Source organism: Streptacidiphilus fuscans (genome assembly GCF_015690355.1).
GTDB lineage: Bacteria > Actinomycetota > Actinomycetes > Streptomycetales > Streptomycetaceae > Streptacidiphilus > Streptacidiphilus fuscans.
The window spans coordinates 1-57,671 of record NZ_JADPRT010000026.1; the positions used below are offsets into that span (position 1 = coordinate 1).

48 protein-coding genes (1 of these 48 running past the window's edge) are annotated in these 57,671 nt (G+C 72.2%); 12 read left to right on the plus strand and 36 right to left on the minus strand.

Features of this window, described 5'->3' with window-relative positions; translation table 11 throughout:
* Positions 1 to 82 precede the first annotated feature (82 nt).
* The 8 genes from I2501_RS37620 to I2501_RS37655 form a co-directional block, all read right to left on the minus strand.
* Entirely contained in the window at positions 83 to 979 is an 897-nt protein-coding gene (locus tag I2501_RS37620; protein WP_196198598.1) for a S1 family peptidase, read from the minus strand.
* A 215-nt stretch (positions 980 to 1,194) separates the two neighbouring features.
* A complete protein-coding gene (locus I2501_RS37625; RefSeq protein WP_236047997.1) occupies positions 1,195 to 2,835 on the minus strand; it encodes an RNA polymerase sigma factor in 1,641 nt (546 codons plus the stop codon).
* 407 nt (positions 2,836 to 3,242) lie between these two features.
* Entirely contained in the window at positions 3,243 to 4,184 is a 942-nt protein-coding gene (locus tag I2501_RS37630) for a FadR/GntR family transcriptional regulator (RefSeq protein WP_328806875.1), read from the minus strand.
* Positions 4,185 to 4,413: 229 nt separating this feature from the next.
* Positions 4,414 to 5,202, minus strand: a complete 789-nt coding sequence (locus I2501_RS37635) for a hypothetical protein (protein ID WP_196198600.1) — start codon at positions 5,200 to 5,202, stop codon at positions 4,414 to 4,416.
* A gap of 124 nt (positions 5,203 to 5,326) precedes the next feature.
* Positions 5,327 to 6,508 carry an ABC transporter ATP-binding protein gene (locus I2501_RS37640; protein WP_196198601.1) on the minus strand — a complete coding sequence of 394 codons (1,182 nt, stop codon included), beginning with the start codon at positions 6,506 to 6,508 and terminating at the stop codon, positions 5,327 to 5,329.
* A 118-nt stretch (positions 6,509 to 6,626) separates the two neighbouring features.
* Complete coding sequence (locus I2501_RS37645) at positions 6,627 to 7,376, minus strand: NUDIX hydrolase (protein ID WP_196198602.1); 750 nt, start codon at positions 7,374 to 7,376, stop codon at positions 6,627 to 6,629.
* A 93-nt stretch (positions 7,377 to 7,469) separates the two neighbouring features.
* Complete coding sequence (locus tag I2501_RS37650) at positions 7,470 to 8,795, minus strand: DUF4192 domain-containing protein (protein WP_196198603.1); 1,326 nt, start codon at positions 8,793 to 8,795, stop codon at positions 7,470 to 7,472.
* 262 nt (positions 8,796 to 9,057) lie between these two features.
* Entirely contained in the window at positions 9,058 to 11,217 is a 2,160-nt protein-coding gene (locus I2501_RS37655) for a RecQ family ATP-dependent DNA helicase (protein ID WP_196198604.1), read from the minus strand.
* 301 nt (positions 11,218 to 11,518) lie between these two features.
* On the opposite strand from I2501_RS37655, the gene I2501_RS37660 reads away from it, so the two are divergent.
* The gene (locus I2501_RS37660) at positions 11,519 to 12,160 is read left to right on the plus strand and encodes a hypothetical protein (protein WP_196198605.1); all 642 of its coding nucleotides are present in this window, start codon (positions 11,519 to 11,521) and stop codon (positions 12,158 to 12,160) included.
* A 99-nt stretch (positions 12,161 to 12,259) separates the two neighbouring features.
* Here I2501_RS37660 and I2501_RS37665 read toward each other — a convergent pair whose 3' ends face one another.
* From I2501_RS37665 to I2501_RS37675, 3 genes are all read right to left on the minus strand, one after another.
* Positions 12,260 to 12,697: a hypothetical protein gene (locus I2501_RS37665; protein WP_328806877.1), complete on the minus strand. Its 438-nt coding sequence runs from the start codon at positions 12,695 to 12,697 to the stop codon at positions 12,260 to 12,262.
* A 434-nt stretch (positions 12,698 to 13,131) separates the two neighbouring features.
* Complete coding sequence (locus I2501_RS37670; protein WP_196198607.1) at positions 13,132 to 13,815, minus strand: ribonuclease HII; 684 nt, start codon at positions 13,813 to 13,815, stop codon at positions 13,132 to 13,134.
* Between the two features lie 85 nt (positions 13,816 to 13,900).
* Positions 13,901 to 14,608 carry a TetR/AcrR family transcriptional regulator gene (locus I2501_RS37675; protein WP_236048000.1) on the minus strand — a complete coding sequence of 236 codons (708 nt, stop codon included), beginning with the start codon at positions 14,606 to 14,608 and terminating at the stop codon, positions 13,901 to 13,903.
* 126 nt (positions 14,609 to 14,734) lie between these two features.
* On the opposite strand from I2501_RS37675, the gene I2501_RS37680 reads away from it, so the two are divergent.
* Together I2501_RS37680 and dapA are read left to right on the plus strand one after the other, a co-directional pair.
* Positions 14,735 to 16,225, plus strand: coding sequence for an MFS transporter (locus I2501_RS37680; protein WP_408022819.1), 1,491 nt, complete (start codon positions 14,735 to 14,737; stop codon positions 16,223 to 16,225).
* A 60-nt stretch (positions 16,226 to 16,285) separates the two neighbouring features.
* A complete protein-coding gene (dapA, locus tag I2501_RS37685; RefSeq protein ID WP_196198609.1) occupies positions 16,286 to 17,206 on the plus strand; it encodes a 4-hydroxy-tetrahydrodipicolinate synthase in 921 nt (306 codons plus the stop codon).
* On the opposite strand, the gene I2501_RS37690 is transcribed toward dapA, so the two are convergent.
* The 4 genes from I2501_RS37690 to I2501_RS37705 all read right to left on the minus strand — a co-directional run bounded on the left by I2501_RS37690 (position 17,182) and on the right by I2501_RS37705 (position 19,385).
* Entirely contained in the window at positions 17,182 to 17,481 is a 300-nt protein-coding gene (locus tag I2501_RS37690; protein ID WP_196198610.1) for a YciI family protein, read from the minus strand. The two genes, dapA and I2501_RS37690, sit on opposite strands and share 25 nt — an antisense overlap.
* A 77-nt stretch (positions 17,482 to 17,558) precedes the next feature.
* On the minus strand, positions 17,559 to 18,191 hold the full coding sequence (locus tag I2501_RS37695) for a histidine phosphatase family protein (RefSeq protein ID WP_196198611.1): 633 nt from the start codon (positions 18,189 to 18,191) through the stop codon (positions 17,559 to 17,561).
* A gap of 43 nt (positions 18,192 to 18,234) precedes the next feature.
* On the minus strand, positions 18,235 to 18,918 hold the full coding sequence (locus tag I2501_RS37700; protein WP_196198657.1) for a hypothetical protein: 684 nt from the start codon (positions 18,916 to 18,918) through the stop codon (positions 18,235 to 18,237).
* An 83-nt stretch (positions 18,919 to 19,001) separates the two neighbouring features.
* Entirely contained in the window at positions 19,002 to 19,385 is a 384-nt protein-coding gene (locus I2501_RS37705) for a hypothetical protein (protein WP_196198612.1), read from the minus strand.
* 429 nt (positions 19,386 to 19,814) lie between these two features.
* Here I2501_RS37705 and I2501_RS37710 point away from each other — a divergent pair, with 429 nt between their 5' ends.
* Positions 19,815 to 20,669: an EamA family transporter gene (locus tag I2501_RS37710; RefSeq protein ID WP_328806878.1), complete on the plus strand. Its 855-nt coding sequence runs from the start codon at positions 19,815 to 19,817 to the stop codon at positions 20,667 to 20,669.
* A 72-nt stretch (positions 20,670 to 20,741) separates the two neighbouring features.
* Here I2501_RS37710 and I2501_RS37715 read toward each other — a convergent pair whose 3' ends face one another.
* Together I2501_RS37715 and nrdR are read right to left on the minus strand one after the other, a co-directional pair.
* The gene (locus I2501_RS37715; protein WP_196198613.1) at positions 20,742 to 23,678 is read right to left on the minus strand and encodes a vitamin B12-dependent ribonucleotide reductase; all 2,937 of its coding nucleotides are present in this window, start codon (positions 23,676 to 23,678) and stop codon (positions 20,742 to 20,744) included.
* Between the two features lie 150 nt (positions 23,679 to 23,828).
* Positions 23,829 to 24,293: a transcriptional regulator NrdR gene (gene nrdR / locus I2501_RS37720; RefSeq protein ID WP_196198614.1), complete on the minus strand. Its 465-nt coding sequence runs from the start codon at positions 24,291 to 24,293 to the stop codon at positions 23,829 to 23,831.
* Positions 24,294 to 24,796: 503 nt separating this feature from the next.
* On the opposite strand from nrdR, the gene lexA reads away from it, so the two are divergent.
* Positions 24,797 to 25,630 (plus strand): transcriptional repressor LexA, encoded by an 834-nt coding sequence (gene lexA / locus I2501_RS37725; RefSeq protein ID WP_328806879.1) that lies wholly within the window; start codon positions 24,797 to 24,799, stop codon positions 25,628 to 25,630.
* A gap of 93 nt (positions 25,631 to 25,723) precedes the next feature.
* On the opposite strand, the gene I2501_RS37730 is transcribed toward lexA, so the two are convergent.
* The 12 genes from I2501_RS37730 to miaA all read right to left on the minus strand — a co-directional run bounded on the left by I2501_RS37730 (position 25,724) and on the right by miaA (position 44,012).
* The gene (locus I2501_RS37730) at positions 25,724 to 27,847 is read right to left on the minus strand and encodes an ATP-dependent DNA helicase (RefSeq protein ID WP_196198615.1); all 2,124 of its coding nucleotides are present in this window, start codon (positions 27,845 to 27,847) and stop codon (positions 25,724 to 25,726) included.
* Positions 27,848 to 27,859: 12 nt separating this feature from the next.
* Complete coding sequence (locus tag I2501_RS37735) at positions 27,860 to 28,732, minus strand: carbon-nitrogen hydrolase family protein (protein ID WP_196198616.1); 873 nt, start codon at positions 28,730 to 28,732, stop codon at positions 27,860 to 27,862.
* Positions 28,733 to 28,801: 69 nt separating this feature from the next.
* Positions 28,802 to 30,448 carry a lysine N(6)-hydroxylase/L-ornithine N(5)-oxygenase family protein gene (locus tag I2501_RS37740; RefSeq protein ID WP_328806880.1) on the minus strand — a complete coding sequence of 549 codons (1,647 nt, stop codon included), beginning with the start codon at positions 30,446 to 30,448 and terminating at the stop codon, positions 28,802 to 28,804.
* Between the two features lie 25 nt (positions 30,449 to 30,473).
* Complete coding sequence (locus I2501_RS37745; RefSeq protein WP_328806881.1) at positions 30,474 to 31,157, minus strand: GNAT family N-acetyltransferase; 684 nt, start codon at positions 31,155 to 31,157, stop codon at positions 30,474 to 30,476.
* A complete protein-coding gene (locus I2501_RS37750; protein ID WP_196198617.1) occupies positions 31,154 to 33,109 on the minus strand; it encodes an IucA/IucC family protein in 1,956 nt (651 codons plus the stop codon). The genes I2501_RS37745 and I2501_RS37750 overlap by 4 nt, the downstream gene beginning before the upstream one ends.
* Positions 33,106 to 34,710, minus strand: coding sequence for a pyridoxal phosphate-dependent decarboxylase family protein (locus I2501_RS37755; protein ID WP_196198662.1), 1,605 nt, complete (start codon positions 34,708 to 34,710; stop codon positions 33,106 to 33,108). The genes I2501_RS37750 and I2501_RS37755 overlap by 4 nt, the downstream gene beginning before the upstream one ends.
* 143 nt (positions 34,711 to 34,853) lie before the next feature.
* Positions 34,854 to 36,293 (minus strand): diaminobutyrate--2-oxoglutarate transaminase family protein, encoded by a 1,440-nt coding sequence (locus I2501_RS37760; RefSeq protein WP_196198618.1) that lies wholly within the window; start codon positions 36,291 to 36,293, stop codon positions 34,854 to 34,856.
* Positions 36,294 to 36,656: 363 nt separating this feature from the next.
* The gene (gene hflX, locus I2501_RS37765; RefSeq protein WP_196198619.1) at positions 36,657 to 38,183 is read right to left on the minus strand and encodes a GTPase HflX; all 1,527 of its coding nucleotides are present in this window, start codon (positions 38,181 to 38,183) and stop codon (positions 36,657 to 36,659) included.
* 28 nt (positions 38,184 to 38,211) lie between these two features.
* Complete coding sequence (locus tag I2501_RS37770; protein WP_236048002.1) at positions 38,212 to 40,728, minus strand: RelA/SpoT family protein; 2,517 nt, start codon at positions 40,726 to 40,728, stop codon at positions 38,212 to 38,214.
* Positions 40,729 to 41,064: 336 nt separating this feature from the next.
* The gene (gene dapF, locus I2501_RS37775; RefSeq protein WP_328806883.1) at positions 41,065 to 41,940 is read right to left on the minus strand and encodes a diaminopimelate epimerase; all 876 of its coding nucleotides are present in this window, start codon (positions 41,938 to 41,940) and stop codon (positions 41,065 to 41,067) included.
* A 237-nt stretch (positions 41,941 to 42,177) separates the two neighbouring features.
* Positions 42,178 to 42,669 (minus strand): hypothetical protein, encoded by a 492-nt coding sequence (locus tag I2501_RS37780; protein ID WP_196198622.1) that lies wholly within the window; start codon positions 42,667 to 42,669, stop codon positions 42,178 to 42,180.
* Between the two features lie 404 nt (positions 42,670 to 43,073).
* Positions 43,074 to 44,012, minus strand: a complete 939-nt coding sequence (gene miaA / locus I2501_RS37785; protein ID WP_196198623.1) for a tRNA (adenosine(37)-N6)-dimethylallyltransferase MiaA — start codon at positions 44,010 to 44,012, stop codon at positions 43,074 to 43,076.
* Positions 44,013 to 44,123: 111 nt separating this feature from the next.
* Between miaA and I2501_RS37790 the strand changes: the two genes are divergently transcribed.
* On the plus strand, positions 44,124 to 44,420 hold the full coding sequence (locus tag I2501_RS37790) for an antitoxin (RefSeq protein WP_196198624.1): 297 nt from the start codon (positions 44,124 to 44,126) through the stop codon (positions 44,418 to 44,420).
* 65 nt (positions 44,421 to 44,485) lie between these two features.
* On the opposite strand, the gene I2501_RS37795 is transcribed toward I2501_RS37790, so the two are convergent.
* Together I2501_RS37795 and miaB are read right to left on the minus strand one after the other, a co-directional pair.
* A complete protein-coding gene (locus I2501_RS37795; protein WP_196198625.1) occupies positions 44,486 to 45,175 on the minus strand; it encodes a class III extradiol dioxygenase subunit B-like domain-containing protein in 690 nt (229 codons plus the stop codon).
* A gap of 83 nt (positions 45,176 to 45,258) precedes the next feature.
* On the minus strand, positions 45,259 to 46,806 hold the full coding sequence (gene miaB, locus I2501_RS37800; RefSeq protein ID WP_196198626.1) for a tRNA (N6-isopentenyl adenosine(37)-C2)-methylthiotransferase MiaB: 1,548 nt from the start codon (positions 46,804 to 46,806) through the stop codon (positions 45,259 to 45,261).
* A 164-nt stretch (positions 46,807 to 46,970) separates the two neighbouring features.
* On the opposite strand from miaB, the gene I2501_RS37805 reads away from it, so the two are divergent.
* Positions 46,971 to 47,969, plus strand: coding sequence for a TAXI family TRAP transporter solute-binding subunit (locus I2501_RS37805; RefSeq protein WP_196198627.1), 999 nt, complete (start codon positions 46,971 to 46,973; stop codon positions 47,967 to 47,969).
* A gap of 52 nt (positions 47,970 to 48,021) precedes the next feature.
* Here I2501_RS37805 and I2501_RS37810 read toward each other — a convergent pair whose 3' ends face one another.
* From I2501_RS37810 to I2501_RS37825, 4 genes are all read right to left on the minus strand, one after another.
* Positions 48,022 to 48,903 carry a MerR family transcriptional regulator gene (locus I2501_RS37810; protein ID WP_236048004.1) on the minus strand — a complete coding sequence of 294 codons (882 nt, stop codon included), beginning with the start codon at positions 48,901 to 48,903 and terminating at the stop codon, positions 48,022 to 48,024.
* Between the two features lie 60 nt (positions 48,904 to 48,963).
* Complete coding sequence (locus I2501_RS37815) at positions 48,964 to 49,755, minus strand: alpha/beta fold hydrolase (protein ID WP_196198628.1); 792 nt, start codon at positions 49,753 to 49,755, stop codon at positions 48,964 to 48,966.
* A 100-nt stretch (positions 49,756 to 49,855) separates the two neighbouring features.
* Complete coding sequence (locus tag I2501_RS37820; protein ID WP_196198629.1) at positions 49,856 to 51,307, minus strand: sensor histidine kinase; 1,452 nt, start codon at positions 51,305 to 51,307, stop codon at positions 49,856 to 49,858.
* Positions 51,308 to 51,322: 15 nt separating this feature from the next.
* Positions 51,323 to 52,051 (minus strand): response regulator transcription factor, encoded by a 729-nt coding sequence (locus tag I2501_RS37825; RefSeq protein WP_196198630.1) that lies wholly within the window; start codon positions 52,049 to 52,051, stop codon positions 51,323 to 51,325.
* A 376-nt stretch (positions 52,052 to 52,427) separates the two neighbouring features.
* On the opposite strand from I2501_RS37825, the gene I2501_RS37830 reads away from it, so the two are divergent.
* The 5 genes from I2501_RS37830 to I2501_RS37850 all read left to right on the plus strand — a co-directional run bounded on the left by I2501_RS37830 (position 52,428) and on the right by I2501_RS37850 (position 57,242).
* On the plus strand, positions 52,428 to 53,063 hold the full coding sequence (locus I2501_RS37830) for an ATP-binding cassette domain-containing protein (protein WP_196198631.1): 636 nt from the start codon (positions 52,428 to 52,430) through the stop codon (positions 53,061 to 53,063).
* Between the two features lie 148 nt (positions 53,064 to 53,211).
* The gene (locus tag I2501_RS37835; protein WP_328806884.1) at positions 53,212 to 54,894 is read left to right on the plus strand and encodes an FAD-dependent monooxygenase; all 1,683 of its coding nucleotides are present in this window, start codon (positions 53,212 to 53,214) and stop codon (positions 54,892 to 54,894) included.
* Between the two features lie 401 nt (positions 54,895 to 55,295).
* Complete coding sequence (locus tag I2501_RS37840) at positions 55,296 to 55,823, plus strand: cupin domain-containing protein (protein WP_196198633.1); 528 nt, start codon at positions 55,296 to 55,298, stop codon at positions 55,821 to 55,823.
* Positions 55,820 to 56,248 (plus strand): rhodanese-like domain-containing protein, encoded by a 429-nt coding sequence (locus I2501_RS37845; protein ID WP_196198634.1) that lies wholly within the window; start codon positions 55,820 to 55,822, stop codon positions 56,246 to 56,248. Before I2501_RS37840 ends, I2501_RS37845 begins: the two co-directional genes overlap by 4 nt.
* Position 56,249: 1 nt before the next feature.
* Entirely contained in the window at positions 56,250 to 57,242 is a 993-nt protein-coding gene (locus I2501_RS37850) for a serine/threonine dehydratase (RefSeq protein ID WP_196198635.1), read from the plus strand.
* A gap of 27 nt (positions 57,243 to 57,269) precedes the next feature.
* On the opposite strand, the gene rny is transcribed toward I2501_RS37850, so the two are convergent.
* Positions 57,270 to 57,671, minus strand: the final stretch of a protein-coding gene (gene rny, locus I2501_RS37855) for a ribonuclease Y (protein WP_196198636.1). It continues 1,038 nt past the right edge of the window; only the last 402 of its 1,440 coding nucleotides appear in the window; the start codon falls outside the window, past its right edge — the gene reads right to left on this strand; it ends in the stop codon at positions 57,270 to 57,272.

Genomic DNA, 57,671 nt, shown 5'->3' on the forward strand with positions numbered 1-57,671 from the left:
CCCCCCCCCCACTGTCGCGTATGTCACACGCCGCCCCGCGCCGCCGCCCACCATCGGCGAGTGACGGTCGTCACACGGACCGTCAGAACTGGCTGCGAACCTCGTCCGCGACCGCGGCGACACGGGTGTAGACACCCGGATGACCCGGCTCCGCACAGCCCGTGCCCCACGAGACAATCCCGGCCAGCCGCCCGGCCACCACCAACGGCCCACCGCTGTCGCCCTGACAGGCGTCCCGCCCGCCCAGAGTCTGCCGCCCGGCGCAGATCATGCTCTCGGCACGGAAGGTCCCGTCCGATCCTGACGCGTAGTCGGACGCGCACGTGCTGTCAGCGAGGATCGGCACCTGCACCTGGTGCAGCGTGGTCGGGTAGTCGCCGTTGCCGCGCAGATCCCCCCAGCCGTAGACGGTCGCCGTCGTACCCGGGCTGTAGGGCGCCGTGGCTCCCTCGGGGACCATCGGCAGCACGTCGTGCGGGTTCTGCGGGGTGGCCAGCGTGAGCACCGCCACGTCCCACATGTTGGTGTTCATGTCGTAGTTCGGGTCGACCCAGGTGGAGACGACCGAAACCTCCCGGCCGGCGGACCCGCCCAGGTCCGTGCGCCCGACGATCACCTTGAGGTCGGGACGGTCCACGCGCTGCATCGTCTGCTCGTCGTAGAGGCAGTGCGCCGCGGTCACCACCTTGTTCGGCGCGACCAGCGTGCCGCCGCAGAACTGCCCGGAGCGTGTGCCGCCGTAGACCGAGCGGCTGGCGACGGCGACCATCCAGGGGTCCTTGGCCGTGGTGGTCGGTCCACCGCCGACGATGGCCTGCGCCGGGATCGCGGGCGTGGCGAGCGCGGTCGGCACCGACGCGAGCAGGACCAGCAGCGCGCGCCTGCGCCGCCAGAACCCCCGACCAACGGGTCTGCCCTCCCCGCGACCCGCTCCGACTCCGGCTCCGGCTCCGGCTCCGGCTCCGGCTCCGCGAAGCATGTCCCGATCCGCTCCCTGATCGGGTCCCCGGTCGACTCCCACCCTTGATCCTTCCGCCGCACAGACTCCTGCCGCGCCACAGCGTAGGGATCCGGACACGCAACGTGCCCACCCGCCACGCCAGGTGACGGATGGGCACGTGTGTCCGAAGGGTGATGACCTTCGAGAAATGCCTGTTCAGACGGGTCGGACCGAGTTGGCCGACCGGATCCGGATCAGTCCAGGTAGTCGCGGAGAACCTGCGAGCGCGACGGGTGGCGCAGCTTCGACATGGTCTTGGACTCGATCTGGCGGATGCGCTCACGGGTGACCCCGTAGACCTTGCCGATCTCGTCCAGCGTCTTCGGCTGACCGTCGGTCAGACCGAAGCGCATGGAGACCACGCCGGCCTCGCGCTCGCTCAGGGTGTCCAGCACCGAGTGCAGCTGCTCCTGGAGCAGGGTGAAGCTGACCGCGTCGGCCGGGACGACCGCCTCGGAGTCCTCGATGAGGTCACCGAACTCGCTGTCGCCGTCCTCACCGAGCGGCGTGTGCAGCGAGATGGGCTCACGACCGTACTTCTGGACCTCGACGACCTTCTCGGGCGTCATGTCCAGCTCCTTGGCCAGCTCCTCCGGGGTGGGCTCGCGGCCCAGGTCCTGGAGCATCTGACGCTGGACGCGGGCCAGCTTGTTGATGACCTCGACCATGTGCACCGGGATACGGATGGTGCGGGCCTGGTCGGCCATGGCGCGGGTGATCGCCTGACGGATCCACCAGGTGGCGTAGGTCGAGAACTTGTAGCCCTTGGTGTAGTCGAACTTCTCGACCGCACGGATAAGACCGAGGTTGCCCTCCTGGATCAGGTCCAGGAAGAGCATGCCGCGACCGGTGTAGCGCTTGGCCAGCGAGACGACCAGACGGAGGTTGGCCTCCAGCAGGTGGTTCTTGGCGCGGCGGCCGTCCTCGGCGATGATCTCCAGCTCGCGCTGCAGACGCGGCGCCAGCTTGTCCTCGGTCGCCAGCTTGTCCTCGGCGAAGAGGCCGGCCTCGATGCGCTTGGCCAGCTCCACCTCCTGCTCGGCGTTGAGCAGGGGGACCTTGCCGATCTGCTTGAGGTAGTCCTTGACCGGGTCGGCCGTGGCACCGGCGACCGCGACCTGCTGCGCCGGGGCGTCGTCCTCGTCCTCGTCGGAGAGCACGAAGCCCTCGGACTCGCCCTCCTCGCCGCCGGCCTCGGTGGGCCCGCCCTCGGCCGGAGCGGCCGAGTCCTCGATCAGCTCGTCCTCGCCGACGGCGGGCTCTTCGCCGTCCGCGTCCTTGCCGGCCTTGGCAGTGGCCTTCTTGGCAGCGGTCTTCTTGGCCGGGGCGGCCTTCTTTGCGGCCGCAGCAGCCTTCTTGGCCGGGGCGGCCTTCTTGGCGGCCGCCTCAGCAGCTGCCACGAGCTCCTGGACCTGGTCCACCTCGGCCGCGGCTGCGGGCTTGGCGACCGAGGTCACCGAAGCCGAGGCCGCGGCGCGCGGGGCAGCGGTACGGGTCGTGCTCGCGGCGGCCGCAGGGCGCGGAGCGACGGACTTGGTCGCCGTCGTCTTCGTGGCAGTGCTCTTCGCCGCGACGCTCTTCCGGGGGCGCTTGGGGGCGGACGACTCCGCCGCGCTCACCATCAGCGTCACACCCTCCTCATCGAGGACCTGGTTGAGGCTGCGCATGACGTTCTTCCACTTGGTGACCGGAATCTGGTCCACCTCGAAGGCGTGGCGCACGTCATCGCCGGCGATCTGCCCCTGTGCCTTACCCCGCTCAATGAGCGCCATGAGAGCGGCAGACTCGGTGATCTCGGGTGGGAGCGAACGGGATGTGCTTGCCGACACGAACAACCTCTCGGACGTGAGTGGACAGACGGCCGGCCGCAGGGACGGCCCTCTGGAAACTGCAAAGCTTTGGGCTGGCGGTTCTGGCACCGCCTTCGTACACATCGCTCGGCACGGGAAAGCGTTACGCGCCACTTACGTGGTGCAGGTCACAATGCCCCGGGGCGAGTCCATGTAGGGGGTCTACCCCGTTCAACCATGCCAGATGGGCGGTGATTCCGACTGTCCCCTGAATCGGGTAGCGGACGGCCGAGGCCGCCACCCGGTGGTCGTCTCTCCGGGGGCGGCCTCGGCCGATCGGTGCGCTGCGCCGGTGCACCATGTCGGTTCGGTCGGCGCAGCCGTTGTGCGGGGCTGTCGGGTCATGCGGAGGGTCGTGTCGTGCGGGGGCGCCGGCTCCTGCCGCCGCGGGCTCAGTGCTCGCGGGGGCCGGGGACGAGCGGGTCGACCTCCGGGTGGACCGTCAGCAGCGCGCGCATCGCCTGCTCGGCGGCGGTCCCGTCGCCCGTGCCGAGGGCGTCGACGAGGCGCACGTGCAGTCCGACCGAGGGCTCGGACGGGCGGTCGCACGCGGTGATCGGTCCACCGGAGACGTGGAGGGCGGAGCCGACGATCCCGGCCAGGTGCTCCAGCATCCTGTTGCCGGCCAGCTCCAGCAGGACGGCGTGGAACTCGGCGTCGGCACGGCCGTAGGTGAGCGCGTCGCCCTGGGCAGCGGCGTGGCTCATGATCTCGGTCATGTCGTGCATGCGCTGCTGGACCTCGTCCCGGCCGTGACCGGCGGCGAGGCGGGCGGCGAGGGGCTCGATGGCCCAGCGCAGCTCGAACAGCTCGCGACGCTGGTCGTCACGCTGCGGGCCGTAGGCGCGCCACTCGATGATGTCCGGGTCGAGCAGGTTCCAGTCGGCGACCGGCCGGACCCGGGTGCCGACGTTGGGGCGTGCCGAGACGAGGCCCTTGGCCTCCAGCACACGCAGCGATTCACGGACGACGGTGCGGGACACCTCGAACCGCTGTCCGATCTCCTCGGGGACGAGGGGACGGTCGGCGCCGAGGTCACCGGAGACGATCATCTGCCCGAGCTGCTGGACCAGCTGACCGTGCAGACCACGGCCACGACTGCCTGCGGCACGACGTCCGCTGCGACCGAGGTCGGGGTCGGAGTTGTCCCAGTGCAGTGCGGCAGCGCTGGTCGCAGCCGCCGCATGGGGAGAGGCGACGGGGTGGGATGCGGGGAAGCGGTCCAGCTGAGCGGACGTCATCTGGGCGGGGGGCATGGTGGGGTGCGCAACGGTACTCACGTCTCCTTTGTCGGCTATGCGGCGCACAGGCTTGAGGACTTTCGTGAAAAGCACACGAAAGGGTGATCGCCCATCACTACACAATTGACGCCATATCGGCAGTTATTGCCCACTGGGACGAGCGGGGCTCTTGCGGGCCAACGGCCGCTGTGGGAACCCCGCGTGACCCTCGACCGGTCCTTTTCGCGATCCGTGCGTCATGCGCGAGCGGCAAGCACAGGCTCGCTCGGGTCGTTCGTGGAGACGACCGTCGAACCCGGGCACGCCAGGGGGGTCGCCTCGCTCAGAGCGCGCTGCGGCGCGGCAGGAGCAGCACGTAGGCGCCGAGCAGCAGCAGGATCGGGACGACCACGGCGACGGCCAGCTCGGCCGTCGAGAGCGCGGTGCCGCTGCGCAGCCCGGAGAACGTCCCGTAGAGCCAGTCGTGGCCACGGTCGACGGGGAAGAGCGCACGCCAGTGCAGGGCGCGCAGACCGCCCGAGGCCAGGGCACCGCGCTCGGCCAGCGCACCGGCCACGGGCTCGGTCAGGATGGGCACGGTGATCAGCAGCAGCATGCCCGCCGCCGCACTGCGCAACAGCACCCCGCCGAGCAGCCCGATCCAGCCGCCCGCCACGGTCAGCGCCAGATATCCGACGAGCGCGGCCGGGACGTGGCCGTGCCGGGCTGCGGCCTCGATCGGCGCTGCGGCGGCATGGTCCCCGAGCCGGAGCAGCAGGCCGTCCACCGCGAGGGATGCCGCGCCGAGGAGCGCGGCGAAGACCCCAACCACCAGCAACTTGGCCAGCAGCAGCCCGAACCGACGGCGCAGCGGACGCAGGATCCCGCCCGGCGCGGGGTAGCGGAACTCGTGCCCGGCCGACAACGCGCCCACCGCGCCCGCCCCGAGCGCCGCCAGCGGCAACGGCAGCAGCGGCACCCCGGCGGTCAGCACCCGGATCGGGTCGGCCAACCCCGGCTGGCGCAGCGTCAGCTCGGCCACGACGGCGTCGGCCGCCAGCACCGCGACGGGGATCAGCCAGCTGGAGCGCACCCCGGTGAGGCGGCGGCGCTCGTAGGTCAGTGCGTGCACGGCTGCTGGTCTCACTCTCGGTTGGGGCCCGGTCTCGGTCTCGTTCTCGGAGCGGGTCACATGGATGCGCGGGGCGGGGACGGGGGGTGGGGATGGCGGCCACGGCCGGGGCGCGGCAGGACCGTCAGTCGTCCTCGTCGCGGAACAGCGGCGCGGCGACCTTCGTGTCGCGGCGGGACAGGACCGCCGACGCTCCGGACATCCCGGCGAGCGGGGGCACCACCATCGGCGGCAGCACCGTCTCGCCCTTGCCGACCGACACCGTGGCGCGTACGGACGACGACTCGGGATCCGCAGCGGACGTCGAGCGGGTCGCGGTGGGGCCGGGGGGCGATCCGTGCGTGGGGGTGCCCGGCTCCGGCACCGGCGCCCTTCGGGGCGCCGCCGGGGCGTGGTCGACGGTCTGGTCGGCCAGCTCGTGCAGCAGGATCCCGTGACGGAAGGCCAGTTCGCCGATCTCGGTCCGGGAGAGGCCCTCGACGGAGATGGCGTTCCCGCCCTCCCGCCGGACCGCAACGCCCGAATCTCGCAGCAGATCCCCGAGGCGCGCGACCTGGGGACCGCGCACCGAGACCTCGTCCCGCAGCCGGGTCCGCCGGAACTCGTCGATCGGCTGGTCCGCCAGCAGCCGTCCGTCGTCCAGGGTGACCACGCGGTCGGCCAGCACGGCCGCCTCCTGCGGGCTGCGCAGCGTCACCAGCACCGCCCCGCCGCCGGTGGCGAACGCCCGGAGGAAGGCGTGGAACCACTCGACGTTCTTGGGCGAGAGGCCCTCGGTGGGCTCGTCGAGGATCAGCGTGCAGGGGTCGCCCAGGAGCGCCTGGGCAAGCTGCAGCCGTCGCGTCATGCCGGGCGAGTAGGTACGCAGCCGGTGCTCGGCCGCCGGACCGAGGCGCGTCTGCTCCAGCAGCTGGTCGGCGCGGCGCGCGGAGACGCCCGCCGCAGCCGCCATCATCCGCAGGTGGGCGCGGGCCCGGCGCCCCGGGTGGCCGGCGGGACGGTCGGCGTCGCTCAGCACAGCGCCCACCTCCCGCTCGGGGTGAGGCAGCCGTCGGTAGGGGCGCCCGTGGAAGAGGGCTGTCCCCTGCCCGCTCTCCAGACCCAGGGCGAGGCGCAGTGTCGTGGTGCGCCCGGACCCCTCCGGGCCGAGCAGCGCGGTCACCTGGCCGGGACGCGCGTCGAAGGACAGGTCCAGCAGCGCCGGCGGGCGGCCGCGCCGGTAGCTCTTGGTCAGCCCGATCGCCTGGAAGGACTGGTACGTGGACTGGTGGGCCTGGTTGTGGGCCTGCTGGGCCGTCTGAGCCACGGTCGGACTCCTCCGTGCTGGTCTCCCCCGTCGCCAGCACGATAGACCGACATAGTTACTTTGCGTGGTATTGACCGATACGGCGCGTAGAAGTCACCGCCCGCCGACCGACGGCCCGTCAGCTGTCAGGCCGGAGCATGGGCGGGTTGAGCACGGTGGCCCCGCCCGCCCGGAACAGCTGGGCCGGGCGGCCGCCCTGACGCGTCGTGGTTCCGCCCGCGGGGAGCAGGAATCCGGGGGTGCCGGTGACCTTGCGGTGGAAGTTGCGCGGGTCCAGTTGCACGCCCCACACCGACTCGTACACGCGCCGCAGCTCGCCGACGGTGAACTCCTCCGGGCAGAAGGCCGTGGCCAGTGCCGAGTACTCGATCTTGGAGCGGGCCCGCTCCACGCCGTCGGCCAGGATCTCGGTGTGGTCGAAGGCCAGCAGCATCCCGTCATCCCCCTTGCCCCGGCCGAGGAGCTCCTCGACCGGCGCCCACCGTGCGCTGCGCACGTCGCCGCCGGGGCGGGGCGTGGGCAGGTCGGGGGCGAGCGCCAGGTACGCCACGCTGACCACACGCAGGCGCGGGTCACGCTGCGGGTCGCCGTAGGTGGCCAGCTGCTCCAGGTGGGCACCGACCCCGGGACCGGTGCCGGGGGCGCCGTGGGTGCGCAGACCGGTCTCCTCGGCCAGCTCGCGGGCCGCCGCCTCGATCAGGCCCTCGTCCGGGCGGACGAAGCCACCGGGCAGCGCCCAGAACCCCTGGAACGGTGGCTCGCCCCGGCGGACCATCAGCGCGCACAGGGCATGGTCGCGCACGGTCAGGACAACCAGGTCGACAGTGACCGCAAAGGGAGGGAAGGCCGACGGATCGTAGCGCGACATGCGCCGCATCTTAGTCGTCTCTGTGACGATAAACAGCGTCGCGTCCCGAAGGGACGGCCATCCGGCCCGATGGATGCCCATGGATCCACACGGCTACGCGTCAGAATCCGGATCCCGGCGCTGCCGCGGCACCGAGCCGGACGCGCTGCCCGGACCGCCCGGACCGCCCGCACTGCCCGCACTGTCGGGACCGCCCGGGGCTCCGGGATCGCCGCCCGTGCGGCCGCCTCCGGCTCCGCCCGGGCCACGGCCGAGGCGGCAGCGTCGACGCCGACGCGAGCCGCGCTGCCGGGCCGCCCGCTCGGCACGCAGGGTGGCGCAGAGGGAGTCGGGCACCGCACCACAGTTGATCGCCTCGTAGAGCAGCGCGGCGAAGGTGTAGTCGGGATCGGCGGTCAGCGCCCGTCCCAGGGCCACCCGGGCCTTCACGGTGTCGCCGGTGACCCACGCCGTCCAGCCCAGCAAGGAGAGCGGGGCCGCCGCATGGTCCGCGAACGGGCCCACACAGCGGCGGGCGAGGTACCGCCAGACGTCGGCCGCGTGGTGGACGTCGGGTGGGTCGAGCCACTCGGCCGCCCGGTCGCGGGCCAGCCGGTCCTGCAGCCCCAGCACGATCCGGACCGCGTGCTCGTCGTCGAGCGTCCGCTCGCCGGACCGGAACCGGGCGACCGCCGCCGCGACCAGGTCGGCAGTGGCCGAGCGCAGCCGTTCGCAGCCCCGTTCCCGGCCGATCTCGGCGGCGACCGCGGGCATCACCCGCTCGAACGCGCGCATGAGCGGTTCGACCGTGGCGACCGGCATCGGCGCCAGCTCGCGGTGGAGATCCCGCAGGTTCCCACGGACCTGGATGCCCGCGAAGGCCGCCGCCGCGGCCACCGCCGACGTGCTCCCGGGCGGACGGATCGGCGCGCCGTCGACCGGACAGCACCCGGGATCGTCGCAGCAGTAGGAGAACCACCGGCCTTCGGAGAGGCAGAGCGACTCGTGCACGGGGATGCCCACCGCGCCGAAGGCCTCGCCGAGCAGCAGGGCCAGCGGGCGCAGGTGCTCGGCCACCGCGCGCGGGCTGCCCCCGACCACCGGGTCCTGGCAGAGGTAGAGGATCACGGCGTCCGGCATGGTGTCCCGCTGCTCGGAGAGGGCGAGCAGGTACCGCACGACCTCCTCGGCCGCCTCGGGCCAGGCGGCGCGGGCAGGAAGATCCACCCGGACGGAACCGCCCTGCCGTCGCCGAGGCCCCTGTAGGCCGAGCGCCACGATGCTGTCGTTCGGGAAGAAACCCAGCAGGAAGGGCAACGCCTCGGCGATGTCGGCCGGCGTCTTCATGCGGACGACGGGACGCTCGAACGGGGAGAAGGACGGTTGCGGAGCCGGCGGGGGAACCGGGGCGGACGCGGAGGGCATGTCGTGCTCGTTCATGGCGCCGAGCCTGCCCCTGGCCGACGACAACGCCGAACGGCCCGTCAGGCGCCTGTGGAGAACCGCCGGGTGTGGAAAACCTCTCATCCGATCGGGCGAAGTGACAGGACGCACAGGCCTGAACCAACGTTTCTCCACAGGCCGGTGACGGCTCTTTGGCTTTTGTCGGCGGGAACGACTATCAAGGACCTCACGAAGACACGACGTCACCAAGACACGAGGCGTGCAGACCCTGGGACGTGAGGACGCGTCCGGGTCCGCCCTACCCCGCGACGGCGAGGACCAGCGGGAGCACCTGACCCGCGCCGCTCTGGCGGAGCAGGCGGGCACCCACGGCGAGCGTCCAGCCGGACTCGGTGTAGTCGTCGACGAGCAGGACCGGCCCGGGCGTGGCGGCCAGGGCGGCGGCGAGGTCCTCAGGAACGGAGAAGGACGAGGCGAGGGCCCGCAGCCGCTGGGCCGAGTTGCTGCGGTGGGCGGCCAGTTCGTCTGCCTGCGGCGTGTAGGTGAGACTGCCGAGCAGCGGCAGCCGGCCGATCCGGGCCAGGCCCTGGGCCAGGGAGGTCACCAGCTGGGGGTGGCTCCGGGAGGGCATCGCGACGACGCCCACCGGCCGGGCGACGGCGTCGGCGCCGCCGGCGGCCCAACCCCCGGGTGAGCGTGCCCAGTCGGCGACCACGGTGACCACCGCGGCCAGCACGTCGTCGGGCACCTGCCCGTCGGGAGCCTGGGCGGCCAGCAGCGGACGGAGGCGGTTGCCCCAGCCGATGTCGGACAGGCGGCCAAGGGCGCGGCCGACGGTCGCCTGCTGTGCCTCGGGGATGCGTCCCTTGAGGTCGACGCCCACGGCCTGCATGCCCGAGGGCCACATCCGGCGCGGCTCGACCTCGACGCCGGGGCGGGCCAGCTCGCCGGTCGCGGCGGCGAGTGCCTGCGGGGAGACCGCGGTGTCGAGCCACGGCCCGGCGCAGTTGTCGCAGCGGCCGCACGGGACCGCCTTCTCGTCGTCGAGCTGCTGCTGGAGGAACTCCATCCGGCACCCGGTGGTCGCCACGTAGTCGCGCATGGCCTGCTGCTCGGTCTCGCGCTGCCGCGCGACCCAGGCGTACCGCTGGGCGTCGTAGGTCCACGGGCGGCCGGTGGCGGTCCAGCCGCCCTTGACCCGGGCGACGGCACCGTCCACGTCCAGCACCTTGAGCATGGTCTCCAGCCGGGAGCGCCGGAGGTCCACCAGGGGTTCGAGTGCGGGGAGCGAGAGCGGGCGACCTGCCTGCTCCAAGGCCGCCAGCGTGCGGCGCACCTGCTCCTCGGGCGGGAAGCCGACCGAGGCGAAGTAGGCCCAGATCGCCGCGTCCTCCCGGCCCGGCAGCAGCAGGACGTCGGCGTGGTCCACCCCGCGCCCGGCACGGCCGACCTGCTGGTAGTAGGCGATCGGCGAGCTGGGAGAGCCCAGATGCACGACAAAACCGAGGTCGGGCTTGTCGAAGCCCATGCCCAGAGCGGAGGTGGCCACCAGTGCCTTCACCCGGTTGTTCAGCAGATCCTCCTCGGCCTGCAGCCGGTCCGCGTTCTCCGTGCGACCGGTGTAGGACGCCACCCGGTGGCCGCTCTGCCGCAGGAAGGCCGCGACCTCCTCGGCCGCCGCCACGGTGAGGGTGTAGATGATCCCGGAGCCCTGCAGGTCGCCCAGCCGCTCGCCCAGCCAGGCCAGACGGTGGGCCGCGTCGGGCAGTTCCAGCACCCCGAGCCGCAGGCTCTCGCGGTCCAGCGGCCCGCGCAGGACCAACGCGTCCGCTCCGCCGGTGCCCAGCTGTTCGGCGACGTCCGCCGTCACCCGGGCGTTGGCCGTGGCGGTCGTGGCCAGCACCGGGACGTCGGCGGGCAGCTCCGCCAGCATGGTCCGGAGCCGGCGGTAGTCCGGGCGGAAGTCGTGGCCCCAGTCGGAGATGCAGTGCGCCTCGTCGACCACCAGCAGACCGGTGGTCGCGGCCAGGCTCGGCAGCACGGTGTCCCGGAAGTCGGGCGAGTTCAGGCGCTCGGGGCTCACCAGCAGGACGTCGACGTCCCCGGCCGCTACCTCCGCCTGGACGGCACCCCACTCCTCGGGGTTGGCCGAGTTGATCGTGCGGGCGGCGATCCCCGCGCGCGCGGCCGCCTCCACCTGGTTGCGCATCAGGGCCAGCAACGGCGAGATGATCACGGTCGGCCCCGCTCCGCGCCGCCGGAGCAGCGAGGTCGCCACGAAGTAGACCGCGGACTTGCCCCACCCGGTGCGCTGCACCACCAAAGCGCGACGGTGGTCCACCACCAGGGCCTCGATCGCCTGCCACTGGTCCTCACGCAGGCGCGCCTCCGCGCCTGCGCGCCCCACCAGACGGGCGAGTACGGCATCGGCCTCGGCACGCAGCTCCACGTCGCTCATGCCCCCATGCAACCCGACAACACCGACAAGAAGCGAACCCGGACCCCCGGCCGTCGGGGCGCGCCCCACCGGTCGGGGGGCGTGATACGCCGCGCGGGTCGCCTTCCCGCCCGAACGGACCAGCAAGGACAGCTCGCTGGGGGGACTTATCCACCGGATCTTCGGAAGTGGGGACACTTCCGGCGGGATCACCGTTGCCGCATGGTCCGTCGGACGTGAGAATTGGCAGGTATCCCGGCCGGACGCCTCGTCCCTGACCGGTGTGCGAGGTGCCCGCGCGCGGGCACGGGGAAGGAGGATCTTGACCATCGGTCATCCCCCCGAGCTGCCCATGGGCTCGCACTCCCCGGCTGTCCCCCGCTCACTGGACGCCACGACCTGGTCCGATGCCGACCTTCCGCTGCTGCCGGACCCCCGCGCGGCGGTCGAGGAGCTCCACCGGATCCACCAGCCAATGCCGGGCGCGACGGTGCTGGGTGTGCTGTCGGCGGACTCCCGCGTGGTGGCGGGTGCGTCGTTCACCGTGCCGGAGCGGATCACCGACGGCTGGCACCTGCGTAACGTCCTGCTGGCGCACCTGCGCCATACCGTGCCCCACGGCCTGCGTCGCCACGCGCCGCTGCACACCGCGGTGCTCGTCCAGTGCCGCCGCGGACCGTCTGGGTGGACGGAACAGGACGGCGCCTGGATGTGGGCGCTGCGCGACGCCGGCCAGCTGCACGGGATCCGCTGCGGCGGCTACGTCACTCTGACGGACGAAGGCTGGCAACTGATCGGAGACGCCCGGCGCGGCAGGAGCCCGCACGCGGGCTCCTGGGCACAGCGTCCGGTCGCCACGATCAGCGAACTGACCGGGATTGCCGAGCAGACGCCGAGCCTGGAGGCACCGAAGCCACGCCTCGCGCTGCTCCCCGTCGAAGCGCCACGCGTGGCCGTCAACTGAGCCCTGTCGAGTGAGCCCGGCGCGGAGTCCGTCCGATGCCGGAACCGGCCGACACCTCCCCGCCCGACCCTGAAGAAGTCGGGCGGGAGGTCAGCGGGTCTACTGCTCCGGGCGTCGGGGCGCGGGCAGCGGCGCGTCGCCGCAGACCACCAGCAGCGAGGTGGCCCGGGCAAGGGCCGTCGCCATGGCGTCCTGGACGGTCGCGGTGTCACCGCCGTTGACGGCGAGCACGACCACCTCGCGCCGCACCGGGCGGCAGCCGTCGGCGGCGGCGTAGAAGACGTCGTCAGCCGCGTCCAGCTGGGACCAGTACCGGTCCTCGCCGAACGACTGCTCGTGCTGCTGCCACGGGTGGACGGTGTCAGTGGTGAGCACCAGGATCTGACCGGGCGCACGACCCGCGTCGAGAAGCAGGTCGACGGTCTCGTCGGCGCGCTCGACCGCGGCCTCGCGGGCGGCCGGGATCACCTGCAGCTCAGGGAGGGTGGGTGCGGCCTCCGCGGCGGGACGACGCGACGCGGCACCGGGCTTCGGCACGCGGGCGCGTCCGGCCGAAGGGCCGGGAACCGGGCGTCGCGCCGGCGGTCCCGGCCGGGGCACGGGACGCGGGGCGGCCGCCACGCTAGAGGGGGAAGGCACTGCGGTCACGGCGGTGCGGGCTACCGGGTCCGTCTCGTCGGTGGATGGAACGCCCTGGCCCGAGTCGGTCTTGTGGATCTCCAGCTCCTCGGCACGATTTCTGACGACGCACCGGACGGCGCCGTACAGCGCCTGAGAGCTTACTCGTAGCCGCTGATCAGCCGATAGGGGGGCCTGCCCGCAGATCAGTGCGATTTCGCAACGCTCATCCCCGCCCCACCCGGAAGCCGCCGCGCCGTCGCCGCCCGGTCATCTACGGACACTGTTTCCCGCTCCTCGCCACGCGATTGACCCTGCGTCAGCGACCGCGGAGGCGGAGCCGGAGGCGGCCGTCAGAAGCCGAGGGAGAGCTGCTCCCCCGCGTCGACCGGCTCGCGGACCACCTTGAGGTGACGCCACTGCGGCAGGTCGTCGAGGAATGCCCAGGAGACGCGGTGCAGTTCGGTCGGACCGAACCGCTCCAGCGCCTCCCGATGCACCGGGGACGGATAGCCCGCGTTGTCGGCGAAGCCGTACTCGGGATGGTCGGGAGCCAGTTCGGCCATCATCGCGTCGCGCCGGACCTTGGCGATCACGGAGGCCGCAGCGACGGCGATGCAGGACTGGTCGCCCTTGATCACCGTGCGGACCCGCCACGGGCCGCCCAGGTAGTCGTGCTTGCCGTCCAGGATCACCGCGTCCGGCCGCTCCGGCAGGCCCTCCAGGGCGCGGACGGCGGCCAGTCGGAGCGCCGCCGTCATGCCGAGCTCGTCGCACTCGCGCGGCGAGGCGTGGCCGAGGGCATAGGCGTGCACCCAGCCCGCCAGGACGGGCGCGAGCTCCTCGCGGCGTCGCGGGGTGAGCAGCTTGGAGTCGGTCAGCCCGGCGGGGGGCTTGCGCAGACCGGTGACCGCCGCGCAGACCGTGACCGGACCCGCCCACGCGCCGCGCCCGACCTCGTCCACCCCGGCAACGAGCGTGGCACCGGCCCGTCGCAACGAGCGTTCGACGGAATGGGTGGGCGGATCGACGGGCATGCCCTCAGCCTAGAGCCTCTCCGGACCGCCGATTCCCGCCCGCCAAGGCCGAACATTCGCCCGTCAACGGCGAAGGCCCGCCCCCTCACCCGCGCAGCAGCGGCAGCAGCACCTCGTCGACCAGGGCGACCGCCTCCTCCTCGCTGAAGCGGCCCTGGCCGGTCTTTGCCCGGTACATCATCATGGCCGGAACCACGTCGAGGACCGTCGGCGTGACCGCGCCCGGGCGGATCTCACCCCGTGCCTCGGCGGCAGCGAGCACGGCACGGAGCAGGCCGTGCGCGGGGGCCAGGATCCGCTGCTGGACCAGGCCCATGAAGGCCGCGGCCCGCTCGTGGTCCAGCTCGCTGATCACCGCGCGCGCGGCGCAGCCGGTGCGCGAGCTCATCGCGGCACGGAGGCGTTCCACCACCGCCAGCAGGTCACCCCGAAGGCTGCCGGTGTCGGGGGCCTCGCCGAGCAGGGGCAGGCTGCACTGGAGCGCTTCGAGGACCAGGTCCTCCTTGCTGCCCCAACGACGGTAGAGGCTGGCCTTGCCGGTCTGTGCGGCGGCGGCGACGGCCTCCATGCTGAACCGCGCATAGCCGGAGGCGACCAGCTGCTCCAGTGCGGCCGCGAAGATCGCCTGCTCCAACGCCTGCCCGCGACGCCTGGCGACGACCTGCTGGGCTTCCCGCACCGAGACGTCCCGCATCGAAAGGTCCCGCATGGAGCCGCAGGCGCCACCGTGCTCGGCGCCGCCCTGCCCGACTCCGCCGCGCTCGATTCCTTCGTCACGGGCCTTTGAAGTCAACTGCTCGCCCCAGAGGGTTGAATGTCCGGTTTGTCCGGGTCTACCGTCGATTCTAGTGAACGGAACCGTTCACTCCAAGAGCCGCCACCCAGGCGATCCATCCCCGATCCGTCCCAGGGGGAAGCCGTGGCACTTCCAAAGACCGTTGCCCGCACTGCGCCCGCGCAGGCCCGACGTGGTCAGCATCCGGGGATCTCGCTGGCGGTGATCGCCACCACGCAGCTGATGGTCGTGCTGGACATCACCATCGTGAACATCGCCCTGCCCCACATCTCCACGGCCCTGAGATTCAGCCCGACCAGCCTGTCCTGGGTGCTCAACGCCTACACGCTGACCTTCGGCGGCCTGCTCCTGCTGGGCGGCCGGATCGGCGACATCCTCGGCCGAAGGCCCACGCTGATCGCGGGCGTGCTGCTGTTCAGCTTCGCGTCACTGCTCGGCGGGCTCTCCACGAGCTCCGGGATGCTGCTCGCAGCGAGGTCGTTGCAGGGCATCGGCGGAGCCGTCGCCTCTCCGACCGCGTTCGCGCTGATCGCCACCAACTTCAAGGAGGGTCCGGCGCGCAACCGGGCCTTCGGCGTCTACTCCGCCGTGGCGGGCGCGGGCGGTGCGATCGGGTTGCTGCTCGGCGGCATACTGACGTCCTGGCTCTCCTGGCGGTGGGTGCTCTTCGTCAACGTGCCGATCGGCCTGGCGCTCGCCTTGCTGGCGCCGCTCTACATCAACGACTCCGAACGGCACCCGGGCCACTTCGACCTGCCCGGCGCGCTCAGCGCGACGATCGGCATGGTCAGCCTGGTCTACGGCTTCATCCGGGCCGCGCAGAGCGGGTGGACCGACACCTGGACGCTGACCGCGTTCGCGGTCGCCGTGGTACTGCTGGCCTTGTTCCTGGTGATCGAGTCCCGCACCGAGCAGCCCATCACACCGCTACGGATGTTCCGCAACCGCAACCGGTGGGGCTCGTACGTGATCATGCTATGCCTGGCCGCGGCGATGTTCGGGATCTTCTTCTTCATGACCCAGTTCATCCAGGACATCCTGGGGTTCAGCCCGATCCGGGCCGGGCTCGGCTTCCTGCCGATGAGCGTGGCGATCATCCTGGCGGCACAGATCTCGGCGCGGTTCCAAGTCCGGGTCGGGGCACGGCCGTTCCTGCTGCTGGGAACGGTGATGATCACGGGCGGGGCCTTCTGGATCACCCAGCTCGACGTCCACAGCACCTACGTGGGCGGAGTGTTGGGGCCGACCGTGATCTTCGGACTCGGCATGGGCTGCATCTTCGTCCCGGTGATGCTGACGGCGGTCTCCGGCGTCGCTCCGCACGAGGCCGGAGCCGCGACGGGCCTGCTCAACACCATGCAACAGGTGGGCGGTTCACTGGGCCTGGCGATCCTGGTCACGGTCTTCGCCACGGCCTCGCGGAACGCGACCAAGGCGCAACTCCCGCACCCGAACAGCAACGAGGTCTTCGTCCACGGCATGACGAGCGCGTTCGAGGCGGCGATCGCCTTCACGGTGCTGGCCCTGCTGATGGCGCTCTTCGTGGTCCGGCCCGCGCAGGCGGCACGCGGTGAGGCGACCCCCGTGGCGGAGGGAACCATTCAGCATGGCTGAACGGTCAGGCGTAGCAGATATTGCTGGTGCTTCACGGCGGGGCCGGGTCACGCTGGCCCCATGCACTCCGACAACCTCCTCGCGCCTGCCGCCGGTGATCACTCCCCCTTCGGCCGCGTGCTCGCCGCGATGGTCACGCCGTTCCACGCCGACGGCACGCTGGACCTGACCGGCGCACAGGAGCTCGCCGCGTACCTATTGGCCGAGGGCTGCGACGGACTGGTCCTCAGCGGCACGACCGGCGAAGCGCCGACCACCACCGACGCCGAGAAGGAACAGCTGGTCCGCGCCGTCGTCGAGGCGGCGGACGGGAGCGCGACAGTGATCTCCGGCGTCGGCACCTACGACACCGCCCACTCGCAGGAGCTCGCCCGGTCTGCGGAGCGTGCGGGAGCGGACGGGGTGCTGGCGGTCACGCCGTACTACAGCCGCCCGCAGCAGGAGGGCGTACGGCGGCATCTGCGCGCTGTCGCCGACGCCGTCACGCTCCCCGTGATGCTCTACGACATCCCGCACCGCACCGGAACCCGGCTCTCCCCCGAGACCCTGAGCGCACTGGCCGAGCATCCGCGGATCGTCGCGGTCAAGGACGTCAGCTACGACCTCGCCGGTGCGGCGCGGACCATGGCCGAGACCGGACTGCGGTACTACTGCGGCGCGGACGAGCTCAACCTGCCGCTCGCCGCGATCGGCGCGGTCGGCGTGGTCAGCACGGTGGCGAACGTCGCGCCGCGCGAGATCCGCGCCGTCCTGGACGCCTACGCGCGGGGCGCGAACGCGGAGGCCGCGCGCCTGCACCAGCAACTGCTGCCGCTGGTGCAGGCGATGATGGACGACGCCCCGGGCACGGTCACCGCCAAGGCGCTGCTCCGCGCCGCCGGACTCCCCGCCGGCCCGGTCCGGTCACCGTTGGTCGACGCCGAGCCGGAGCTGGTGGAACGACTGCTGAAGGTGCGTCAGGAGGCGGGCGTCTCGCGGTAGTCGGCCAGCGCCTCGGCGGTCTTGGTGGCGGTGAACTCGACCACGTCGTACTCGGCCACGCCCGCCTTGGCGAAGGGGTCCTCCGCCAGCAGCGCGTCAACCGCCGCGCGGTCCAGGCCGACGACCAGCAGGATGCCGCCGGTACGCGGGACCTTGGCGCCGGAGGCGAGCAGCGCGCCCTTGGCGTACTGCTGGTCCAGCCAGGCCCGGTGGTCCTCCAGATGGGCGTCCACCTGCTCCATGGGAACGGTGTAGGACAGGGTCACAACGAACACGCTTGCTCCTCGGTACGGCGACAGCCAACAACAGGACGACGGCCCCGCGCGACCGACCGCACCGGATCAGTACCCGATCAGGCCCAGCGATCGAACGGACGATCAAGCGTATATCGCCCGTCCGGGCCGAGGAGCAGCGTCCTCATCTCACCGTTGTCGGGATTCGAGAGCGCCTCGAACTCCTCCACGGTCCAGTGGAACCAGCGCATGCAGAAGAGCCGCATCATCAGCCCGTGGCAGACCAGCAGCACATTGGGCGGATAGTCGGGGCTGAGGAAATTGCGGTGCAGCGTTTCGAAGAACGCACCCACTCGGTCGTAGACGTCCGCGCCGGACTCGCCCTGGGTCAGCCGGTAGTAGAAATGGCCGTAGGCGTCGCGGGCCTTGCGCTGTTCACGGATGTCGTCGAGGTCCTGGAGGTTTCCCCAGTCCTGCTCGCGCAGCCGGGGTTCCTCCATCACCCGGATCCGGGCGGGCTCCAGGCCGAGCAGGCCGAGGGTCTGCCGGGCACGCGTGTAGGGCGAGACGTAGACCTGCACCCGCTCGACGCCGAACATCTCCCGCAGCTCGGCACCGGCCTCCCGCGCCTGTTCCCGACCGCGTTCGGTCAGCTTCAGGGCGTGGTCGGGGACGCGCTCGTAGATCGACTCGTCGACATTTCCTTCCGACTCCCCATGTCGGAGCAGGACGATTCGTCGGGGTCGCGCCATACCGGCCACAGTAACCCAGCGAGTTCGAACAGGCGTCGGCGTCTCAACGCGGGGCGCTGTACCAGCGCCACTCGGTCAGTCGCTCGCGTCCGGGCAGCTCACCGCGGCCGGTGGCCCAGAGCAGGGTCGCCCAGGGATCGGTGTCGGTCGGCGCGTCCGGGAAGAGCCGGTGCAGCACGCGCGCGCAGATGTCCGCCGGGGCGGCCCAGTCCAGTCCGAGCCCGCGGGACACGTCCTCGGTGTGGGCGAACAGCTCGACCAGGCCCATCGACGCGGAGCCCTCGGCGTCGGCCGTCCCCATGCCGTGGAAGGCCCGCGCCTCGGGCGTGGCCGTCCGCACCATTGCCACGTGGAGCGCCCCGCAGGACTCCACCACCTGGACCAGGCCCTCCGTCCCGCTCTCCCGCTCGCTGAAGATCACGCTCGCGGGCTTGCCCGGCCCCAGCCGACGCCAGACGAACGGCACGAACGTCTCGGCGGGCGGCGATTGGGGACCGAGCTGCGCGGCATAGGAGAAGAGACAGTCGGCGAGATGCTCGGTCACCTCCCAGCAGTCCAGGTCCAGCGTCCCGGCCGGACGGCTCCAGTCCGCGGCGAGCGCGGCGGGCCGGCGCAGCTGCGCGACCACGAGCCGGACGCCCTCGGCGAGGTCGTCGGCGGTGACGGGTCCGACGGGTGCGCCGGATCCGACGAGTGCACCCGGCGCGACCGGTGAGCGATCAGGCATGGTCATGTGCGGCGGCCACCTTCGTTACGTTGTGAGCAGCGGGCTGAGCTTGTCGGTTCCGTCAGTCGAACCGGGCGGCGGCGTCAGGGACTCGATCCCGTGGTCGGTCGGGTCGGCACCGAGCGCCCGGTGGCCGAGGGACCGGCCGAAGACACCGACGGACTCGCCGATGCGGATGCCGATGCCGACGCGGGTGCGGATGCCGACCCAGACACCGACGCGGACACGCTCGGTCGAGGCGGGGTGCCGCTCTGCCCGCCCGGCCCGACCGCGTAGCCGATCCCCGCGACGACAACCGCGACGCACAGGGCCGCGATCGGGGCCCAGTACCGACGCCGCGACGGCATGGCCTCGTCGACGGCCAGACGCTCCGCGGCGCTCGGCTCGTGGATCGCCCCGCCCTTTTCGATCTCCCGGACGAACTCGTCCCAGAGCTCGTCCCCACTCCCCTGGTGATCTCCGGTCACCCGCGCACCCTAGTGAGCAGCGCCGACCCCGTGCAATAAAGATGATCTAGTCGGCCAGCCTTCACTGATCGGCCACCCCTCGCGTTCGAACGACCGCTAGCATCGAGCACGTGGACTCCTTCTGGCACGTCGCGCTGCCACCGCTCCGCGCCTGACCGGGCGCAGACGCTGACAGCCTGCCCGTGACCCCGGCCGCCCCAAGGGCCGCCAGGGGCACGCGTCGTGCGCCCGTTGTGCAGCACGTTCCCACGACGGAATCGACGACGGAAGTTCACCACCGTGCCGAACCACACCCCTGCCACATCCTCTTCGTCTTCCTCGACGCCGACGGCCGCGACATCACCGGTCACGCCGACACCGACACCTACATCCACAGCGTCGGCGCGCGGCAGCTTCGCCCGACGGCTGAGCGGGCCGGTCCCCATCCTCGTGACGGCGCTGCTCTGGGGCACGACCGGAACGGCGAGTTCGCTCGCACCCAAGGGCGCCGGCCCGGCCGCGATCGGGGCGGCGGCACTGACGCTCGGCGGCCTGCTGCTCTTCTTCTCGAGCCGCGCGGCGCGGGTCCTGCCCCGGACCTGCACGGCGCGCGAGCGACGGCTGCTGGCCATGGGCGCGGTCGCCGTCACCGGATACCCGCTCAGCTTCTATCCGGCCGTGGCGCGCACGGGAGTTGCGGTGGCCACGGTGATCGCCCTGGGCAGCGCACCCGTCTTCGCGGGGCTGCTGGCCTGGCTGTCCCGACAGGCCCGGCCGACCGCACGCTGGGCCTGGGCCACCGTGATCGCCGTACTCGGCTGTGCCTTGCTGGTCCTCGGCCCCCAACTCACCGGCGGATCAGCCGCCGTGAACCCGCTCGGCGTGCTGCTCGCGGCGGTCTCCGGCTTCTCCTACGCCGCCTACTCGCTGATCGGCGGCACCCTGATCGGGGCGGGGCACGCCTCGGACGGCGTCATGGGCGCGATGTTCGGCGGTGCGGCGGTGCTGGTGCTGCCCGTGCTGCTGCTGAGCGACGAGCGGTGGCTGCTCGACCCGCGCGGCCTCGCGGTGGTCCTGCACCTCGGCGTCGTCACGACGTTCCTCGCTTACCGCCTCTTCGGGCTCGGCCTGCGGCACACCTCCGCGCAGGTCGCGACCACACTGACGCTGGCCGAGCCCGCGGTCGCCGCCGTCCTGGGCGTCGCGGCGCTCGGCGAGCGGCTGCCCGTCGCCTCGTGGTGCGGACTCGCCGTCCTCGCTGCCGCGTTGGCCTTCCTCACCGTCCCGGTCCGGCGGCGGAACTAGGCCCTGGAAAGCCCCGGAGGGGGCGCCGACCGAGGTCGACACCCCCTCCGGGGTCCTGTTCACTGCTCAGGCTCAGCTGCAGCCGCTGGTCGAGCCGCAGCCCTCGCAGACGTAGCAGCTGCCCGCGCGGCGCATCTTGGTGCCGCAGGAGAAGCAGAGCGGGGCGTCGGAGTTGATGCCCTGCTGGATCTCCAGCAGCTCGGCCGTGTTGTGCGCGGACGCGGCCGGGACAGCCGCCGGAGCCGACGCCGCAGGCGTCGAAGCCTCGATCACGACCGGGACGGCCGGAGCCGCCGGCGCGACCACCGAACGGGGCGCGGACTGGGCCAGGCCCTCGACGTCGATCAGCTCGGAGTCCTCGCCGTCGATGGGCTCGTAGGAGCCCGTCTCCAGGTGGCGCTGACGCTCCTCGACGGAGTGGATGCCGAGCGCGGAGCGGGTCTCGAACGGCAGGAAGTCCAGCGCGAGGCGGCGGAAGATGTAGTCGACGATCGACTGCGCCATCCGCACGTCCGGGTCGTCGGTCAGACCGGCCGGCTCGAAGCGCATGTTGGTGAACTTCGAGACGTAGGTCTCCAGCGGCACGCCGTACTGCAGGCCGACCGAGACGGCGATGGAGAAGGCGTCCATCATGCCCGCGAGGGTCGAACCCTGCTTGGACATCTTCAGGAAGACCTCGCCCAGACCGTCGTCCGGGTAGGAGTTGGCGGTCATGTAGCCCTCGGCGCCGCCCACCGTGAAGGAGGTGGTGATGCCGGGACGGCCCTTCGGCAGACGCTTGCGGACCGGGCGGTACTCGACGACCTTCTCGGTCGCGACGGCCGGCGCGGCCGACGGGGTGGCCGCAGCGGCCTCGGGGGACTTGGTGTCCTTGGTCTTGGCCGACAGCGGCTGACCGACCTTGCAGTTGTCGCGGTAGATCGCGAGCGCCTTGACGCCGAGCTTCCAGGCCTCGAAGTAGATCTCCTCGACCTCCTCGACCGTCGCGCTCTCCGGCATGTTGACGGTCTTGGAGATGGCGCCGGAGATCCACGGCTGGATCGCGGACATCATCCGGACGTGGCCCATCGGGGAGATGGAGCGCTCGCCCATGGCGCAGTCGAAGACCTCGTAGTGGGCCGGCTTCAGACCGGGGGCGTCCACCACGTTGCCGTGCTCGGCGATGTGGGCGACGACCGCCTCGACCTGCTCGTCCTGGTAGCCGAGACGCTTGAGCGCGCGCGGCACGGTGCCGTTGACGATCTGCATCGAGCCGCCGCCGACCAGCTTCTTGAACTTGACCAGGGCCAGGTCGGGCTCGACGCCGGTGGTGTCGCAGTCCATCATCAGGCCGATGGTGCCGGTCGGGGCCAGCACGGACGCCTGCGCGTTGCGGAATCCGTTCTGCGCGCCGATCCGGACGACGTCCTGCCAGGCCTCGGTGGCCGCGGCCCAGACCGGGGTGTCCAGGTCGTCCATGCGCGTGGCGGCGTCGTTGGCGTCCGCGTGCTGACGCATGACCCGCTGGTGGGGCTCGGCGTTGCGGGCGTAGCCGTCGTACGGGCCGACGATGCCGGCCAGCTCGGCGGAACGCTTGTACGCGGTGCCGGTCATCAGCGAGGAGATGGCGCCGGCGAGCGCGCGGCCGCCCTCGGAGTCGTAGGCGTGGCCGGTGGCCATCAGCAGCGCGCCCAGGTTGGCGTAGCCGATGCCCAGCTGGCGGAAGGCGCGGGTGGTCTCGCCGATCTTCTCGGTCGGGAAGTCGGCGAAGCAGATGGAGATGTCCATCGCGGTGATGACGAGCTCGACGACCTTGGCGAAGGTCACCGCGTCGAAGCTGTCGTCGTCGCGCAGGAACTTCATCAGGTTCAGCGAGGCGAGGTTGCAGCTGGAGTTGTCCAGGTGCATGTACTCCGAGCAGGGGTTGGACGCGTTGATGCGGCCGGACTCGGGGCAGGTGTGCCAGTGGTTGATGATCGAGTCGTACTGGATGCCCGGGTCGGCGCAGGCCCACGCGGCCTCGGCCATCTTGCGGAACAGGCCCTTGGCGTCGACGGACTCGATGACCTCGCCGTTCAGGCGGGAGCGCAGGCCGAACTGCTCGCCCTTCTCCACGGCGGTCATGAACTCGTCGGAGACGCGGACCGAGTTGTTGGCGTTCTGGTATTGCACCGACGTGATGTCGTCGCCGCCCAGGTCCATGTCGAAGCCCGCGTCGCGCAGGGCGCGGATCTTCTCCTCCTCCTTCACCTTGGTCTCGATGAAGGCCTCGACGTCCGGGTGGTCCACGTCGAGCACGACCATCTTGGCGGCGCGACGGGTGGCGCCACCGGACTTGATCGTTCCGGCGGAGGCGTCCGCGCCGCGCATGAAGGAGACCGGGCCGGAGGCGTTGCCGCCGGAGGAGAGCAGCTCCTTGGAGGAGCGGATCCGGGAGAGGTTCAGGCCGGCGCCGGAGCCGCCCTTGAAGATCATGCCCTCTTCCTTGTACCAGTCGAGGATGGACTCCATGGAGTCGTCGACGGCCAGGATGAAGCAGGCGCTGACCTGCTGGGGCTGGGTGGTGCCGACGTTGAACCAGACCGGCGAGTTGAACGAGAAGACCTGGTGGAGGAGGGCGTAGGTCAGCTCGTGCTCGAAGACCTCGGCGTCGGCGACGGAGGCGAAGTAACCGTTCTTCTCACCGGCGGCGCGGTAGGTCTTCACCACGCGGTCGATGATCTGCTTGAGGCTCCACTCGCGCTGGGGGGTGCCGAGCGCGCCGCGGAAGTACTTGCTGGTGACGATGTTGACGGCGTTGACCGACCAGAAGTCGGGGAACTCGACGCCGCGCTGCTCGAAGTTGATCGAGCCGTCACGCCAGTTGGTCATGACGACGTCACGACGCTCCCAGGTGACCTCGTCGTACGGATGGACGCCCGGGGTGGTGTAGATGCGCTCGATACGCAGCCCCGCGCCCGCCTTGGCGCCGGCCTTGCCCTTGGCCGTGCCGCCCTTACCGGTACGGGAGCCGCTGGTCGTATCAGTCATTGCCGCCTCCTCCTGGGCAAACGCCCTGAGCGCCCCGCTGCTTCCCGGGGTCGCCTGCTGGTTCATATGTGGTGCTCAACGTGTTGCTCAACGTGGTGCTGAAAGTCGTGCTGAGGGTGGGCGCGCACGCCTCGAAAGGCGCCGAGGGTCTCAGGGCGTGGGCGCGGGGGGCCGGTCGGCGCGGAGTTCCGCGATCGCGGCTTCGAAGTCTTCGAGCGAGTCGTAAGCCCGGTACACCGAGGCGAAGCGCAGGTAGGCCACGACGTCCAGCTCCCTGAGCGGGCCCAGTATGGCCAGGCCGACGTCGTGGGCGGACAGCTCGGCGCTCCCGGTGGAGCGCACTGCCTCCTCGACGCGCTGGCCGAGCTGGGCGAGGGCGTCCTCGGTGACCGGTCGGCCCTGGCAGGCCTTCCGCACTCCGGAGATCACCTTGTCGCGGCTGAAGGGCTCGGTGACCCCGCTGCGCTTCACCACCATCAAGGCGGCGGTCTCCACCGTGGTGAACCGGCGGTTGCACTCGGGGCACTGGCGCCTGCGGCGGATCGAGCTGCCGTCGTCGGTGGTGCGGGAGTCCACCACTCGGCTGTCCGCGTGTCGACAGAAGGGGCAGTACATGTCCCGCTCCCCTCCCGTTTTGTCGTGTCTGCGCGTCGCTCTTGCTCCGAGGCAGCCGTCAGTCTAGGCGATCCGCAGGGGTGCGTGAGACCACGCCCCCGCTGACGGGACCACAACTTGTGGGCTGCGGGCACCAATGTAACCACTAGATCTGGTGCGCGGCGCGCCTATCCGGGACCGCGTGTCGTGTCCTTCGGATCACGCTTCGCGATCGGCGCAGGTCAGTCCGGAGAGGCCCGACGCGGGGCTCACCCGGACGGCTGCGGGCGCTCGGGGAGGGGCGCTTTCGGGCGCATTGGGCAGTCGTACGACGGCGATCCGTGAGAGGATTCCACTCGAACAAGCGATCGCATGGACGGGTTGGAATACACCCGGAACCTTGATCAGGTCAGGGTTTCCAGGAATAATTCACTCGAACGTGTGTTTGGCGCAACCTTTCGATAGGACCTACCGTTGGCCTATTCAAGGGAGAACGTCAGCAGGTAGCGCAGAGAGGGGCCGCCGTGACCATCGCCGAGAGCAGCACCGTCCCGGTGCAGGAACGCTCCCAGTTCGCCAGTCAGGAAGATTCGCGAAAGCTTGCTTCCGGGCTCGTTCCGGACCAGGCCGGCGCCCCTTCCGTAACGCAGTCAACGGGGCACTCCTTGGATATTCCAGAAAGCCCGGTCCGCTCGCTCGCCGGTCGACCTCCCGGTGTGCGCACCGACGAGGCCGGTCTCACCGAGCGTCAGCGCCGGGTCATCGAGGTCATCAGGGATTCCGTGCAGCGCCGGGGTTACCCGCCGAGCATGCGGGAGATCGGTCAGGCCGTCGGCCTCTCCAGCACCTCCTCGGTCGCCCACCAGCTGATGGCCCTGGAGCGCAAGGGCTTCCTGCGCCGCGACCCGCACCGGCCGCGCGCCTACGAGGTCCGTGGCATGGAGGTCGCACGCCCGGCGCCCGAGTCCAACAGCGGTCGCCCGGCCACCTCCTACGTCCCGCTGGTCGGCCGGATCGCCGCCGGTGGGCCCATCCTGGCCGAGCAGTCGGTCGAGGACGTCTTCCCGCTGCCGCGTCAACTCGTCGGCGACGGTGAGCTCTTCGTGCTGAAGGTCAGCGGCGACTCGATGATCGACGCCGCCATCTGCGACGGCGACTGGGTCACCGTCCGCCGTCAGCCCGTCGCCGAGAACGGCGACATCGTCGCCGCGATGATCGACGGCGAGGCCACCGTGAAGCGCCTCAAGCGCGAGGACGGACATATCTGGCTGATGCCGCACAACTCGGCGTACGAGCCCATTCCGGGTGACAGCGCCACCATTCTCGGCAAGGTCGTCGCGGTGCTCCGCCGCCTCTGAACCGAAGCCACGAGTAACACCGCGTCAGGGTGTCAGGAGCCTTCCGCTCCTGACACCCTGACGTGTTTTCAGTGGTCCACCCCGAGGGCGAATTCAGCGTTTCCGGACCGGGGCCGCGGAGGCGTCGATGGCGGCCAGGGAACGGCGCACCTGATTGCGGTCGGTGGTGTACCAGAAGTCCGGCATCGAGGAGCGGAAGAATCCGCCGTAACGAGCCGTCGCCAACCGCGAGTCCAGCACCGCGACCACGCCGCGGTCCTCCGCCGAACGCACCAGACGACCGGCGCCCTGAGCCATCAGCAGCGCCGCGTGCGTCGCCGCGACGGCCATGAAGCCGTTGCCGCCGTGCTCCTCGACGGCCTTCTGGCGAGCGCTCATCAGCGGGTCGTCGGGGCGCGGGAACGGGATCCGGTCCATCACCACCAACTGACAGGCCGAACCTGGCACATCCACGCCCTGCCAGAGCGAGAGCGTGCCGAAGAGACACGACTCCGCGTCCGCGGCGAAGTTCTTGATCAGCTCGCCCAGCGTGTCCTCGCCCTGGAGCAGGATCTGCCCCGGCACCCGCTCCCGCAGCGCCTCGGCCGCGGCCTGGGCGGCGCGCATCGAGGAGAACAGGCCCAGCGTCCGCCCACCGGCCGCCTGGATCAGCTCGGCCAGCTCGTCCAGCATCTCCGGACGCTCCGGATCCCGTCCCGGAGGCGGCAGATGACGGGCGACGTAGAGGATGCCCTGCTTCGGGTAGTCGAACGGCGAGCCCACGTCCAGCCCGCGCCAGACCGGCACGGTGTCGGACGCGTCGAGCGTCTCGCCCACGTCGTCCCGGCCGGTGCTGGAGAGCCCCAACGAGGCCGCCACACCGGTGAAGTCACCGCCCAGCTTGAGCGTGGCCGAGGTGAGCACGACCGAGCGCTCGGTGTAGAGGTTCTCCCGCAGCAGCCCGGAGACGCTGAGCGGCGCGACCCGCAGGGAGGCCGGGGCGGCCAGGAACCGGTCGTTCCGGTCGATCCAGATGACGTCGTAGACGCTGCCTTCGAGCAGGCGGTCGGTGGTGTCGTGGATGTTCTCCAGCGAGGCCATCGCCTGCTTGCGCACGGCGTCCTCGTCGGTGAGGCCCTTGTCCCGGACCTCGCCGAGGGAGGTGATCACCTCGCGGCAGGCCTCGCGGATCGCGTCGACGGCGTAGTGGAGGTTCTCCGGGAGCTCCTCGACCCGGCCGCCGTCGACGAGCTCCATCAGGCCGTGGTAGTTCTCGGCGGCGGCCTGGAGCTTGTCGACGGCCTTCTCGTTGGCGAGCTTGGCGGCCCGCTTGACCGCGCGGTTCACGGCCGTGGTGGTGAGCTCGGCGGTGGCGATGCCGGTGACCCGGGAGACCAGCTCGTGCGCCTCGTCGACGATCAGCAGACCGTGCTCGGGCAGGACGGGCGCGCCCTCCAGCGAGTCGATGGCCAACAGGGCGTGGTTGGTGACCACCACGTCGGCGAGCTTGGCGCGCTCGCGCGCCTTCTCGGCGAAGCACTCGCCGCCGTAGGGGCACTTGGTGGCGCCCAGGCACTCCCGGGAGCTCACCGACAGCTGCGCCCAGGCCTTGTCGGAGACGCCGGGTGAGAGGTCGTCGCGGTCGCCCGTCTCGGTCTCGTCCGCCCAGTCGCGCAGCCGCATGATGTCCTTGCCCAGCTTGCTGCTGGGACCGCCGAGGGCCTCGGCCGGGTCGAACAGGCCGTCCTCGTCGTCGCTCGGCGCGCCCTCGTGGGCGCGGTGCAGACAGAGGTAGTTGGATCGGCCCTTGAGCATGGCGAAGAGCGGACGGCGGCGCAGCAGCGGGTGCAGCGCGTCCACGGTGCGCGGCAGGTCGCGCTCGACCAGCTGGCGCTGGAGCGCCAGGGTGGCCGTGGCGACGACGACCTTGTCCCCATGGCCCAGGGCCGGGACCAGGTACGCGAGCGACTTTCCGGTGCCCGTGCCGGCCTGGACGAGCAGTTGCTCGCCGTTCTCGACCGCGGCGGCGACGGCCTCCGCCATCGCCACCTGGCCCTCGCGCTCGACGCCGCCGACGGCCTCGACGGCGGCGTGCAGCAGCTCGCGCACACGCGAGGGCTCGACCCCTGGTGAGCCCGACGCTGCTGGGTCGGCCGCTGCGGGGTCAGCCGCAGCAGGGTCGGCCGATGGGGAGTCGCTGGTGTCGGCCGCGCTGGGCTCGAGGATGTCGTCACTCATGGCGCAACCAGCCTAGAGGGCACCACTGACAATCCTGGGCCGGACGGGCGCGCTCAGCGACGGATCCACCAGCACGGGTTCCTCCTCGCGCGCCGCCAGGAGCGCGGCCGGGTCCAGGACGGCCACGGCCAGCCCGGGGTCGGCCTCACCCGCGTCGTCCAGGAGTTCGCCCTGCGGTCCCCAGACCGCGCTGTGGCCGCCGCCGAGGTAGCCGCCGCTCGGCCCGCTGTGGTTGGCCAGCGAGACGTAGACGGTGTTGTCCAGCGCCCGGGCCGGGAGCAGGAAGGTGTTCGACTTCGCGACGAACTCGGCGCTGAACATCGAGCCGTTGAGGTAGACGTGGCAGCCGTCCAGAGCGGCGGCACGGGCGTGCTCGGAGAAGGACGAGTCCCAGCAGATGCTGATCCCGAGCCGCCAGCCGTCCAGCAGCAGCGTGCAGCCGGCCGCGCCGGGGGCGATGCCGGTGGCGCGCTCGCCCGGCGTCGCATGCTGCTTGTCATAGGTGGCTGCTAGCTTGCCGTCACGGTCGAAAGCGAGCGCGGAGATGTGCAGCGCGCCGTCGTCGGTGCGGGTGGGCGCGCCGACGACGAGGGCGGTGCGATGGGTGGCGCAGGCCTCGCGCAGGGGGTCGAGACGCGGGTCGTCTGCGCCGGTGGTGTGGTGCGCCGGATCGGCGACGATGCCCGACAGTTCGTAGCCGGTGAGGAACAGCTCGGGCAGGTGCAACAGGTCCGCGCCGCGGTCGGCGGCGCGGCGGACCAGGTCGGCGGCGGTCGCCGCGTTGGCGGCCAGGTCCAGCGGCACGCAGGCGGCCTGGCCTGCGGCGAGGGTGAGCGTTTCCGTCGGTGTCGCCGGCGCTTCCGGTGTCGCGTGGAGGTCGTCCATAGCCGGGAGCGTAGCGGTCCGAACAGGGGGTGTGAGGGGTGAACTGGGGTTTTGGAGCTGTCAACCGCGTCAGGTTCGCGCGGGGAGCGGGTGGTGCCCTTCGGGCTCGTGGTGGCGGTGTTCGGCCGGCCGATCCCGCGCGTCAGGGTCCTGGCCGTCTGGGTGAAGGTCGTCGGGGTGCGGGCCGTCGGGGTGCAGGATGCCGGGGTCCGATACGGGGTCGGCGCTGCGCGGGCGGCCGAAGGTGGTCCACGCGGTGCGTGTGGGCAGGCGGTGGACGGAGCGTCCCAACCGGTCCGCGCAGACGGCGTTGAGGATGACAGCGGCCCGGTGCGCGCCGAGGCCGAGATCGGGCGTGCCGACGCCGTGCGTGTGCAGTTCGGCGTTCTGCACGTACAGCCCCGCGGTGACATCCGGTCGCAGTTCCACGCGGTGGTTGAGGTCCACGCGGTAGCGGTCCTGGTCGTCCCAGTCGATCAGGTCGAGCAGGGGGTCGAGCAGTGCGGGCCGGCGGGCCGCGTAGCCGGTCGCCAGCACGGCCACGTCCGTGCGCACCGTGTAGTCCGCACCGGACTGGGCGTGCGCGCAGCGCAGCTCCAGGCCGCCGCAGGGGCCGCTCCGGGCCGAGTGGATCTCGGTGCCGGGCACGATCTCCACGTCCGGGGTGACTCCGCCCGTCGTGCGGTCGTAGAGCGCGTCGTGGACGGCAGCCAAAGTCTCGGCGCTGGCCGCCTTGTAGAGCTGCCACTGGCTGGGCACCAGGGTGTCGCGGACGGTCCCGGGCAGGCCGTGGAAGTAGCGCGTGTAGTCCGGGGTGAAGTGCTCCAGGCCGAGCTTGGAGTACTCCATCGGCGCCAGGGCGGCGCTGCGGGTGATCCAGCGCAGCCGTGGTCCGGTGCTGCTCCCCCGCCGGCGGAGCAGGTCGAGGAAGACCTCGGCTCCCGACTGGCCGGAGCCGACGACGGTGATGTCGGAGAAGTTGTCAGTGGGGTCGGCTAGCGTTCCCGGTGAGTGAGGCGAGACGAGGTAGTCCTCGGAGTGGAGGACGGGGCCGCCTTCGTCCAGGAGAGCGGTGAACGCGGCGGGCACCACCGGTTCGGTGCCGACGCCGAGCACCAGATTGCGGGCCAGCAGCGGCGGTTGGCCGGGGATCTCGACGTGGAAGAGGCGCCGGCGCCCGTCCCAGCGCACGGCCTCGACGGGGCTGTCGAAGCGGCAGTTGGGCAGCGCGGACGCCGCCCAGTGGCAGTAGTCCTGGTACTCACGCCGGGTCAGGTGCCACTGCTCGGAGAAGTAGAACGGGAACAGCCGGTCCTGCTCGCGCAGATAGGCGAGGAAGGACCACGGGCTGGTCGGGTCGACCAGCGAGACCAGGTCGGCCAGGAACGGCACCTGCATCCTGGCGCCGTCGATCAGCAGGCCGGGGTGCCAGCTGAACTCCGGTTTGGCGTCGAGGAAGACGGAGCGCAGGCCGTCCACGCCGTCGGCGAGTGCGGCCAGGGAGAGATTGAACGGGCCGAGGCCCACTCCGACGAGGTCGTAGGGCGGATCGGGGTGGTTCGCGGCGGGGTCGGGTTGCCGGGCAGAGCCGTGGGGAGCGGAGCGGGGGTGCGTGGTGCTGTCGTGGACGGTGCTGTCGTGGGAGCGGGGCACGCCCAGGTGCGGCGTGCGGAAGTCGGGCGCACGGTCCGACGTCGTCGAGGGTTCCAAGGACACGGTGCTTTCCGGTGTGGGGAGGGGTTCAGCCGCGCTCGTAGAGCATCAGTGCGGCGTGCTTCTCCGGGAGGACGAGCTCCGAGTCGTAGCGGAACCCGGCCCGGAGGAAGGCACGGACGGAGGGGAGGTTGCGGACGTCAGGTTCGGCCACCACGCGGCGCGCTTCCTGGCGTTGGCGCAGGGCCCGGCGCGCCAGGGCGCCGATCAGCGTCCCGCCCAGGCCTCGGCCCCGGGACGCGGGCGGCCCGATCAGGACGTGGAGTCCGGTGTCATGCGGACGTGCCGGGTAGTGCCGGGCCAGGGGGTCGAGGTCGGCCCGGTAGACCTCCCAGTAGCTCATCGGCGTGCCGTCGAGCAGGCCGAGGCAGGGGACGCTGCGACCGTCGCCGTCGAGCTGGGCGCGGACATGGTGCTCGGTCATCCCGGCCGAGCCGGAAAGCTCCCAGAAGGCGGAGACCACGGGGTCGTTCATCCACTCGACCAACAGGTCCAGATCACGGGCCAGTTGCACGGGCTGCAGCCGGAACTCGCCGAAGACGGTGTACATGGTCCCCCAGCGGGCGACGCCGTCCAGCAGGTCGGCGGGGCGCGCCGCGCTGCGGGGGCGCGAGGGCACCGGTCGGGACTGCGCGGGCACGTCGGGCCGCCCACCCCCCGGCGCGAGAGCAGCCCGTCCCTGCGGGCCGTCCGGGAGGTGACGCCGGCTCACGCCTCGGCCCCCGCCATGGCGAACGCTGGCGCCGGAGTCGCGGGTGGCTTTGCGCCACCCCCCTGCGGCGCTGCTACAAGGGGATTGGCGAAGTCGACGTACACCGACTGCGTCTCCACCGGCCCGACCAGCTCGTCCATACCGTGCAGCCGGGTGAGCAGGTTGGCCTTGCAGCGCAGCGTCCCGCTGTCGAGGAGCCGCTCCGGCAGGCGGGAGCCGGTCGCCCGCCCCGGCCCGGCCAGAAAGCCCCGAAGGGCGGCCAGCAGCAGCCGCTCGTCCGCGAGCTGCTGTGAGCCGAACGCACCGACCAGGCCCAGGAGGTGGTTGATCCCCAAGTAGTAGGCGAAGCGCTCGTCGGCCACCTGGTCCGGCACGAAGGTGTCGCTGGCACGTCCGATGCCCGGGAGGCGGCCCTCCAGAGCGTCGGCGTGGGAGTCCCGGAAGTAGTAGCCCTGGTTGTCGCGGTACCGGCCGCCGACCGGCCAGCCGTCCTCGTCCAGCACGACCAGGGTGTTCTGCTGGTGTGCCTCCAGCGCGATCCCGGCACGGCCGTCGAGCCAGAGCAGTGGGAGTGCCACGGCGTCGAGGTAGCGCAGGAACCACTCGGCGGCGACGGTCACGGCGGGTCGTCCGCTGCGCGTGGCCAGCCGGTGGACCACCTCCGCCAGGTAGGACGCCTCGCCGCCCGCCCAGGGGCGCTCCGCGACGAGCCCGGCAAGGCAGTGCACCCGGTCACGCGCGGTGAACGGGCTCTGCCGCAGCACGGTGTCGAAGCCCGAGGCGGTCTCGTCCGCCGACGTGGCGGCGGCGTCTCCCGGCAGGTCGACGCCGATCCAGGCGGGATCACGGACGATGTCGAAGCCGGGGTGCTCGGCACGCCACTCGGCGCCGAGGCCGGACTCCAGCAGCCGGTGCACCTCGGCGCCGCGCAGGAGTTCCTTGCGGAGGTTCTCCCGGCGGGAGTTGGTGATCCGGAGCCCGAGCGAGAGCTTGAGCATCCAGGGCGTACCGGGCTGGTAGACCGTGCGGACCGAGGAGGTCGGGTGCCACAGGCCACCGGCCGCGCCCAGGTCGTGGACGCGACCGGCGTCGATCAGGGCGCGGACGGCAGGCCGATTCGTCAGCTCCCGTGCCTGCCACGGGTGCACGGGCAGCAGCACGGTCCCGTCGGGGTGCTGCGGCGCGTCGTCGCCGCGCAGGCCGGACATGATCCGGCCGATGCCGTCCACACCGAACCGCACGTCGCCGCAGCCCGACGGAGCGGTACCCTCGGCGGCAGCCACCAACTCCCGTGCCACAGCGAACCAGTGCAGCCGCAGTGCGCCGCGCAGCTCCGGCGCGTACGCGACGCCCTCCGCGTCACCCACGCCCTCGCGGCTCTTCGGCGTCGGATGGAACGGGTGCCCCAGCAGCAGCGCCTGCTCGGAGCGGAGGAACGGCGTCGCCGCAGTCCCCGGCTCCGCGGCTGCCCGGCGCGCCGCCACGAACCCGGTGACGCGGCGGACCGAGTCCGCGACCCGCCCCGCCAGGTCGGCGACCTGGACCGCCGCCTGCACGGCGGACGCAGCGGCGGTGACAGCAGTGGCCTCGACGTCGGCCTGCGCGGCGGCGGTCCGGGCGAGCAGGGCCGCGACGGTGACCGCATCCGCCGGTCGTCCCGCCGACTCGCCCGACACGGGGCGCAGCTCGGCCGGACCGAAGCGGTGCCAGCCGGACGCGGAGCGGTAGCGGACCGGTGCACGCAACACCAGGCCGTCGACCAGCGGCACTTCGAGCACCTCGGAGGCGGCGGGCACGGCCACGCCCTGCTCCCGGGCCCAGCAGCGCAGCAGGTTCTCGACAGCGGCGGCGTCGGCGACGGCGGCCGGGTCCGGATGCAGCAGCGGATCCTCCGACTCCGCAGGCGAATTGGCAGGTGAGACGGGGTGCTGCTGTGCGGGGACGGTGGTCACGCGCGGTTCTCCTGGGAGTGACGGGGATCGCCACCGGACTGGGCGGCTTCCGGCTGGGCGGCACCACGCTCGGCAGCGCGGGTGTCGCGTTCTCGCTCCGTCGACGTCCCCGCCGCGACGACATGAGCGATCAGGCGGTCCAGATCCGCCTCGGTGGTGTGCGGGTTCAACAGGGTGAGCTTGAGTACGACCGTCGGAGCGGCAGAGCCCCCCGGGCCGGGCAGTTCGGTGCGCCCGACGACCGCCCGGCCCTCGGCCAGCAGGCGACGCCGCAACTCCGCGTTGACGGCGTTCGCCTCCTCCAGGACGCCCACGACGCCCACGACGTCCCCAGCGCCCCCAGCGCCCCCAGCGCCTGGATCGACTTCGCGCTCGGGCAGGTAGCGGAAGAGCACGGTGGTGAGCCGTGGCTCCGCAAGCAGTTCCAGCCGTGGGTGCGCGGCGATCGCGGCGGCGGCGTGGCAGGCCAGCGCATGGCAGCAGTCAACGAGCGCGCCGAGCCCGGAGCGCCCGAGTGTCCGCAAGGTGACTGCCACCTTGAAGGCGTCCGGCCGCCGGGTCGTCCGCAACGAACGGCCGAGCAGGGACGTGTATCCGGCCTCCTCGTCGTCGGCCGGGTTGAGGTAGGCGACGCGCTGCGCAAGCGGCGTCAGCAGGTCGGCCCGGCGCGCGAGCAGCACGCCCGCCGCCACCGGCTGCCAGCCGAGCTTGTGCAGGTCGAGCCCGACGGTGTCGGCCAGCGCCAGCCCGTCGAGCAGCGGCGCCAGCCGACGCGAGAAGAGCGCGCCACCCCCGTAAGCGGCGTCGACGTGCAACGGGACGCCGTGACGGCCCGTCACCGCGGCGACCGCGCGCAGTGGGTCGATCGCCCCGCGATCGGTCGTCCCGGCGGTGGCCACGACACAGCACGGCACCAGACCTGCGGTGCGGACGTCGGCGAGCGTCCAGTCCAGCAGCCGTGGATCGAGCGATCCGTCGTCGGAGGTCTCCACCGGGACGACCGCCTGAGCTCCGAGCCCCAGTACGGACGCGGCTCGGGCGACGGAGAAGTGCGCGGCGGAGGAGCAGAGGACACGCAGCCTTCCGGCCGCCTCCGCCGGGATCCCGGCGCCGTCGGCGACGCCGAACTCCCGTGCCAGGACGTGGTCCCTGGCGAGCATCAGCGCCATCAGATTGGTCTCGGTGCCGCCGGTGGTGAAGACGCCCGTGGCTCCGCCGGGCTCCCCCGCGTGCTCGAAGCCGACCAGCTCCGCGAGGACCCGCAGCACGGCGTTCTCGATCTCGGTCCCGCCGGGAGCCTGGTCCCACGAGTCGAGGGAAGGATTCAACGCGGCGGCGGCCAGATCGGCCACGGCGGCGACGGCGAGCGGTGGAACGTGCAGGTGGGCGGCGCAGGCAGGGTCGGCGGGATCGGCCGCTGTGGCGGCGAGGGCGCGGGTCAGCACGGCGAGCGCGTCCGGGTCGCCCTCGTCCGGCAGCAGCGAACCGGAGGCGAGGAGCTCGCGCAACGTCGCGGCAACCCCCTCCGGCCCTCCCCCGGGCAGCGGGCCGCCCCGCGCGACCGCGCCCTCGCGCAGCGCCCCGAGCGCCACGGCCAGCATCGGCGCCAGCGCCTCCGGCCCGCAGACGCCACCCGCGAGAGCGGTGACGGACGTTCCGAGGTCCGACGCGGGGGCAGGCCCGGACGCGGGGCCAGAGGCAGGCGGTCGAGGCGGAAGAGGCGGAGGAACTCCCTCGGTGGTGGTCACGCCGCCCCTCCGGAGCGTGCGGCCGGGACCAGCTGGCGGTGCCGGTCCAGCGCGGCGGGCGCGCCGGAGAGAGCGGTGGCTTCACGTGAGGCCGCAGCGACCGACTCGGCCAGCCGTTCCAGGACGGCCTCCGCCTGCTCGTCCGTCATCGTCAGCGGCGGCAGCAGCCGGACCACCGAGCCGTACCGGCCGCCGAGCTCCACGATCAGGCCACGCCGCAGCGCCTCCGCCCGTACGGCGGAGGCGAGTTCGGGCGCGGCCGGGTAGGCGCCGAGTTCGTCCGGTGTACCGGTGCGATCGACCAGCTCGACGCCGAGCATCAGACCGCGTCCGCGGACATCGCCGACGGCGGGCAGCTCGCGCTGCATGCCGCGCAGCCGGGCCAGCATCCGGGTACCGAGTTCGGCGGCGCGCTGCGAGAGGCCCTGCTCCCTGACGAAGCGCAAGGTGGCCGCGCCCGCGGCCATGGCGAGTTGGTTGCCGCGGAACGTTCCGGCATGAGCACCGGGCGCCCAGACGTCCAGCTCCGACCGGTACACGATCGCCGCCAGCGGCAGGCTGCCCCCGATCGCCTTGGAGACCACCATCACGTCCGGCTCGATCCCGGAGTGACCGACACCCCAGAAGGCCCCGGTGCGCCCGACCCCGGTCTGCACCTCGTCGACGATCAGCGGAATGCCGTGACGCGCGGTCAACTCCCGCTGCTCGACCAACCACTCGTCCGGCGCGGCGATGACCCCGCCCTCACCCTGGACCACCTCGACCAGCATCCCGGCGGGACGGTCCACCCCGCCCTTCGGATCCTCCAGCAGCGACCGGGTCCACCGCGTCCCGAGCCGCGCCCCCGCCGGCCCGCCGACGCCGAACGGGCAGCGGTACGCGTACGGGTAGGGCAGCCGGGTGACCGTTGCGCCACCCCCCTCAAGGGCTGCGCGAACGGCCGTGTCGCCGCTCGCGGCCAACGCGCCCGCGGTCTGCCCGTGGTAGCCGCCGACGAACGCCAGCAGCCCGTCCCGCCCCGTCGCCAGCCGTACCAACTTGAGCGCGGCCTCGACAGCGTCGGTCCCGGCGGGACCGCAGAACTGGATCCGCGCGTTGCGCGCGAAAGCGGGCGGAAGCGTCTCGAAGAGCGCGGTGGTGAACTCGTCCTTGACCGGCGTCGCCATGTCCAGCACGTGCAGCGGCGCCTCGGAGTCCAGCACGGAGCGGATAGCCTCCAGCACGACCGGGTGGTTGTGCCCGAGCGCGAGGGTGCCGGCGCCGGCGAGGCAGTCGAGGTAGCGCTGGCCGTCCGCGCCCTCGACGGTCATCCCTCTGGCCCGGACCGGAACGATCGGTAGTGAGCGCGCGTATGTTCGCGCGGCGGATTCGCGTGCCGCCTGCCGTCCGAGGATCGCGCTCGCGCTGGTGCTTGTGGGCAGCGCCGTGGTGGACATGGCCTGACTACCTCCTGGCGGTCGGGGCGACGCGACGCGGACCGACGCCCGGTCCGGCACAGCCACCCGAACGAGCAGGCCTCACAACGGCGGCGCGCACCCCCTTCGGGTGACGTCCCGTTGGGCTAACGACCAAGCACCAGGAAGAGAAACGGCCGATCACAAACCCCGCACAAACGCGGGTCTGAGCCGAGACAGGTGGTTGCACACGTCAGGGGCGCGGGGAACTGCGCGAGCAACCACCCTGTGTGGATGGCCCTGCTCGCTCAGCGACTCACCACACTCGGTGGCTTGTCGCGCAGTTCCCCGCGCCCCCAGATAGTGCAACCACCTGCGGCGCCAAAGGCTCGGGCTTGCAGAACCTCAGCTCTGCGCCACCACAGCGAAGCGCTCCAGCTCCGCAGCGAGGTCCGCCAGGACCCTCGCCTTCAGGAGTGTGCCCTCGCCGGTGTGGTCCTCGCTCAGGACCTCGCCGTCGCGGTGCACGCGGGCGACGAGATCGCCACGCGTGTACGGGACCAGCGCCGTGATCTCGATCGACGGGCGCGGCAGCTCGGACTCGATCAGCTCCAGCAGCTCGTCCATCCCCTGACCCGTCCGCGCCGAGACCGCGATCGCATGCGGCTCGCGGCGCAGCAGTCGGGCCAGGACCAGCGGGTCGGCGGCGTCCGCCTTGTTGATCACGACGATCTCCGGCACGTCCTGCGCGCCGACCTCGACGATGACCTCGCGGACCGCGGCCAGCTGCGCCTCCGGCTCCGGGTGCGAGCCGTCGACCACGTGCAGGATCAGGTCGGACTCGCCGACCTCCTCCATCGTGGAGCGGAACGCCTCGACCAGGTGGTGCGGCAGGTGGCGGACGAAGCCGACGGTGTCGGCCAGGGTGTAGAGCCGGCCGCCGGGCGTCTCCGCGCGGCGGACCGTCGGGTCCAGGGTGGCGAACAGGGCGTTCTCCACCAGGACACCGGCGCCCGTGAGCCGGTTGAGCAGCGAGGACTTGCCGGCGTTGGTGTAACCGGCGATCGCCACGGACGGGACCTGGTTGCGACGGCGCTCCTGGCGCTTGGTGTCGCGCGCGGTCTTCATCTCCACGATCTCGCGGCGCAGCTTCGCCATCTTCTCGCGGATCCGACGACGGTCCGTCTCGATCTTGGTCTCACCGGGACCACGCGTGGCCATACCGCCGCCGGAGGAGCCGGAGCCACCACCACCCATCTGCCGGGAGAGCGACTGACCCCAACCACGCAGGCGCGGCAGCATGTACTGCATCTGCGCGAGCGAGACCTGGGCCTTGCCCTCACGGGACTTGGCGTGCTGGGCGAAGATGTCCAGGATCAGCGCGGTCCGGTCGACCACCTTGACCTTGACGACGTCCTCCAGGTGGATCAGCTGGCCGGGGCTGAGCTCACCATCGCAGACCACCGTGTCCGCGCCGGTGGAGAGCACGATGTCGCGCAGCTCGTTGGCCTTGCCGGAACCGATGTAGGTGGCGGGGTCGGGCTTGTCACGGCGCTGGATCACGCCGTCGAGCACGACGGAACCGGCGGTCTCGGCGAGGGCGGCGAGCTCCGCGAGTGAGTTCTCCGCCTCCTCGGCCGTGCCGTCGGTCCAGACGCCGACGAGCACCACGCGCTCCAGTCGCAGCTGGCGGTACTCGACCTCGGTGACGTCCTCGAGCTCGGTGGAGAGCCCGGAGACACGGCGCAGCGCGGCTCGCTCGGAGCGGTCGAACTGGTCGCCGTCGTACTCGTTGGTGTAGAGCCGTCCGGGAATCCCGTCGATTCCCGCGAGGTCCTCGTCCATCAGGGCCTCTGCGCGCAGGTCGGCCGTGCGGCGGGCGCCGCGGCCGTGCTTCGCGTCGGCGTCGCGGGTTTCGAACGTGGAGGTCATTGGATCCTTAAGCGAGTCGGTCGGGGCCCTACTCCCGCGACAGTTCGGGCTCGGAATGCCGGTGACCGGCACGCCGTCTCGGCTGTGCGGAATCCCCCGCAGAGGACAACGCGGCAGGTCTGCCACGCATTCCCCTCGATGGTCGCACGCCCTCACCCCCAGGGTCACCATCATTTCCCCCGGGTGTTCCCTCACCTGCGGGCTCTCCTGCAAGCTCGCCGGCGGCTCGCGCGGTGGCCCGTCGCGCAGCCCCGGCAGCGGCCCCTCCTGCGGCCCACCCGGTGGACGCGCCCGTGGATCCGGCTTCGGACCCTGCCGTGCCCCGGTTGGCCGGTCCGGCCCGGTAGACGTCGTAGACGCCGGGCACCCGCAGCATCACCCGCATCAGCTCGGGCAGTGCCTCGGGATCGGGCAGCTCGACCGTGTAGGTGTGGCGGACCCGCAGCTCCTGCGGCGGTTCGACCTCGGCGGAGATGATGTCGACGCCGATTCCGGACATGGCGGCGGTCAGGTCGGCCAGCAGCCGTGGCCGACCGAGGGAGTCGGCCTGGACCGTGACCCGGTAGCCCGTCGGCGTCAGGCTCTCCAACCAGCTGGCCTCGACGGGGGCGCGTCCGGCCGCGCGCATGGCGAGCCCGGTCGGGCAGTCGCCGCGGTGGACCGCCAGGGCGCCGCCCCGGATCGCGAAGGCCAGCAGCTCGTCGGGCGGGAGCGGGGTGCAGCAGCGAGCCAGGCGGACCGTCGCGTCCGGCAGCGCGGGCGCACCGACGACGGCCCGCTCGGTGTCGACGGGGCCGCCGCCGAGCAGTTGGTGGCCGCGCGGCGGTCCGACCAGCGGGCCCGCGTGCAGTCGCGCGGACTCCTCCTGGCCGGGGTGCTCCGCCAGCCAGCGCTCGATGGCGATCCGGGCGCCCGGCGTACGGGCGTGCGGGAGCCACTCGGGCGCTGGGCCGGCCGTCGGCTCGCCGGGGGGCTCGGTGAGCAGGTCGACCACGTCGCCGTCCTGCAGCGGCGTGGAGAGCGCGGCGAGCCGTCCGTTGACACGCGCACCGAGACATCGGTGGCCGCGATCCTCGCCCGCCGCGTAGGCCGCGTCGACGCCGGTCGCACCCGCGGGGAGCTGCACCCGTTCGGCGGGGGCGTGCTCCCGGGAGTTCTCGACCAGCACGGTGATCTCTCCGTCGCCCGCGAGGTCGGCGGTGAGCTGGGACCAGAAGGTGTCCGGATCCGGGGTCTCGCGCTGCCATTCGAGCAACCGCGAGAGCCAGCCGGGGCGGGCCGGATCGGTGTGGTCCAACGGATCGCGGCCCTCGGCCTCGTCGGCGGCGTCAGGGCCACCGCCGACGACACCGACGCCGCCCCCGACAGCACCGCTGACGGGCTGGACGGCCTCGGCCGCATCCGGCCCGAGCGCGGCGGCTCCCGGCGCGCCGAGGGCGACCACGCCGAACTCGGCGACGCGGTGCATCTGCCCGGTGCGCACCAACACCTCGACCACCGCGCCCTGTTCGGTGGTGACCGACGTGTGCAGCGACTGGTAGAGGTTGAACTTGGGCGCGGCGATGAAGTCCTTGAACTCCCCGGCCAGCGGCGTCCAACAGGTGTGCAGCTCGCCCAGGACCGCGTAGCAGTCGGCGTTCTCCTCGACGACCACCAGCAGCCGGGCGAAGTCGGTCGGGCCGAGCTCGCTGCGGCGCAGCCGGGCGCGCTGGACCGAGACGCAGTGCCGCGGCCGGACGCTGACCTGCGCCGGAACCCTGGCCTCGCGCAGCTGACGCCGCAGCTGCGTCGCGAACGCCTCCAGCGGAGCGCCCGCAGACGCGGACGAATGCTCCTCGGCGGCGAGTTCGGCGGCGTGCTCCCGGAGCAGCGCCTTGGTGGCGGTGTACTCCTCGGGGTGGAGCGTGGCGAAGACGATGTCCTCCAGCTCCGACTTCACCACCTGGATGCCGAGCCTCTCGGCGAGCGGGATCAGCACGTCACGGGTGACCTTGGCGATCCGGATCTGGCTGGCCGGCTTCATGTGACGGATGGTCCGCATGTTGTGCAGCCGGTCCGCCAGCTTGATCACCATCACCCGGACGTCCTGCCCGGTGGCCACCAGCATCTTGCGGAAGGTCTCGGCCTCGGCCGCCGCGCCGAAGTCGACCTTCTCCAACTTGGTGACGCCGTCGACGAGATAGGCCACCTCGTCACCGAAGCCCTCGCGCACCTGAGCCAGCGTCATGGCCGTGTCCTCGACCGTGTCGTGGAGAAGGGCGGCGACCAACGTCGTGGCCTCCGCGCCGAGTTGGGCCAGGATCATGGCCACCGCGAGCGGGTGGGTGATGTACGGCTCGCCGCTCTTGCGGGTCTGCCCCCGGTGCGACGCCTCGGCGACCTGGTAGGCGCGGCCCAGCAGGGCGACGTCCACGTCGCCGCGCGGATGGTGCAGGCGCATGGCGCGCACCACCGGCTCCAGGGCGTCGGCGAGTTGCGGGCGTCCGCCCGCGAGCAGCGCCGCTATCCCCGCACGCCCCAGGCCCGTCCTGCGGAACCCGGGCAACGCTCGCCCGAACGGGCGATCTGCGGGCCGCTCAGGAGGCCCCTCCCCCGGGCGTTCGGCGGGCTCATCAGGAGCCCGATCTGCAGAGACGGTTCTGCGCCCCTCCAACGGGACGCCAGGTACGGCGTGGAGATCACCGGCATTCATGCGCACCTCCGGCAGCGATCACCGGAGCAGGCCGCAGCTCCGATGGTCCATGCTAGCGAGTGCAACACACACCGCGACGCCTCGTGTTCCCAACGTCACGTTGATCACCCGTTCGGGGGATTTGAACCGATTCCGACGGGGCATGGATGAAAGTTTCGGCATTTCGGCCCTGCTCGCAGGGCCACGGCCCTACGCGTGGAGCCAGGAGGCGTCGAGCTCGCCCTCCGCGAGGACGACGGCCGGGCCGGTCATCTCGATCTCGCCGTCCGGCCGTTCGGTGATCACCAGGCGTCCGCCGGGGACGTCCACGGTGTAGGTCACCGGTTCGCCGGTCACCGCCGGGTCGACCCCGTCGCGCCGCGCGGTGGCGACCATGACGGCGCACGCGCCCGTCCCGCAGGAGCGCGTCTCCCCCGACCCGCGCTCGTGCACCCGCAGCGCGACGTGACGCGGCGCGCGGTCCACGACGAACTCGACGTTCACGCCCTCGGGGTAGACGGCGGCGGGGGTCACCTCGGGCGCGTCGTAGAGCGTGCCCGCGTCGGCGAGGTCCGCGACGAAGGCGACCGCGTGCGGGTTGCCCATGTTCACGTTCCGCGCGGGCCAGCGGTGCGCGCCGACGGCCACCTCGATCCCCGTCTCCGGCCCGGGCAGCGCGGCCCTGCCCATCCGCACGGTGACGTCGCCGTCGGCCGAGACGTGCACCTGCTTGACCCCACCCCGGGTCGCCACGGCGAGGTCCCCCTGCTCGGCGAGCCCGGCCAGCACGAGGTAGCGCGCGAAGACCCGGACGCCGTTCCCGCACATCTCGGCGATGCTGCCGTCGGAGTTCCGGTAGTCCATGAACCACTCGGCGTCAGCGGCGTAACGCTCCGCCTCGGGGTGCGCGGCGGACCGCACGACGCGCAGCACGCCGTCCGCGCCGATCCCCGCCCGCCGATCACACAACCGCGCCACCTGCGGCGCGGACAGCGCGAGCAGGCCGTCGGGGTCGGGGAGGATGACGAAGTCGTTCTCGGTCCCGTGACCCTTGAGGAAGCGGATGCCCTTCACCGTGTCGTTCACGGGGTCCATGGTACGGGGCTGAAGATCCATCCAGGGGCCCGGCTGTTCGGCAGGCGAGACGTTGCACTACCCAGGGGCGCGAGGAACTGCGCGACAAGCCACCCACCCACCTGGCAGGCCGAACGTGCAGGGCCATCCGCTCATCGGTGGTTTCTCGCGCCCACGCGGCGGAGCCGCATATCAGCAGAGCCCCGCGCCCTTGGAGGCAACTGCAGCTACCTCGCCCGCGAAGGGTGTCTACCCGTGCAGGTGCGCCACGCGCCACAGCCCCAGCGCCAGCAGGACGAGCGCGGTAGCGGTGTAGGCGAGCAGCGGGCGCCAGCCCGCCCTGCGGCCGGAGCCCTGGCGCGGGAGGCCCGGCCAGGCGTACCCCGCGCGGCGCGCGGCCATCGCGCCCCAGCCCGCGGAGGCCGCGGTCAACAGCAGACCAAGCATGCCGACCAGGCTGCCGCCGGAGTCGCCGGTGCCACCGCCGCCCTCGAAGGCGAGCGGGAAGGCGAACATCAGTGAGCCCAGTATCGCCAGCGCCACGATCGGGAAGATCTGCCAGACCCGGAGCCGGCCCGCGGGGCGCAGCTCGCGACGGTGCAGCGCCTCCTCGTCCTGCTCGGGCAGGAACGGAAGAGGCGTCAGTTCCCGTGCGGAAAACTCACCTGCGGACACCGCGTCGTGATCCTCGGGCTCGAAGGGATCGTCGGGGAGTCGGTGCGTGTCGGGGCCGGTATCCATGGACACGCGGCCTCCCCTGCGCTTGTCGCCGGGGAGTTGCGCTCCACCGGACCCACCGATGCTCTCGATGCTCGATGATGGCACGACGACCGCGTGCGGCGACGCCCGGCAAGGGCCTTCGCGGTGATCCGTGGCCATGACGTGATCAGGTCGTGACCGGGCCTTCCGGACATGGCGACAGACGTGCGAATACCGCCTGAAAAGCGCCGGTCCGGTCACTCGACGACGCCCGCGCACCACCCGGCGCACGCGCCGCACACACCCGGCGCACGTCGCCCGCGACATGCGCCTCACCCTCCGACGCACCGTCCGGGCAGCCGTGCGGGCCACCGTGCGGACCACCATGCACGGTCGACATTCGGCAGCCGTTCAACACCCGTTCCAGCAGCGTTCGGCAGCGTCCCTCAGAGCAGCGCGAGCGCCTGCTCCAGGAGGTCGTCCAGCGGCGCCGCGGTGTCGCGGTCGAGCCAGTTCACGCGTGGATCCCGCCGGAACCACGACTCCTGACGCCGTGCGAAGCGCCGGGTGGCCCGGACGGTCTCCGCGCGGGCTTCGGCCTCCTCGTACTCGCCGTCGATCTGGGCCAGCGCCTGCTGGTAGCCGAGCGCGCGCGAGGCGGTGCGGCCCTCGCGGAGGCCCTGCCCGGCCAGCGTGCTGACCTCGTCCAGCAACCCGTCCTGCCACATCCGGTCGACGCGGAGCGCGATCCGCTCGTCCAGCTCGGGTCGCGAAAGCCGGACACCGATCTGCACGGCGTCGTAGACGGACTCGTGACCGGGCAGGTTGGCGGTGAACGGCAGGCCGGTGATCTCGACGACCTCCAACGCGCGGACGATCCGGCGGCCGTTGCTCGGCAGGATCACGCGTGCGGCCTCCGGGTCGACGGCGGCGAGGCGGGCGTGCAGCCCACCCGGGCCCTCGGTCTCCAGCTCCGCCTCCAGGCGGGCGCGGACCACGGGGTCGGTGCCGGGGAAGTCCAGTTCGTCGATGGCCGCGCGCACGTAGAGACCTGACCCGCCGACCAGGACGGGTGTGCGGCCCTGGGCGAGCAGGTCGTCGATGGTGGCGCGGGCCAGCCGCTGGTACTCGGCGACGCTCGCGGCCTCGGTGACGTCCCAGATGTCCAGCAGGTGGTGCGGCACGCCCTCGCGCTCGGCCATGGTGAGCTTCGCGGTGCCGATGTCCATGCCCCGGTAGAGCTGCATGGAGTCGGTGTTCACGACCTCCCCGCCCAGCTTGTGGGCGAGGGCGACGCCGAGGTCGGACTTTCCGACGGCCGTCGCACCGACGACCGCGATGACACGCGGGGCCGCGACGGGAGATGGGGACGAAGGACTGGTCACCCCCCTAGTCTGGCAAATCCCCGCACCGGAAATACCATATGGGGATAAATGGGCTGTATGCCCGATTTGGCGACCCGGGTCGGACGACCCGGCACACGGAACGGAGCGGTCATGGGCCTCACGGATTCCCTGAAGGGCGCGCTGGACCAGGCCTCCAAGAAGGCCACCGAGTACGCGGGCAGCCACAAGTCGCAAATCGGCGCAGGCCTCGACAAGGTCGGCGACATGGCCGACAAGGCCACCAAGGGCAAGTACCAGTCCCAGATCCACACAGGCCGGGACAAGGCCAAGGACGCCGTCAACAAGCTCGGCGGCCCGAAGGACACCATCCAGGGCGAGGCCACGGAGAAGCCCGCAGAGCCCGGGCAGACGGAGCAGACCGGCGAGGCCGGCGGGACCAACCCCTGATCAACTCAGGCGATCCAGTCAAGTGATCCGCTGAGGCGCGGGAAGCGACCTCGGACCCAGCGACCTCAGACCCACGAAGCGACAAAGTAGCCGACGCCGTACGGTGCGTCGTCGAAGAGCAGTCGGGCGGCGGAGATGGCAGAGCCCTCCGCCGCACCGCTGAGCACCTGCCAGGGCGCGCGACCCGACGCCATCAGGTCGAAGGCCAGCTCGGAGTCGAGCGGCGGCACCTCTCCCTCGGCCAGCCCCGCCGCAACGGCGGCGTCGAAGGGCTTGGCCCGCTCGTCCAGGTAGCCGGGGGCCTTGAGAGTCCGGCGGGCACTGCCTTCGCCCAGGATCAGTACGCCCACCCGTTCGGCGGAACGAGCAAGCTCCAGGCCGTTCTCACGGCAGAGCGCCTGCTCCAGGTAGTCGGGAACGGCGAGCCCGAAGGCCGGACCGTCCCAACCGGCCCGCTCCAGCAGCCAGGCCCCCACGGCGAGCGACGCCGGAAGCGTCTCGGACGCGTCGCCCTCGCCCAGGTCCATGGTCACGTCCACGCCGAAGCTGCGGAAGCCGCCGACTCCGCCGCGATCGAACATCCGGTGCTCGGCCCCCGGCCCCACGACCCAGATCCGCTCCGGCTTCGCCGCGAGGAGCACGGCCAGCGCCTCGTCGCAGGCGGCCCGCAGACCGTCCAACTCCGGCGCCGCCCCGACGGCGACCTCAGGCACGAGCAACGGCGGGCAGGGGCAGACGGCAGCGGCAACCAACATGCCTCAAGACCCTACCCGCAGGTTTTGCTCGCACAGACGGTTGCACCTCGTCAGGGGCGCGCAATGTCCCTCTCAGCGAGCGATCAGCAGGCGCAGCCCTTGGTCTCCGCCGTCGGGAGCGGCGCGGGCGCGCCGATCGTCGGGAGGCCCAGCATCACGCCGGCCGGCCTCGCCGCCTCCGCGGGAGCGGCCTGGCGGCGCTCCCAGGCGTCGCCCGCGCGCGTACGGCGGACCGCCAGTGCCGGGCCCTCCGCCAGGAGGTGGTGCGGGGCGGCGTACGTGATCTCGACCGTGACCATGTCGCCGGGACGGACCCGCTCCTCGGGACTCCCGCTGTGCTGGTCGTTCGTCCCTCGCAGGCTCGGGACGAAGTGCACGAGCCGGTTGTCGGGCGCGCGTCCGGACAGGCGCGCGGTGGCCTCGTCCTTGCGGCCCTCGCCCTCGGCGACGAGCACCTCCACAACCCGGCCGACCTGCTTCTTGTTCTCCTCCCAGGAGATCTGCTCCTGCAGCTCGACCAGCCGCTCGTAGCGGGCCTGGACGACCGCCTTGGGGATCTGGTTCTCCATCTCCGCCGCCGGCGTGCCCGGGCGCTTGGAGTACTGGAAGGTGAAGGCCTGCGCGAAGCGCGCCTGGCGGACGACCTCCAGCGTCTGCTCGAAATCCTCCTCGGTCTCGCCCGGGAAGCCGACGATGATGTCGGTGGTGATCGCCGCGTCCGGCATGGCGGCCCGGACCCGCTCGATGATGCCGAGGTACCGTTCCTGCCGGTACGAGCGGCGCATCGCGCGCAGCACGTCGTCGGAGCCGGACTGCAGCGGCATGTGCAGCTGGTGCATCACGTTCGGGGTCTCGGCCATGGCCGCGATCACGTCGTCGGTGAAGTCCTTGGGGTGCGGGGAGGTGAACCGGACCCGCTCCAGGCCCTCGATCTCGCCGCAGGCACGCAGCAGCTTGCCGAACGCCTGCCGGTCGCCGATGTCGGAGCCGTAGGCGTTGACGTTCTGGCCGAGCAGGGTGACCTCGACGACGCCCTCGTTCACCAGCGCCTCGACCTCGCCGAGGATCTCGCCGCTGCGGCGGTCCTTCTCCTTGCCGCGCAGGGCCGGGACGATGCAGAAGGTGCAGGTGTTGTTGCAGCCGACCGAGATCGAGACCCACGCGGCGTAGGCGGACTCACGGCGGGTGGGCAGCGTGGAGGGGAAGACCTCCAGCGACTCCAGGATCTCGACCTGGGCCTCCTCCTGGACCCGCGCGCGCTCCAGCAGCGCGGGGAGGTGACCGATGTTGTGGGTGCCGAAGACCACGTCGACCCAGGGGGCCTTCTTGACGATGGTCTCCCGGTCCTTCTGCGCCAGGCAGCCGCCGACGGCGATCTGCATGCCCGGACGCACCGCCTTCACCGAGGCCAGCCGGCCCAGGTTGCCGTAGAGCCGGTTGTCCGCGTTCTCGCGCACGGCACAGGTGTTGAACACGACCACGTCCGCGTCGCCGCCGTCGGCGGCCCGGACGTAACCGGCGTCCTCCAGCAGACCGGAGAGACGCTCGGAGTCGTGGACGTTCATCTGGCACCCGTAGGTGCGGATGTCGTACGTCTTGGAAGTGTCAGCGGAAGTTTCTGCGGTACCCACGCACCCAAGGGTACGGGCAGTGGAAACCCTCCAGATCCGCGCCGGGTCGGGCTCGGATCCGTCCACGTCCGACCGAGAACGGAGGGCTCCGGTCCGGTGGCGGAGCGCGTCCGAGGCGCGAACAGACCCTTGGCCCGGGAGCGCGCGGCTGGCAGGATCCCGGCATGTCCCGGACCCTGCTGCGCCGACTGCGCCTCCCGCTCGCCGTGGTGGTCGTCTGCGCGGTCGGCCTCGGCCTGTGGCTGGGGACCAGCGGCGGACCCGGGTATCCGACCGGCACGTTCCGGATGGCGACCGGCTCGCAGTCCGGCGTCTACGCGCTCTACGGCACGCTGCTCGACTCCGCCGTCCACTCGGAGCTGCCCGGCGTGGACCTGAAGCTGGACCCGACCGCGGGAGGGCCGGACAACCTGTCCCGGATCATCTCCGGCCAGGACGACTTCGGCATCGCCACGGCGGACGCGGTCTCCAACTACTCGGGCCCCGGCAAGTCGCAGCTCCGCGCGCTGGGCGAACTCTACGACGACTACGTGCAGTTGGTCGTCCCGACCGACTCGCCGATCCGATCGGTGGCCCAGCTGCGCGGCCATCGCGTCGGGACCGGTCAGGCGGACAGCGGCGTCGAGCTGATCGCCCGCCGGGTCCTCACCGTCACCGGGCTCACCCCCGGACGCGACCTGACCGCCGTGCCGCTCGGCATCGAGGACGCGCCCGCCGCACTGGAGGCGCACCGGATCGACGCCTTCTTCTGGTCCGGCGGCCTGCCGACCGGCGGCGTCACGCAGCTGATGCGGCAGGACCACGTCCGTCTGGTGCCGCTGGGCGGCCTGGCCGCGCAGATGGACCAGCTCGCGCAGAAGCAGGACGGGGGCACGGACGACATCCAGATCTACCGCACCTCGACCATCCCGGCCTCGGCCTATCCGGGCAGTCTGCCGGACAAACCGGTCTCCACCCTGGCGGTGGCCAACCTGATGGTCACCCGGGCCGACGTGCCCGACGCGCTGGTGGAGAGGATGACCGAAGTGATCATGAACAGCCGCGACAGCATCGGCCAACAGGTCCACGCCGCACAGCTGGTGGACATCCGCTCGGCCATCTACACCGACCCGTTGCCGCTGGCGGAGGGCGCCCGCCGGTACTACGTCTCGGTCAAGCCCTGAGCCTTCGGTTGTCCGCAGTTCCGGAGTTCCGGAGTTCGGCAGTTCCGCCGCGTCACAGCTCCCGGGCGAGTGCCTCGCCGAGAGCGGAGGGCAGGAACTTGACGGAGGCCTCCAGCAGGAGGGTCGCCTCGCTGCGCATCGCGCGGGCCAGTTCGGCGTCGACGGCTGCCTGGGCGAGCGGGCGCAGCCGGTGGACGGCCTCGGCAGCACGGGCCGCGTCCGCGTCGCTGAGCGGAGTCGGGCCGAGGTAGCGGGAGAAGACCTCGACCGCGCTGAACTGCACGAAACGGCGGGCGACATGGCGAATGTCGCGGCGCAGCTCCTCCAGGTGCGCGATGCTCGCTGCCAGCGGCACCCCGAGGTCGTAGAGCTGGGCCGCGACCTCCAGTTCGGCCGGGCTCGGCACGCGGTAGGCCTCGACGGGACATCTCTCGGCGTCGGCCTCAGCGTCGTCCGCACGCCCGCCGTGGTCCGCGTCCACGTCCGACTCCGCCGCTGCTTCCCGCTCCAACACGCCCAGGCGGAGGGCCGCGGCTATCGCCTCCGGGTCCTCGACGCCGCCGAAGCGGGCGCGCAGCTCGGCGCGGGTGATCCGGCCGGGCTTCTCGTCGCTCCAGGGCGCGGTCACCTCCGCCACCAGGCCGAGCACGCCGCCGAGGCCGCTGCCGTCCTCCCACGCGTCGAGGAGTTCCTTGATCCCGGCCAGGGTGTGGCCGCGGTCGAGCAGCCCGGCGATCAACTGCAGCCGCTCCAGGTGCGAGGCGTCGTAGACGTTCGCCCGGCCGCGGCGGTCGGCGCGCGGCAGCAGGCCGCGGTCCTGGTACGCGCGGACGTTGCGGACGGTGGTGCCGGCTGCCTGGGCCAGGTCGTCGATCAGGTACTCGTCGCGGGGCCGCGTCCGGGGCGCCGTGCCCATGGCGTCCATGGTGTCCATGGCGTCGTCCTCCACAGTGCCCGCAGCCTCTCTCCGGTGAGCCCCGGTGGTGAGCCGAGCTCAGCTCGCGCGCGCTTCCTTCACGTGATCCACGCGCTTGACCGACGGGATGCTACCCACCCGAACCTTGTCGACGAATTCGGCCACCCACTCCGCGACCTGCGCGGGCCGGGTGAGCGGCAGCCGGTCGCCCGCGTCGACCGTGCGGCGGTGCAGCACCGGGGTCCACCGGTCGATGTCCTGGTAGAGCCGCGAGGAGAGGTACGGGTCGTGTTCGGGCAGGACCACCTGCACCGGGACGTGCGCGAGGCGCTGCTCCAGGGGCTTCGGCGCACACGAGTACAGGCTCGCGCGGTAGAGCCAGGCCCCCTGTTCGGCGAGGGCCCACAGGTTGGCGGGCGTGGGGTGCCGCAGCCGGTCGCGGGCCCAGAGCGCGGCGTGGTCCAGGCAGGGACCGGAGATGCTGGTGAAGGAGGCCAGTCCGCCCTGGAGCCGGGGCGAGGTGACGAACTCCCAGCCCTGCGCCGAGCCCCAGCCGTGGCCGACCAGGTGGACCGGTCCGTAGGGGGCGAGTTCGTCGAGGACGGTGAGGAAGTCCTCCTCCAGCCGCGCGAGTGCGTAGTGACGGCGTCTCGGCGGCGGCGCGGAGGAGCGACCGGCGCCCCGGGTGTCGTAGGCGACGACGTGGTAGTCGGCGGCGAGCCGCGCCATGACCGGTTCCCAGACCTCACGGCAGTCGGGGTACCCGTGCAGGAACCAGAGGGTCGGTCGGACCGGATCGCCCGCCTCGACGACGGCCAGCTCCACGCCGTCGTCGGTGACGACGCGATGCTCCCGGGCGCCTTGGATCATGACCCTCCTCGTACGGGGCGGCGAGGCACGTTCCCAGCGATCATTCTCAGCGGTCAATGTGTCAGTGCTTGGTGGCGCGGTCAATGCTCCTGACAAACGATCACCGACCAGGACCGGCCTCCGCGCCGGGGAGGCTCAGCGTGACGGTCAGGCCGCGCGGGTGGTGCGGTTCAAAACCCAACACGCCGCCGTTGGCGGACAGCAGGGCGCGGGCGATCGAGAGGCCGAGGCCGGAGCCGTCGACGTTCTGGTGCCGTGGGCTGCGCCAGAACCGGTCGCCGATCCGGGCGAGCTCCTCCTCGTCCAGGCCCGGCCCGGAGTCGCTGACCCGCACCACCACCGCGCCGCACGCCGAGTCGGTCGCCGAGTCGGTCACTGAGTCGGTCGCGGCGACCTCGACGCGGACCGCCTGGCCGGGCGGCGTGAACTTGAGCGCGTTGTCCAGTACCGCGTCCAGCGCGCTGCCCAGGCCGACCGGTTCGGCCAGCGCGGCCAGCGGCGCGGGCGGGGGCGTCCACTCCAGCCGCACGCCACGCTCGTGCGCCAGCGCGAGCCAGCCCTCCACGCGCTCGGCCACCAGGGCGGCGACGTCCGTCGGTGCGACGACCGGGCCCGCGTTCTCGGCGCGGGCCAGTCCCAGCAGGTCGTCCAGCACCTGGGCCAGCCGGCGGCCCTCGACGCGGACCCCGGTGAGCTCGGCCTCGTGCCCCTCGGGGAGCTCCATGCCGAGCGCCTCGACCCGGAGCATCAGCGCGGCCAGCGGGTTGCGCAGCTGGTGCGAGGCGTCGGCGACGAAGGCCCGCTGTTGATCGAGCACCTCCTCGACGTGGTCCGCCATCTCGTTGAACGCCCGTGCCAGCCGCCGCAGTTCGGGCGGCCCTCCGGCGGGCGCGACGCGGGAGGCGAGACGCCCTGTGGCGATGTCGTGGGTGACCGTGTCCAGGTCGTGCACCGGTCGCAGCACCCAGCGGGTCAGCGCCACGGCCGCGCCGACCGCGAAGAGGATGGCCAGCGCCTCCCCGCCGATCAGCCAGAGCCAGCCGGAGAGGATCCGCGACCGCAGCGCGTCCGTCGGCGACTCGGTGACGATCACCGCGACCACGTCGCCGTCCCAGACCACCGGTGAGGCGATGACGAGTTGGTCACCCGCTCCCTCCCAGGGCCACGCCTGGGCCGGGTCGTGACTGCGGCGGCCGTCCAGTGCCTCGCGGAACGGGTCGGCGGAGAGCCCGGTGGCGGCGTTCTGCCAGGTGGTCGGATAGGCGTGCACGGCACGCCCGTTGAGGTCGAAGACCCCGGCCGCGATGCCGTAGACGTCGTGGTAGCGCCGCAGCTCCGCGTCGAGTTCGCGCTGCTGCTCGTCCGCGGTCGGACTGGCGGCCTGGCCGAAGGGGTTCTGGGCCAGCGCGGCGAAACGGGCGGCGTCGTCGATCCGGTCGACCACCACCACTTGCTGCTCGCCCTGCGCCTCGCTGGCCGCGAGCGGCACGCCGAGTGCGGTCAGCACCGCGACGAGCAGCGCGAGCAGGATGCCGAGCAGGCGGGTACGCATGGAGCGGCTGCCGCCTCAGTCCTGGACGAGGTGCGTGGGCACCGCCAGCTTGTAGCCGATGCCGCGCACCGTCTCGATCAGTCCGGGCAGGCCGAGCTTGCGCCGCAGCGACGCGACGTGGACCTCGAGCGACCGGGCGGTGCCGTCCCAACTGCTGTGCCACACCTCGCTGATGATCTGCTCGCGGCGGAAGACGACGCCGGGGCTCTGGGCGAGCAGCGTCAGCAGCTCGTACTCCTTGCGGGTGAGCGCGACGTCCTCGCCGCGCACCACCGCGCGCCGCGCCGCCTGATCCAGCTCCAGGCCGAAGGCCCGGCTGAGCATCGCGACCGGGTCCTCGGCCGGGGACTGCGACGTCGCGGCCCCCGGACGGGAGGCGCTGTCGCGCCGCGCCACGGCGTGGATCCGGGCGAGCAGCTCGCCCATGTCGTAGGGCTTGACGATGTAGTCGTCGGCGCCGATGTTCAGGCCGTGGATCCGGTCCCTGACCTCCGACCGGGCCGTCACCATGATCACCGGGATGCCGACGCGCCGCCGGATCTGGTCGCAGACCTCGAAGCCGTCGCGGTCGGGCAGGCCGAGGTCCAGCAGCACCACCCGGAACTGGGGACGACCGTCCGGCACCAGCGCGTCCAGCGCCTCGTTGCCCGAACGGGCGTGGCGCACCTCAAAACCGTGTTTGCCGAGCACCGTGACCAGTGCGGCGGCCACGTGCTCGTCGTCCTCGACGAGAAGCAGGCGCATCGGTCGATCCTCCGGATTCCGGTTGTGGTCCATTTCTCATACGCGTCCCGTGAGACGCATCCACTCCCAGATGGCGTCCCCGGGTCAAGGGGCAGAGGCGGACGCGCGGAGACCGTTACCGAGCTGCGATGATCACGCCGCACCGGGGCCGGGGCCGTGACGCACGCCGGGGTCGGGGCAGAACAGGGGCAGGTGGGGGCCGGGCGGGCTCAAGATCCTCAAATCCCCCTCAGAAGTGCACAGACAGTCCTCCGGGCACCGTAGAGTCGACCTGTCGGTCCGTACCCGGACGAGCCGGACACCGCCGACATCCTTCCCGCAGCACGGCAGCACCGCTCGACTGCACCGCCTGGAACACCGAAGGAGTCGGTCGACGATGACCCCCGCCGCACCGCAGCAGCCCGCGCTGCTGAGCGTGCGAGGCGTCAGCAAGCGCCACGGCATCGTCCAGTCCCTGGACGCGGTCGACCTGGAACTCCAGCGGGGAGAGGTGGTCGCGCTGGTCGGCCCGCCCGGCGCCGGGAAGACCACCCTGTGCCGGGCCCTCCACGGGACCGAATCCGTCGACTGCGGGGAGATCCTGCTGGACGGCGCTCCACTGACTACGCACGGGCGGGCGCGCCGTGCGGTCCAGGCGGACGTCGGGCTGGTGCCCTGCCCCGACGCACCGGAGCACGGCCCGCGCGTGCCGCGGCGCCGGAGTCCGGTGCTGCGCCGCACCGTGCTCGGCGAGCTGACCCGGGCGCAGGCACTCGACCCCAAGGTGCTGCTGGTCGACGAGCCGCCCGCGGCCCTGCACGACCTGACCAGGGAACTCACCCGCGAGCTGGCGAACGACGGTCTGGCCGTGCTGATCGTCACCGAGGAGCCGGACCTCGCCCACGACACCGCCGACCGCGTCCTCTTCATGAACGCCGGGCGCATCGTCGAGTCCGCTCCTCCGGCCGAGTTCTTCTCGGCCCCGCGCACCTCCCGCGCCCGTGACTTCGTCTCCCGGCTGCTGCGTCGCTGAGGGGCCCTGCGGACGGGTGAAGGATTCGAACATGATCGCGCATGCGTGTGAAGTGAACCGGCGTACGCCCAACGCTGCTTGACGGGGTAGTAGCTGATCTGGTGCATTTCCTTCTATGACTGGCCCCGCCCATTCCGGATCCGACCCTGTGATCATCGCCGGCGCCGGTCCCGTCGGCCTCGCGCTGGCGCTCGCGCTCGCCCGGCACCAGGTGCCGACCATCGTCGTCGACGAGGGCAGCGGGGTCTGTCCGGAGGGGTCCAGGTCGACGGTGCTGCGGGCCGACACCGTCGGCTTCCTGCAACGGATCGGGTACACGCGGGTGGTCGCGGACGGCCGGGGCTGGACCGCCTGGCGCACGCTGCGCCGCAACCGCGAACTGCTGGCCGTCCCGCTCCAGCCCGACGACGTGCTGCACCTGGCACACCACCGGCTGCTGCGCGGTCTGCGCGACGCCGTCTCCGCCACGCCGCTGGTCCAACTGATCACCGATTCCGCCGTGTTGGAACTGGAGCACGACGCCGACTCGGTCAGCGTGCACACCGAGCAGACCTGGCTGCGCGGCAGCCACCTGGTCGGCTGCGACGGCCCGCGGTCGACCGTCCGCAAGCGGCTGGGGCTGCGCTTCCCCGGCCGAGCCGCCGCCGACCACTACGCCCTGGCGACCGTCCGTGCCGACCTGCCGTTCCCCGGCGAGGCGCAGTTGCACCGCGACCCCCCGCGCGGCTCGGGTGGGCCGGGAGCGCGCGAGGTGACCGCGCGCCCCCTGCCTGACGGGGTGTGGCGGCTCGACTGGCGGCTACCGACGCGCGCGCCCGCGCTCACGCCCGACCAGCTGATCGAGCAGCTGCGCGCCAGCCTCTCCGCGTGGAACGGCGGCACCGTGCCGCCCTACGAGCTGATCTCCAACGCCGACTACGTGGTCCAGCAGCGTCTGTCGACCCGCTTCCAGGTGGGCCGGGTCTTCCTGGCCGGGGACGCCGCCCACGTGCTGGGCGCGCTCGGCATGCAGAACCTCGACGAGGGGCTGCGCGACGCCGACAACCTCGCCTGGAAGCTCGGCCTGGTCTGGCACGGCTGCGCACCCGAGCAATTGCTCACCACCTACCAGCAGGAGCGGCGCGGCGCGGTGATCGCCCGGCTGCGCGCGGTCGACCAGGCCATGCCGCTGCTCCAGCCCAGCACGCCGCTGCTCGAAGCCCGACGCAGCATCCTGTCCGGCTCGCTGCGCCGCAACGCGCCGCTGCTCTCCGACGGCAGCCTCGGCACCGGTCGGCTCGGCGGCGCGCCCGCCTACCCGGAGCGCTCCCGCCCGGCGCTGACGCCCGCGCTCGCCCCGACCAGCCCGGGCGTGCTGGTCCCCGACTTCACGGTGGTCACCGCCGACGGCACCAAGGACCGGCTGCGGGCGCGGCTGGGACGCGGCTTCCTGGTGGTGCTGGTGGCCCCCGGCACGGGGGTGTGGGCCAGCGAGCACTGGCTCGGCGCAGGCCTGATGCCCCAGCTGACCGAGGCGACCGAGGCCCTGCCGCTGCCGGCGGAACTCCTGGTCACCGAGGCCTATCCCGGTGCCGCGCCGCACACCGTGCTGCTGATCCGGCCGGACGGCCACCTGGTCGCCGCCCTGCACGGCTGCCGCCCCGAGGAGCTCTACGACCTCGCGGACCGGGCCCGCAGCGGCCCGGCCGACCTCCCCGCGCCACGCGGAGGCACGGCGGACGCCGACGAGTCCGGTGAAGGTAACGGCTCGGACGGCTCGGGCGGCTCCGGTGACGGGGGCACGTCCGGGCGCACTCCTGCACGCGAGCGACTGAGCGCCGGTCGCGCTTGACCGTCCCCCGGGCCCGTGCTCTACTCACGGCATGAGGATCATGAGTGGGTGGGCTGTCCGCAGCGCACGACCGGACGACGTCCGGTGCCCCCGCCTGTCCTGTATCCCGGGCTGACCTGACGCCCGGCCGGAGACGGACACTCCCCGCTCTCTCCACCGTCGTCACGGACGGCCCTTCACAGAGCCCCGCGCACTCCGCGTGCCCCGCGTGCCGCGACGTGGCCTGATGCTTCGCTGAACGCACGGCCGACGTGCCGTCGTCCTTCGGTGTTCCCTCACGCTCACCCCGCACGTCGCGCGCGCAACGGCTCTGCTTCGTCGCTTCGTCGTACCCGCAGTTCGCCGTACCCACAGGCCCGTTGACCGGTTCGTTCACCACCGACGCCCTTTGAGGACGCCCCATGCACGACTCCCTCGCGCCCGCACCAGCGGCGCGGACCTTGCCGACCCTCACCGACCTGCTCGACTTCGCGCGCACGGCCGCCGCCGATCCGGCCGTCACCGCCCGGCTGACGCTCCATCCGACGAAACGGACCTGGGTCAGCCTGGACGGGCCGGGCGGCAGCGAGGCGTGGGTGATCGGCTGGCCACCAGGCTCCGAGACCGGATGGCACGACCACGGCGGCTCCAGCGGAGCATTCGTCACGGCCAGCGGCCGGCTCAGCGAACTCTCCCTGGTGATGCCGCTGCCGACCAGCGGTTGGCGCAGCCTGGAGTTGGCGGACGGCGTCGACCGGCAGCGCACCCTCGGCCCCGGGGCCGGCCGCTCCTTCGGCCCCCACCACGTCCACCAGGTGATCAACCCCGCCACCGACCGGCACGCCGTCTCGGTGCACTGCTACTACCCGCCGCTGCCCGAACTGCGCCGCTACGCTCGGGCCGGTGACATCCTGCGGCTGGCGCGGGTCGAGGGGAGGACGGAGTGGTGAGCAGGCCGGGTATCGACGCCCTCCTGGAGCGGGAGCGGTCCCATCTGCACCGACTGACGCCACATCAGGCCGCCGACGCCGCAGCGCTGCAGGACGCGCTGCTCGTCGACATCCGCTACGCCGCCCTGCGCGACCGGGACGGCCTGATCCCGGGCGCGCTCGTCGTCGAACGCAACGAGCTCGAATGGCGGCTCGACCCGCTCTGCGATTACCGTGCACCGGAAGCGAGGCATGATCACGACCGCTTGGTCGTCGTGGTCTGCAACGAGGGCTACGCCTCTTCCCTCGCCGCCCGCTCCCTGCACGCGCTCGGCCTGCACCGGGCCACCGACCTGATCGGCGGCTTCCAGGCGTGGGCCGCCGCCGGACTGCCGGTGATCTCCCCCACCCCGGACGCTGCAGACGTGCCACGGGCCGACGTGTAGCGTGCCAAGGGTGACCAGCACTCCCACCGCGCTCATCGGCCCCTCCGACATCGACGCGGCGGCGGACCGCATCGCCGGGCGGGTGCGCCCGCTCGCGCTGGCCGAGGCCGCACCGGGTGCGTTCTGCCCGCCCGGCTCCGACACCACAGTCCTGCTGGCACTGGAGTTCCTGCAGTACGCCGGCACCTTCAAGGCCCGGGGCGCGGCCAACCTCGCCGCCTTCCACCAGGACGCGGGCACCATGCCGGAGGCGGGCATCACCATCGCCTCCGGCGGCAACGCGGGTCTGGCCTGCGCCTGGGCGGCGCGGGCCACCGGAACCAGGGCAACGGTCTTCGTGCCGGTCACCGCGCCCGCGGTCAAGGTCGCCAAGCTGCACGAGTACGGCGCGGAGGTGCGCCAGGTCGGCACCGAGTACGCGGAGGCGCTGGCCGCCTCGGTCGAGTACGCCGAGAAGACAGGTGCGTTGCTCTCCCACGCCTACGACAACCCACTGATCGCGGCGGGCGCGGGCACCCTGACCCGGGAACTGCTCGCGGCCGCGCCCGACGTCGACACCGTCGTCGTCTCCGTCGGCGGAGGCGGCCTCTTCTCCGGGACCGCCGCTGCTGCCGCGATAGCGGCGGCCGACCGGGGGCTGCGCGTTCTCGCGGTCGAGCCGGAGAACTGCCGGGCCCTCAACGCGGCGATCGAGGCGGGCGGCCCGGTCGATGTCACCGTCGACTCCGTCGCCGCGGACGCACTCGGCGCCCGCCGGGTCTCCCGCATGGCCTTCGAGCTGGCCAACCGGCCCTATGTGTCGAGCGTCCTGGTCAGCGACGCCGACATCGTCGCCGCGCGTCGGGCACTCTGGTCCACCCACCGGCTCGCGGTCGAGCACGCTGCGGCGGCTGCCCTGGCGGCGCTCACCAGCGGCGTACACACCCCCGCCCCCGGCGAGAAGATCGCCGTCATCCTCTGCGGTGCCAACACCGACCCGAGCGACCTGGCCTGACGCGCCTTCGGCCGCAGAGGCGCAGGCTCACCGCGCGAAGCTGGTGGCCCTGCTCTCGCGGATCACCGTGATCCGGATCTGGCCCGGATAGGTCAGCTCCGCCTCGACCTCGCGGGCCACGTCCTTGGCGATGACCTGTGCCTGGATGTCGTCCACCGCCTCCGGGAGGACCATCACCCGGACCTCGCGCCCGGCCTGCATCGCGTAGACCTTGGTCACGCCCTCGTGGCGGCGGGCGATCTGCTCCAGCTTCTCCATCCGGCGGGCGTGCAGCTCCACCGACTCGCGCCGCGCGCCCGGGCGTCCCCCGGAGCAGGCGTCCGCCGCCTGGGTCAGCACCGCCTCGATCGTCTGCGGCTCGACCTCGTTGTGGTGCGCGGCGACGGCATGCACCACCTCCTCCGACTCGCCGTAACGGCGGACGAGTTC

Coding starts and splice junctions, on each gene's coding strand:
- I2501_RS37620 (WP_196198598.1), bottom strand. CDS start 979: ATGCTTCGCGGAGCCGGAGCCGGAGCCGGAGCCGGAGCCGGAGTCGGA.
- I2501_RS37645 (WP_196198602.1), bottom strand. CDS start 7,376: ATGTCGCGCTACGATCCGTCGGCCTTCCCTCCCTTTGCGGTCACTGTC.
- I2501_RS37650 (WP_196198603.1), bottom strand. CDS start 8,795: ATGAACGAGCACGACATGCCCTCCGCGTCCGCCCCGGTTCCCCCGCCG.
- I2501_RS37655 (WP_196198604.1), bottom strand. CDS start 11,217: ATGAGCGACGTGGAGCTGCGTGCCGAGGCCGATGCCGTACTCGCCCGT.
- I2501_RS37670 (WP_196198607.1), bottom strand. CDS start 13,815: ATGCCCGTCGATCCGCCCACCCATTCCGTCGAACGCTCGTTGCGACGG.
- dapA (WP_196198609.1), top strand. CDS start 16,286: ATGCACTCCGACAACCTCCTCGCGCCTGCCGCCGGTGATCACTCCCCC.
- I2501_RS37695 (WP_196198611.1), bottom strand. CDS start 18,191: ATGGCGCGACCCCGACGAATCGTCCTGCTCCGACATGGGGAGTCGGAA.
- I2501_RS37700 (WP_196198657.1), bottom strand. CDS start 18,918: ATGCCTGATCGCTCACCGGTCGCGCCGGGTGCACTCGTCGGATCCGGC.
- I2501_RS37715 (WP_196198613.1), bottom strand. CDS start 23,678: ATGACTGATACGACCAGCGGCTCCCGTACCGGTAAGGGCGGCACGGCC.
- nrdR (WP_196198614.1), bottom strand. CDS start 24,293: ATGTACTGCCCCTTCTGTCGACACGCGGACAGCCGAGTGGTGGACTCC.
- I2501_RS37730 (WP_196198615.1), bottom strand. CDS start 27,847: ATGAGTGACGACATCCTCGAGCCCAGCGCGGCCGACACCAGCGACTCC.
- I2501_RS37735 (WP_196198616.1), bottom strand. CDS start 28,732: ATGGACGACCTCCACGCGACACCGGAAGCGCCGGCGACACCGACGGAA.
- I2501_RS37755 (WP_196198662.1), bottom strand. CDS start 34,710: ATGCTGGCCGTGGCGCTCGGGGCGCTGCGCGAGGGCGCGGTCGCGCGG.
- I2501_RS37760 (WP_196198618.1), bottom strand. CDS start 36,293: ATGTCCACCACGGCGCTGCCCACAAGCACCAGCGCGAGCGCGATCCTC.
- hflX (WP_196198619.1), bottom strand. CDS start 38,183: ATGACCTCCACGTTCGAAACCCGCGACGCCGACGCGAAGCACGGCCGC.
- I2501_RS37780 (WP_196198622.1), bottom strand. CDS start 42,669: ATGGATACCGGCCCCGACACGCACCGACTCCCCGACGATCCCTTCGAG.
- I2501_RS37790 (WP_196198624.1), top strand. CDS start 44,124: ATGGGCCTCACGGATTCCCTGAAGGGCGCGCTGGACCAGGCCTCCAAG.
- I2501_RS37795 (WP_196198625.1), bottom strand. CDS start 45,175: ATGTTGGTTGCCGCTGCCGTCTGCCCCTGCCCGCCGTTGCTCGTGCCT.
- I2501_RS37805 (WP_196198627.1), top strand. CDS start 46,971: ATGTCCCGGACCCTGCTGCGCCGACTGCGCCTCCCGCTCGCCGTGGTG.
- I2501_RS37810 (WP_236048004.1), bottom strand. CDS start 48,903: ATGGACACCATGGACGCCATGGGCACGGCGCCCCGGACGCGGCCCCGC.
- I2501_RS37815 (WP_196198628.1), bottom strand. CDS start 49,755: ATGATCCAAGGCGCCCGGGAGCATCGCGTCGTCACCGACGACGGCGTG.
- I2501_RS37820 (WP_196198629.1), bottom strand. CDS start 51,307: ATGCGTACCCGCCTGCTCGGCATCCTGCTCGCGCTGCTCGTCGCGGTG.
- I2501_RS37825 (WP_196198630.1), bottom strand. CDS start 52,051: ATGCGCCTGCTTCTCGTCGAGGACGACGAGCACGTGGCCGCCGCACTG.
- I2501_RS37830 (WP_196198631.1), top strand. CDS start 52,428: ATGACCCCCGCCGCACCGCAGCAGCCCGCGCTGCTGAGCGTGCGAGGC.
- I2501_RS37840 (WP_196198633.1), top strand. CDS start 55,296: ATGCACGACTCCCTCGCGCCCGCACCAGCGGCGCGGACCTTGCCGACC.